The organism is Vibrio sp. J2-4 (assembly GCF_021728155.1).
In the GTDB taxonomy this organism is placed as follows: domain Bacteria; phylum Pseudomonadota; class Gammaproteobacteria; order Enterobacterales; family Vibrionaceae; genus Vibrio; species Vibrio diabolicus.
In genome coordinates, this window is sequence record NZ_JAKKCN010000004.1 from 1 (window position 1) to 57,671 (window position 57,671).

Annotated in this window: 50 protein-coding genes, 1 rRNA gene and 1 other annotated feature; of the genes, 19 read left to right on the top strand and 32 right to left on the bottom strand. The window is 44.8% G+C overall.

Translation table 11 applies throughout. The features are described from left to right. From L3V32_RS14585 to rluD, 4 genes are all read right to left on the bottom strand, one after another. Positions 1-117, bottom strand: a 16S ribosomal RNA gene (locus L3V32_RS14585); the annotation flags it as partial. Positions 118-624: 507 nt separating this feature from the next. Continuing rightward, complete coding sequence (gene clpB / locus L3V32_RS14590) at positions 625-3,198, bottom strand: ATP-dependent chaperone ClpB (RefSeq protein ID WP_005397478.1); 2,574 nt, start codon at positions 3,196-3,198, stop codon at positions 625-627. A gap of 144 nt (positions 3,199-3,342) precedes the next feature. After that, positions 3,343-4,071, bottom strand: coding sequence for a peptidoglycan editing factor PgeF (gene pgeF, locus L3V32_RS14595; RefSeq protein WP_237284609.1), 729 nt, complete (start codon positions 4,069-4,071; stop codon positions 3,343-3,345). Between the two features lies 1 nt (position 4,072). After that, a complete protein-coding gene (gene rluD, locus L3V32_RS14600; protein ID WP_005385913.1) occupies positions 4,073-5,050 on the bottom strand; it encodes a 23S rRNA pseudouridine(1911/1915/1917) synthase RluD in 978 nt (325 codons plus the stop codon). A gap of 136 nt (positions 5,051-5,186) precedes the next feature. Between rluD and L3V32_RS14605 the strand changes: the two genes are divergently transcribed. The 5 genes from L3V32_RS14605 to yjjX all read left to right on the top strand — a co-directional run bounded on the left by L3V32_RS14605 (position 5,187) and on the right by yjjX (position 10,172). Continuing rightward, complete coding sequence (locus tag L3V32_RS14605; RefSeq protein WP_005385927.1) at positions 5,187-5,915, top strand: outer membrane protein assembly factor BamD; 729 nt, start codon at positions 5,187-5,189, stop codon at positions 5,913-5,915. A gap of 171 nt (positions 5,916-6,086) precedes the next feature. Then, positions 6,087-7,541, top strand: coding sequence for a lytic transglycosylase F (locus L3V32_RS14610; RefSeq protein WP_176319053.1), 1,455 nt, complete (start codon positions 6,087-6,089; stop codon positions 7,539-7,541). Positions 7,542-7,866: 325 nt separating this feature from the next. Then, entirely contained in the window at positions 7,867-8,193 is a 327-nt protein-coding gene (gene hpf / locus L3V32_RS14615; RefSeq protein ID WP_005397484.1) for a ribosome hibernation-promoting factor, HPF/YfiA family, read from the top strand. A 108-nt stretch (positions 8,194-8,301) separates the two neighbouring features. Beyond that, positions 8,302-8,423 (top strand) — a sequence feature (Phe leader region). 12 nt (positions 8,424-8,435) lie between these two features. After that, a complete protein-coding gene (pheA, locus tag L3V32_RS14620; RefSeq protein WP_005397485.1) occupies positions 8,436-9,614 on the top strand; it encodes a prephenate dehydratase in 1,179 nt (392 codons plus the stop codon). A 24-nt stretch (positions 9,615-9,638) separates the two neighbouring features. Further along, positions 9,639-10,172: an inosine/xanthosine triphosphatase gene (gene yjjX / locus L3V32_RS14625; RefSeq protein WP_171058483.1), complete on the top strand. Its 534-nt coding sequence runs from the start codon at positions 9,639-9,641 to the stop codon at positions 10,170-10,172. A gap of 110 nt (positions 10,173-10,282) precedes the next feature. Here yjjX and trpR read toward each other — a convergent pair whose 3' ends face one another. Further along, positions 10,283-10,591, bottom strand: a complete 309-nt coding sequence (trpR, locus tag L3V32_RS14630; RefSeq protein ID WP_012842123.1) for a trp operon repressor — start codon at positions 10,589-10,591, stop codon at positions 10,283-10,285. Between the two features lie 13 nt (positions 10,592-10,604). Continuing rightward, positions 10,605-12,542, bottom strand: a complete 1,938-nt coding sequence (sltY, locus tag L3V32_RS14635; RefSeq protein ID WP_237284610.1) for a murein transglycosylase — start codon at positions 12,540-12,542, stop codon at positions 10,605-10,607. Between the two features lie 373 nt (positions 12,543-12,915). Between sltY and ettA the strand changes: the two genes are divergently transcribed. The 3 genes from ettA (at position 12,916) to L3V32_RS14650 (ending at position 16,213) form a co-directional block, all read left to right on the top strand. Further along, positions 12,916-14,583 carry an energy-dependent translational throttle protein EttA gene (gene ettA, locus L3V32_RS14640; protein WP_005381894.1) on the top strand — a complete coding sequence of 556 codons (1,668 nt, stop codon included), beginning with the start codon at positions 12,916-12,918 and terminating at the stop codon, positions 14,581-14,583. Positions 14,584-14,814: 231 nt separating this feature from the next. Continuing rightward, on the top strand, positions 14,815-15,183 hold the full coding sequence (locus tag L3V32_RS14645; protein WP_046874174.1) for a PilZ domain-containing protein: 369 nt from the start codon (positions 14,815-14,817) through the stop codon (positions 15,181-15,183). A gap of 28 nt (positions 15,184-15,211) precedes the next feature. Continuing rightward, positions 15,212-16,213, top strand: a complete 1,002-nt coding sequence (locus tag L3V32_RS14650; RefSeq protein WP_237284611.1) for a M23 family metallopeptidase — start codon at positions 15,212-15,214, stop codon at positions 16,211-16,213. A 77-nt stretch (positions 16,214-16,290) separates the two neighbouring features. Here L3V32_RS14650 and tyrA read toward each other — a convergent pair whose 3' ends face one another. From tyrA to nagZ, 3 genes are all read right to left on the bottom strand, one after another. Continuing rightward, the gene (gene tyrA, locus L3V32_RS14655) at positions 16,291-17,418 is read right to left on the bottom strand and encodes a bifunctional chorismate mutase/prephenate dehydrogenase (protein ID WP_065645177.1); all 1,128 of its coding nucleotides are present in this window, start codon (positions 17,416-17,418) and stop codon (positions 16,291-16,293) included. Between the two features lie 21 nt (positions 17,419-17,439). Beyond that, entirely contained in the window at positions 17,440-18,516 is a 1,077-nt protein-coding gene (locus L3V32_RS14660; protein ID WP_005397501.1) for a 3-deoxy-7-phosphoheptulonate synthase, read from the bottom strand. 207 nt (positions 18,517-18,723) lie between these two features. Beyond that, positions 18,724-19,707 (bottom strand): beta-N-acetylhexosaminidase, encoded by a 984-nt coding sequence (nagZ, locus tag L3V32_RS14665; RefSeq protein WP_237284612.1) that lies wholly within the window; start codon positions 19,705-19,707, stop codon positions 18,724-18,726. 99 nt (positions 19,708-19,806) lie between these two features. Between nagZ and L3V32_RS14670 the strand changes: the two genes are divergently transcribed. Further along, complete coding sequence (locus L3V32_RS14670; RefSeq protein ID WP_237284613.1) at positions 19,807-20,919, top strand: anhydro-N-acetylmuramic acid kinase; 1,113 nt, start codon at positions 19,807-19,809, stop codon at positions 20,917-20,919. Positions 20,920-20,939: 20 nt separating this feature from the next. Further along, positions 20,940-21,869, top strand: coding sequence for an N-acetylmuramic acid 6-phosphate etherase (gene murQ, locus L3V32_RS14675; protein WP_237284614.1), 930 nt, complete (start codon positions 20,940-20,942; stop codon positions 21,867-21,869). Positions 21,870-21,920: 51 nt separating this feature from the next. Here the strand turns inward: murQ and L3V32_RS14680 are convergent, their stop codons facing one another. After that, positions 21,921-22,193, bottom strand: coding sequence for a hypothetical protein (locus tag L3V32_RS14680; RefSeq protein WP_012842127.1), 273 nt, complete (start codon positions 22,191-22,193; stop codon positions 21,921-21,923). Positions 22,194-22,306: 113 nt separating this feature from the next. Further along, positions 22,307-22,648: a DUF2799 domain-containing protein gene (locus L3V32_RS14685; protein WP_012842128.1), complete on the bottom strand. Its 342-nt coding sequence runs from the start codon at positions 22,646-22,648 to the stop codon at positions 22,307-22,309. Between the two features lie 280 nt (positions 22,649-22,928). On the opposite strand from L3V32_RS14685, the gene L3V32_RS14690 reads away from it, so the two are divergent. From L3V32_RS14690 to L3V32_RS14705, 4 genes are all read left to right on the top strand, one after another. Continuing rightward, positions 22,929-24,413 carry a carbon starvation protein A gene (locus L3V32_RS14690; protein WP_005381914.1) on the top strand — a complete coding sequence of 495 codons (1,485 nt, stop codon included), beginning with the start codon at positions 22,929-22,931 and terminating at the stop codon, positions 24,411-24,413. Between the two features lie 193 nt (positions 24,414-24,606). Then, positions 24,607-26,277 (top strand): sensor histidine kinase, encoded by a 1,671-nt coding sequence (locus L3V32_RS14695; protein WP_005397519.1) that lies wholly within the window; start codon positions 24,607-24,609, stop codon positions 26,275-26,277. Positions 26,278-26,308: 31 nt separating this feature from the next. Beyond that, entirely contained in the window at positions 26,309-27,037 is a 729-nt protein-coding gene (gene btsR, locus L3V32_RS14700) for a two-component system response regulator BtsR (RefSeq protein ID WP_006743107.1), read from the top strand. 71 nt (positions 27,038-27,108) lie between these two features. Then, a complete protein-coding gene (locus L3V32_RS14705) occupies positions 27,109-27,582 on the top strand; it encodes a low molecular weight phosphatase family protein (protein ID WP_193447659.1) in 474 nt (157 codons plus the stop codon). A 46-nt stretch (positions 27,583-27,628) separates the two neighbouring features. On the opposite strand, the gene ispH is transcribed toward L3V32_RS14705, so the two are convergent. From ispH to murJ, 6 genes are all read right to left on the bottom strand, one after another. Continuing rightward, positions 27,629-28,594, bottom strand: a complete 966-nt coding sequence (gene ispH, locus L3V32_RS14710; protein ID WP_047009110.1) for a 4-hydroxy-3-methylbut-2-enyl diphosphate reductase — start codon at positions 28,592-28,594, stop codon at positions 27,629-27,631. Between the two features lie 23 nt (positions 28,595-28,617). Beyond that, a complete protein-coding gene (gene fkpB / locus L3V32_RS14715) occupies positions 28,618-29,049 on the bottom strand; it encodes an FKBP-type peptidyl-prolyl cis-trans isomerase (RefSeq protein WP_012842130.1) in 432 nt (143 codons plus the stop codon). Between the two features lie 156 nt (positions 29,050-29,205). Further along, positions 29,206-29,715, bottom strand: a complete 510-nt coding sequence (gene lspA, locus L3V32_RS14720) for a signal peptidase II (RefSeq protein WP_005397302.1) — start codon at positions 29,713-29,715, stop codon at positions 29,206-29,208. 73 nt (positions 29,716-29,788) lie between these two features. After that, positions 29,789-32,617, bottom strand: coding sequence for an isoleucine--tRNA ligase (gene ileS / locus L3V32_RS14725; RefSeq protein WP_237284615.1), 2,829 nt, complete (start codon positions 32,615-32,617; stop codon positions 29,789-29,791). A 64-nt stretch (positions 32,618-32,681) separates the two neighbouring features. Next, a complete protein-coding gene (gene ribF / locus L3V32_RS14730; RefSeq protein ID WP_005381933.1) occupies positions 32,682-33,617 on the bottom strand; it encodes a bifunctional riboflavin kinase/FAD synthetase in 936 nt (311 codons plus the stop codon). 69 nt (positions 33,618-33,686) lie between these two features. After that, on the bottom strand, positions 33,687-35,249 hold the full coding sequence (murJ, locus tag L3V32_RS14735; protein WP_237284616.1) for a murein biosynthesis integral membrane protein MurJ: 1,563 nt from the start codon (positions 35,247-35,249) through the stop codon (positions 33,687-33,689). 304 nt (positions 35,250-35,553) lie between these two features. On the opposite strand from murJ, the gene rpsT reads away from it, so the two are divergent. Next, positions 35,554-35,814 carry a 30S ribosomal protein S20 gene (gene rpsT, locus L3V32_RS14740; protein WP_005381938.1) on the top strand — a complete coding sequence of 87 codons (261 nt, stop codon included), beginning with the start codon at positions 35,554-35,556 and terminating at the stop codon, positions 35,812-35,814. A gap of 306 nt (positions 35,815-36,120) precedes the next feature. Here rpsT and L3V32_RS14745 read toward each other — a convergent pair whose 3' ends face one another. Both L3V32_RS14745 and nhaR read right to left on the bottom strand, forming a co-directional pair. Next, the gene (locus tag L3V32_RS14745; protein WP_005397309.1) at positions 36,121-36,423 is read right to left on the bottom strand and encodes a metalloregulator ArsR/SmtB family transcription factor; all 303 of its coding nucleotides are present in this window, start codon (positions 36,421-36,423) and stop codon (positions 36,121-36,123) included. 289 nt (positions 36,424-36,712) lie between these two features. Next, complete coding sequence (gene nhaR / locus L3V32_RS14750) at positions 36,713-37,603, bottom strand: transcriptional activator NhaR (RefSeq protein ID WP_005381942.1); 891 nt, start codon at positions 37,601-37,603, stop codon at positions 36,713-36,715. Between the two features lie 386 nt (positions 37,604-37,989). Between nhaR and L3V32_RS14755 the strand changes: the two genes are divergently transcribed. Further along, positions 37,990-39,135, top strand: a complete 1,146-nt coding sequence (locus tag L3V32_RS14755; RefSeq protein WP_031780616.1) for a Na/Pi symporter — start codon at positions 37,990-37,992, stop codon at positions 39,133-39,135. Positions 39,136-39,283: 148 nt separating this feature from the next. Beyond that, a complete protein-coding gene (locus L3V32_RS14760) occupies positions 39,284-40,426 on the top strand; it encodes a flavohemoglobin expression-modulating QEGLA motif protein (protein WP_237284617.1) in 1,143 nt (380 codons plus the stop codon). A gap of 71 nt (positions 40,427-40,497) precedes the next feature. Here L3V32_RS14760 and L3V32_RS14765 read toward each other — a convergent pair whose 3' ends face one another. The 5 genes from L3V32_RS14765 to rppH form a co-directional block, all read right to left on the bottom strand. Then, entirely contained in the window at positions 40,498-41,349 is an 852-nt protein-coding gene (locus L3V32_RS14765; RefSeq protein WP_005381947.1) for a thymidylate synthase, read from the bottom strand. A gap of 9 nt (positions 41,350-41,358) precedes the next feature. After that, positions 41,359-42,180 carry a prolipoprotein diacylglyceryl transferase gene (lgt, locus tag L3V32_RS14770; protein WP_005381948.1) on the bottom strand — a complete coding sequence of 274 codons (822 nt, stop codon included), beginning with the start codon at positions 42,178-42,180 and terminating at the stop codon, positions 41,359-41,361. A gap of 87 nt (positions 42,181-42,267) precedes the next feature. Continuing rightward, on the bottom strand, positions 42,268-43,059 hold the full coding sequence (locus tag L3V32_RS14775; RefSeq protein WP_237284618.1) for a sulfite exporter TauE/SafE family protein: 792 nt from the start codon (positions 43,057-43,059) through the stop codon (positions 42,268-42,270). Positions 43,060-43,065: 6 nt separating this feature from the next. Further along, positions 43,066-45,312 (bottom strand): phosphoenolpyruvate--protein phosphotransferase, encoded by a 2,247-nt coding sequence (ptsP, locus tag L3V32_RS14780; protein ID WP_047009107.1) that lies wholly within the window; start codon positions 45,310-45,312, stop codon positions 43,066-43,068. Between the two features lie 2 nt (positions 45,313-45,314). Beyond that, positions 45,315-45,836, bottom strand: coding sequence for an RNA pyrophosphohydrolase (gene rppH / locus L3V32_RS14785; protein ID WP_005381953.1), 522 nt, complete (start codon positions 45,834-45,836; stop codon positions 45,315-45,317). A gap of 619 nt (positions 45,837-46,455) precedes the next feature. Between rppH and mutH the strand changes: the two genes are divergently transcribed. Beyond that, positions 46,456-47,136, top strand: a complete 681-nt coding sequence (mutH, locus tag L3V32_RS14790; protein WP_047009106.1) for a DNA mismatch repair endonuclease MutH — start codon at positions 46,456-46,458, stop codon at positions 47,134-47,136. A gap of 15 nt (positions 47,137-47,151) precedes the next feature. Here mutH and L3V32_RS14795 read toward each other — a convergent pair whose 3' ends face one another. Continuing rightward, positions 47,152-47,463, bottom strand: coding sequence for a DUF6482 family protein (locus L3V32_RS14795; protein WP_005397320.1), 312 nt, complete (start codon positions 47,461-47,463; stop codon positions 47,152-47,154). A 154-nt stretch (positions 47,464-47,617) separates the two neighbouring features. On the opposite strand from L3V32_RS14795, the gene L3V32_RS14800 reads away from it, so the two are divergent. Further along, entirely contained in the window at positions 47,618-48,652 is a 1,035-nt protein-coding gene (locus tag L3V32_RS14800) for an NADP(H)-dependent aldo-keto reductase (RefSeq protein ID WP_053808599.1), read from the top strand. 134 nt (positions 48,653-48,786) lie between these two features. On the opposite strand, the gene L3V32_RS14805 is transcribed toward L3V32_RS14800, so the two are convergent. From L3V32_RS14805 to xerD, 7 genes are all read right to left on the bottom strand, one after another. Then, entirely contained in the window at positions 48,787-49,038 is a 252-nt protein-coding gene (locus tag L3V32_RS14805; protein ID WP_005397324.1) for a hypothetical protein, read from the bottom strand. A gap of 524 nt (positions 49,039-49,562) precedes the next feature. Beyond that, positions 49,563-50,897, bottom strand: coding sequence for a cyclic-di-GMP-binding transcriptional regulator VpsR (gene vpsR, locus L3V32_RS14810; RefSeq protein ID WP_046873964.1), 1,335 nt, complete (start codon positions 50,895-50,897; stop codon positions 49,563-49,565). 244 nt (positions 50,898-51,141) lie between these two features. Continuing rightward, positions 51,142-52,659, bottom strand: coding sequence for a lysine--tRNA ligase (gene lysS, locus L3V32_RS14815; protein ID WP_005397328.1), 1,518 nt, complete (start codon positions 52,657-52,659; stop codon positions 51,142-51,144). A gap of 34 nt (positions 52,660-52,693) precedes the next feature. After that, positions 52,694-53,792 (bottom strand): peptide chain release factor 2 gene (gene prfB / locus L3V32_RS14820; RefSeq protein WP_100068604.1). Its coding sequence is split into 2 segments (ribosomal slippage): positions 52,694-53,716 and positions 53,718-53,792, totalling 1,098 coding nucleotides; the frame shifts between segments, so codons are not numbered across the junction. Positions 53,793-53,965: 173 nt separating this feature from the next. After that, positions 53,966-55,705: a single-stranded-DNA-specific exonuclease RecJ gene (gene recJ / locus L3V32_RS14825; RefSeq protein WP_203343007.1), complete on the bottom strand. Its 1,740-nt coding sequence runs from the start codon at positions 55,703-55,705 to the stop codon at positions 53,966-53,968. 44 nt (positions 55,706-55,749) lie between these two features. After that, positions 55,750-56,538 (bottom strand): bifunctional protein-disulfide isomerase/oxidoreductase DsbC, encoded by a 789-nt coding sequence (dsbC, locus tag L3V32_RS14830; protein ID WP_012842135.1) that lies wholly within the window; start codon positions 56,536-56,538, stop codon positions 55,750-55,752. Positions 56,539-56,597: 59 nt separating this feature from the next. Next, entirely contained in the window at positions 56,598-57,515 is a 918-nt protein-coding gene (gene xerD / locus L3V32_RS14835; protein ID WP_005397336.1) for a site-specific tyrosine recombinase XerD, read from the bottom strand. Between the last annotated feature and the right edge of the window lie 156 nt (positions 57,516-57,671).

Here is a 57,671-nt window from a genome sequence, read left to right on the forward strand (position 1 = left end):
CGCCGCTCGACGCCGTTATCGTTCCCCGAAGGTTCAGATAACTCGTTTCCGCTCGACTTGCATGTGTTAGGCCTGCCGCCAGCGTTCAATCTGAGCCATGATCAAACTCTTCAATTTAAGATTTTGTTCGGCTCAATGAATACTGAACATTACATAAAGTAATGTTTGAATTGACTGTGCTGAATCCGAAGATTCAATGGTCACTTCGTTTCATTGAAACCTAATTTGAAGCCGAAGCTTCTAATTGGATTATCATCAACGAGTGCCCACACAGATTGATAGGTCTATATTTTTAAAGAGCACACTTTGAACTTCTCTTCAAAGTGGACGGCCATTTTAGCTAGATAACTTATCGTGTCAAACACTTTTTTAAGTTATTTATCTGCGAGTTAATTCTTAACTCACTGGCCTTGTTGTCTAGACGTCGCTTAACTTGCTTTCCCTTGACAACGGAGGCGTATTATAGGGCGTTCATTAAGGAACACAAGTGCATTTTTAAAAAAAACTCACCTTTTTAGTTCATTCGTACAGAAAACAGGCAAGAGGCTCTAAAACATTATAGAAAAGGGGCCAAATGGCCCCTTGAATGTGATTTTTATCTCATTTTTTATTGTATCCGTGCAATTACTGATGGGCACGAATTTGGTCATTAGTAACGATTAGCTGCACTTTCTTGTCTGGAACAATTTCACCAGAAAGAATCGATTTGGCTAATGGGTTCTCGACATTCTGTTGAATTGCGCGTTTTAAAGGACGCGCACCATATACAGGGTCGAAACCAACTTGAGCGATCAAATCGAGTGCTTTGTCAGAAACCTCTAGTTGATATCCTTTTTCTTCTAGTCGTTTCGCCAAACGTTCTAATTGAATAGAAGCGATGGACTTGATGTGCTCTTGACCAAGTGGATGGAACACCACGATTTCGTCAACACGGTTCAAGAACTCAGGACGGAAGTGTTTGCTAACCACATCCATTACTTCACTCTTGATACCTTGATAGTCTAATGTTGCGAAATTCTCTTGGATACGAGATGAACCCAAGTTCGATGTCATGATCACAACCGTATTACGGAAGTCAACAGTACGACCTTGACCATCCGTTAAACGCCCATCATCGAGAACTTGCAGCAGAATGTTAAATACATCCGGATGCGCTTTCTCTACTTCATCTAACAAAATTACCGAATACGGCTTGCGACGAACCGCTTCCGTTAAGTAACCACCCTCTTCATATCCGACATAGCCTGGAGGCGCACCCACCAATCTTGCCACTGAGTGTTTCTCCATGAACTCAGACATGTCGATACGGACCATCGCATCTTCGCTGTCGAACATAAAGCTCGCAAGTGTCTTACAAAGCTCTGTTTTACCTACACCAGTTGGACCTAAGAATAAGAAGGAGCCAATTGGTCGGTTTGGATCAGAAAGCCCAGCTCGACTACGACGAATGGCATTCGATACAACAGAGACCGCTTCGCTTTGCCCTACCACACGATTATGCAGTACGTCTTCCATACGAAGTAGTTTCTCTTTTTCCGCTTCTAGCATCTTGGATACTGGGATGCCAGTTTGCTTAGAAAGTACTTCTGCAATCTCGTTGTCGGTTACTTTATTACGCAATAATGTCATTTCCTGCATTTCCGCTTGGGTTGCAAGATCTAACTGCTTCTCAAGTTCAGGAATACGACCATATTGCAGTTCCGACATGCGGTTTAGATCACCAGCTCGGCGAGCAAACTCCATGTCCATACGAGCTTGTTCAAGCTCAGACTTAATATGTTGAGTGCCAGAAAGTGCGGCTTTTTCTGTATTCCAAACCTCTTCTAGTTCAGCGTACTCACGTTCTTTTTCATTGAGTTCTTCATTAAGTGCTTTCAAACGCTTTTCACTCGCTTCATCGTGCTCGTTACTTAGTGCTTGCTGCTCAATTTTGAGTTGGATGATTTTACGCTCAAGCTTATCTAATGACTCTGGCTTAGAGTCAATTTGTAAACGAATGCTTGAAGCCGCTTCATCAATTAAGTCGATCGCTTTATCCGGCAGCTGACGGTCAGAAACATAACGATGTGACAAACTCGCCGCTGCAACAATCGCAGGGTCGGTAATTTCAACGTGATGATGAAGCTCATAACGCTCCTTCAAGCCACGTAAAATCGCCACGGTATCCTCAACGGTCGGCTCATCCACCAGCACTTTTTGGAAACGACGTTCTAACGCCGCATCTTTTTCGATGTACTGACGATATTCATCCAGTGTTGTTGCGCCAACACAGTGCAGTTCACCACGGGCTAATGCAGGTTTGAGCATGTTCCCCGCATCCATGGAGCCTTCACCTTTACCCGCACCAACCATAGTATGGAGCTCGTCGATAAACAGAATGACATTGCCTTCTTCTTTAGCGAGTTCATTCAATACCGACTTCAAGCGCTCTTCAAATTCACCACGGTACTTAGCACCAGCAACCAGTGCGCCCATATCTAATGACAGCACGCGGCGACCACGCAAACCTTCTGGCACTTCATTGTTGACAATGCGCTGAGCTAAGCCTTCAACAATTGCGGTCTTACCTACGCCAGGTTCACCGATGATCACAGGATTGTTTTTAGTACGGCGCTGCAATACTTGGATGGTACGGCGAATTTCATCATCACGGCCGATAACCGGATCCAGTTTGCCCTGTTCGGCTCGCTCGGTAAGGTCAATGGTGAACTTTTCCAATGCTTGGCGAAGTTCTTCTGCATTCGGGTCATTAACCTTTTGACCACCTCTGATCTTTTCGATTGCTTGGCTAACTTTTTGCTCTGTTAAACCGATCTCTTTGAGTAATTGCCCCAATGGTCCGCGATCTTCTAAAGCAGCAAGCAGGAAGATTTCAGACGAGATATAGGAGTCTTGACGCTTTTGCGCCACTTTGTCACACAGGTTAAACAACGTGCCCATCGAACTAGAGAGCTGTACATCTCCACCGATGCCACTGACTTTTGGTAATCTATCTAGCATTTCACTCAATTTAGAGCGTAAATGCGTTACGTCCACATCCAGCATAGTAAGCAATGGACGAATTGGACTGCCATTTTGGTCAAGCAAAGCCACCATTAGGTGAACTGGCTCGATATATTGATGATCGCGCCCTAACGCTAGTGATTGAGCATCAGAGATAGCGATTTGAAACTTACTTGTGAATCGATCAAGACGCATATCTACCTTCCTAACCTCAACTAAAGGAAATTCTTTTGACAGTTAGAAAGATGGATACTCAGAGGAGGAATTTCAAGGGAGTGAATGAATAAAGATAGCTTTGCAAAAATAGCACTATGTATCTTGGCACTTTAGTGCTTATAACTAATCTTCAATCCAAATAAAGGTGGCTTGCCGACCAGTTTTACCATCACGGCGATACGAATAAAAAGAGGCTTTATCTTGGTAAGTACAAAGTCCAGAGTCAAACACTTGTGTCACACCAGCTCGATTTAGACGTTGCGTTGCCAGCACCGACATGCCAGCAAACCATTTGCCATCGATATCGCGTGGGATGAATGCTTGATGCGCCTGTGAGTCAAAATCAACAAAAGCTTGCAGAACATCTTCACCCACTTCGAAGGCTTGAGGGCCAATGGCAGGGCCAAGCCACGCTATCACTTCACCTGAAAATAACGCTAATGCATTTTCGACAATGCCATTTGCTAAGCCGCGCCAACCCGCATGAACAGCGGCTACTTGCGTACCTTGTGTATTAGTCAATAATACGGGTAAACAGTCGGCGATCATCGCTGAACAAACAACATGGCTTGAAGAAGTAAATACACCATCCGCATCAAGCACCTGTGTTGTTGGTTCATTTGCTTGAGCCACAACGGTTGAATGCGTTTGGTTTAACCAGATCGGCGCATTGGGCATGTTCGCCTGCTGCGCCAACCAAGCTCGGTTCTTCTCTACTAAAGACAAATCATCCCCAACGTGAGTACCTAAATTTAGCCCTTGATAAGGGCCTGTCGAAAAACCGCCTATACGTGTTGAGGCAAAAGCTTTGACATTTTTAGGCGCACGCCAATTCGGAATGATTGTCTTCATCTTAGAACTCTTCCGGTAAACCGTGCTCTTCCGTATCTTGACGAAGCGCTTCAGTCATCGCCACCATATCATCAGGCACAGGGGCATGGAACTCAAGTACTTCTCCCGTAATTGGATGTTCAAAGCGTAGCATTACGGCGTGCAATGCTTGGCGATCGAAGCCACGGATCATTGCCGTTAGCTCTTCAGAAGCACCTGTCGGGATGCGAGCACGTCCACCATATGCAATATCACCGAGCAGCGGATGCTGAAGGTAAGACATGTGCACACGGATCTGGTGCGTACGACCCGTTTCAAGACGCAGACGGATACGTGTGTGTTCGCGGAAACGTTCAGCGACACGGTAGTGCGTTACCGCTGGTTTACCCATTGGTGCTACCGCCATAAGCGTGCGCTTGGTAGAATGACGACCAATAGGTTGGTCCACTTTACCGCCCGCTGTCATACGACCAATAGCGATCGCTTCGTACTCTCGAGTAATATTACGTTTTTGCAGTGCGCGAACCAGACGAGTTTGTGCAGGAACGGTTTTCGCCACCACCATCAGACCCGTTGTGTCTTTATCCAGACGGTGCACAATGCCAGCTCGAGGCACTTCTGCGATATCAGGGTAATGATGCAACAACGCATTAAGCACCGTACCATCTGGCGTACCGGCACCTGGGTGAACCACAAAGTCACGAGGCTTATTGATAACGATAATATCGTCATCTTCAAAAACGATATCTAGCGGGATATCTTGCGCTTCCCAGCGTTCTTCATCTTCTAACTCGGCTTGCAATGTAATTTCCTCGCCACCCATTACTTTGGTGCGAGGTTTGGTGACAACTTCACCATTAACTTGAACTTTCCCATCAAGCAGCCACTCTTTCAGGCGCGAGCGAGAGAAGTCCGCGAATAATTCGGCGATAGCTTGGTCTAAACGTTGACCTAACTGGCTATCTTTTACGGTATTTGTTAATACAATCTGCTGAGCCATATCGAACTTTTTTAAAAACTGTGAGACTAATGCTCACGACTGTGAAAAAATAGACTATTACGTCATTGTATCTGTTACTGGAAAGAAAGTAACGGCAGCTTAAGAAATATTTAGATTCAAGGAACAGACTCCTGATATGAAACGTCAGACTTTAACAGGCCTTTTAGCGGTATCCCTTCTGTTTGGATGTGCAAGCAAAGAAGAAATCGTTCCTGATGTGCCGCCTTCGGAACTGTATGCAGACGCGCAGATTTCTCTTCAAAGTGGTAATTGGCTTTCTGCAATTGAGAAACTGGAAGCATTAGACTCACGTTACCCATTCGGTGCCTACTCAGAACAGGTGCAGCTTGACCTAATCTATGCGTACTACAAAAACGACGACCTTGCTTTGGGCTTGGCAACCATTTCTCGCTTTATGCGTTTAAACCCAACCCATGAAAAAATGGACTGGGTACTGTACATGCGCGGCCTAAGCCATATGGCGCAAGATCGTAACTTTATGCATGATTTGTTCAGCGTAGATCGAAGCGATCGCGATCCTGAGCCAGTAAAAAAAGCGTTTGATGACTTCAAAAAACTGCTTCAACGCTACCCGAACAGCCCATACGCACAAGATTCACAAAAACGCATGGTTGCGCTGAAAAACCGCCTAGCGAACTATGACTTAGCGACGGCTGACTTCTACCTCCGCCGTGAAGCCTGGGTAGCTGCAATTAATCGCAGTCAAGAGCTACAAAAAGCATTCCCAGACACCGAAGCGGCACGTAAGTCACTGACTATCCAGCTAGAGGCCTACAAGCAACTCGGTTTGGAAGACGCCGTAGCAAGAACTGAAAAGCTTATCGAGCTCAACCCTGTGAAGTAACTGAGCCGCTTCAAACTAAACCGCCACCGTTTTTACCGTGGCGGTTTTTTATTACCCGCAATAGCGTGTTCTGCCCTTGCTTGATGATCTACGGGGCTCTACATATGCTTAAAGTTCCCCTCCCCTTTATAAAAGGATGTGAACGTGACGATACCTAAGCTATGCGCAGTTATGCTGCTCTTATTGTCTGCTTCCGTTTGCGCACTGCAAATATCACCACTCAAGCAACCTCCTTACACTGGGGATCTCGATGTTATTAAAGAGAAGAATGTTTTACGTGTCCTCGTTTCTGCTGATCTAGGCTTCTATTACATTGAGGGCGGTACACCAAAAGGAATAGGTGCAGAACTCCTGGCGCATTTCGAAAAAGACCTTCGTAAGCTCAAACCGAAACTTAACGTACAAATTATTCCTCTAGCCCGTGACCAACTTCTGCCAGCCTTAGAAAATGGCTCCGGTGATCTAGTCGTCGCCAATCTGACCATTACCAACACACGTAAACAGAAAGTCGATTTTAGTTCACCCATTCTTACTGGTATTGACGAGTGGATAGTCACGAACAAAAGCACACCAGCCATGACTAACATTGAGCAACTGAGCGGCAAAGAGGTTTGGGTACGTGCCAGTTCTAGCTACTTTGAGAGTATTCAAGCACTAAATAAGAAGCTAAATAAAAAAGGCTTGCCACCCGTTGTCGTACATTTTATTGAAGAAACACTGCAAGACTACGAACTGGTTGGGATGCTCAATAACGGCTACGTCAAAGCCATTGTTCTCGATAGTCATAAAGCCAAACTTTGGCTGAAAGTGATGGATGATATTCGAGCTCACCCAGAAATCCCTATTCGTGAAAATGGTAAAATCGCTTGGGCAATGCGGGAAAACAGCCCAAGTTTGAAAGCCGTCGTGAACAAGTTTATTCAGAAATCTCGTTCTGGGACACTGCTCGGTAACGTCATTTACGGAAAATACATCGATAACACAGGTTGGCTAAACAAAGCCCTTAACCCCAACAAAATTGCTCAACTAGAAAAGCTTGCTACGTTGTTTTCACGCTATGGTGAGAAGTACGATATCGACTATCTACTGATCGCAGCCGTCGCTTATAAAGAGTCCGGCTTTAATAACGACCTCGTTGGAAGTCGAGGTGCAGTCGGCATAATGCAAGTTCTACCCAGCACGGCTCGAGACCCTAATATCAATATCAAAAACGTTCGGCAGCTAGAAAACAATATTCATGCTGGCGTGAAGTATTTAGCATTTTTGCGTAAACAGTACTTCAGTGATCCTGCTATTACGGCGGAAAATAAACTCTACTTTACCTTAGCGGCTTACAATGCTGGCCCCGGGAATGTAGAACGAATTCGTAAACGTGCAGCCCAGCAAGGCTACGATCCTAATATTTGGTTCAATAACGTGGAAGTCGTTATGCGGAAAAGTTTAAGCTCAACGGTTGGGTACGTCACAAGCATTAATCGCTATTACGTTATATACAAACAGCTAGAAAGTTTGGACCAAGTCAAAAGTCTAGAGCGGGTATCACTGGCTCCAAAGGATCCCTTCTTCATGATACCGCTACGAAAAGTCAGTCAAACGCCAGACACAAAAAAGCCGCTTGTACAATAAGCGGCTTTGTAAATAAATTCGTCTGAGAGACTCAGTGACTGTCATCACACTTTACGTATAGTTAAATTTTAACCACCTCTAATATTAGGCCGTAAAACTTCCCTAAAAACGAAGACGTTTTCAGCTGAGTACTCTATCCAATCTACGGATTTACTAACCAATAACAAGCAATTTCACGATAAATCTCAGCAGATCTTGAGTGAGATCACATTCATTTTTCATCATAAAAAACCCGAACAAAATAATGATCTGAGTCACATTTTTTTATACTTAAAGCGGTAATCTGAACTCAACCCATGAGGGATGCAACAGAGGAAAAACACTTATGACAATGAATATCACTGGCAAAAACATCGAAATCACCTCTGCAATCCGAGCTCATATTGAGAGCAAGTTTAAAAAACTGGAGAAATGGCAAGTAGACCTAATTGGTTGCCAAGCAACTTTCAGTGAGGAACCAAACAAACAGAAGAAATTCGAAGCGGTTATTAAAGTTCCTAAAGGCCAGCTCATTGCCTCAGCAACTCACGAAGATCTTTACGCAGCTATCAACGAAGTGGAGCAAAAACTAGAACGACAATTGAACAAGCTGACCCACAAACCTGAAGCTCGACGTGCAAATAAGCCTGAGCTAGTGGAAGAAGAAGAGTAAACTGACCAGATTGAGGAAATAGCGCCGAAAGGCGCTATTTTTTTGCTTGACGCTCTCCCCGGCCTTGCTTATTGTGTTTAAACACTCATAAATTAAGCACTATTTATGCATTTAACCTCACTGTTTATTTTTGACTTCTTTTTCCTCCCATAGTCGGAGGGGCGAACTCGTTTGTGAAAGAAAAGTCAAAAACAAACAGAAAGCCTCCCAAATCGGGAGGCTTTTTTATAAGGAAAGAATTGATGACTGACCAACCTATTTCCCTCGAAGAAATTCGTTTGCGCTTGAATGAGCTGGATGACCAACTTCTCAGCTTATTGTCTGAGCGCCGTAAACTCAGCATTGAAGTAGCCAAAAGCAAAGTACAAACCTCAAAACCCGTTCGTGATGCCGTTCGAGAACAACAACTATTAGTTAAGCTGATTTCTAATGGCCGAGATAAATACGAACTCGACGCGCAGTACATCACTAAACTATTCCATACCATCATTGAAGACTCAGTGCTTCTTCAGCAAAGTTACCTGCAAAACCTCGTTAACCCGCAACAAAGTCGTAAGCCACTTGCTCGCGTCGCTTTCTTAGGAGCCAAAGGCTCTTACTCGCACTTGGCAAGCCGCGAATACTTCAGCCGTAAAAATACAGAACTTATCGAGCTCAACTGCGAACACTTCAAAGAAGTGACTCAAACAGTAGAATCGGGCCATGCTGATTATGGTGTTCTGCCTATCGAAAACACCAGTTCAGGCTCTATTAATGAAGTGTACGACCTACTACAACACACGACGCTGTACATCGTTGGAGAGCTAACTCAACCAATCGAGCACTGCTTGGTTGCGAAAAAAGACATTCGTCTGGAAAACATTAAAACGCTGTATTCACATCCTCAGCCACACCAACAGTGCAGTGAGTTTTTAAGCCGTATGAAAGGTGTAAAACTGGAGTCTTGCGCCAGCACGGCAGATGCAATGCAGAAAGTTCAAGAGATGGATCGTGATGATGTTGCTGCAATTGGTAATGCATCAAGCGGTAAGCTATACGGCTTGCAAGCAATTCAAGGCAACATCGCAAACCAAACTGAGAACCATACTCGTTTTATCGTGGTTGCTCGCAAACCAGTTGAGGTTTCAACTCAGATTCCAGCAAAAACCACCTTGATCATGTCGACCTCCCAAGAGGCTGGCTCATTGGTTGAAACACTATTAGTGCTGCAACGTTACGGCATCAATATGACCAAGCTAGAATCACGTCCAATTATGGGGAACCCATGGGAAGAAATGTTCTACGTAGACTTGGAATCTCATCTTGCTTCGACAGAAATGCAACAGGCACTAGAAGAGCTAACAAAAATAACTAAACACTTGAAAGTATTAGGCTGTTACCCTAGTGAGAACGTAAAGCCTACCCAAGTAAAATTGAGTTAATAGACACCAGTGAGTAAAAAGATCATGGCAACCCAAAAAGTCGTAATCGCATCGCTAAACCCAGCTAAAATTAATGCCGTTCAAAGTGCATTTAACAGTGCATTTCCGCACAAAGAGTTCAACTTCATCGGCGTCAGTGTACCTAGTGAAGTCGCAGATCAACCTATGACTGATGAAGAGACTCATCGCGGTGCACTAAACCGCGTTAAAAACGCAAAAGTAGAGATGCCAAACGCGGATTACTATGTCGGACTTGAAGCGGGAATTGAAACAAACGTGACGTTTGCGTGGATGGTGATTGAGTCGAATACTCACCGTGGTGAATCTCGCTCTGCGAGCTTAATGCTGCCGCCTAAAGTATTGGACAAACTCAAGCATGCGAATGAGCTGGGAGATGTCATGGATGAGGTGTTTGGTACCGAGAACATCAAACAGAAAGGTGGTGCCATCAGCCTGCTCACCCAAAACCAGCTGACTCGAAGTTCGGTTTACCATCAAGCCTTGATTCTGGCTCTAATTCCATTCACAAACCCTGAGCACTTCCCTTCAAATTTATAACGCTCACCCCATTCGCTAGGTACGAAAAAGGGCGGATATTTCCGCCCTTTTTAACACGTTATCTTAACCACTTGTGATACCAATACCTAAAGGCGAATTGGAATCACTGGCTACTTAGATACCGCAACTTGCTCTAACAAAACCTTGAGTTTGTCTTTCTCTTCATCAGATTTAGACTTTAACTCGTTAGAGCCACGAGTAATAGTGGCAATACCCACGCCAAGCATCTGGCTGATCTGACGTTGAGATAATTCTCCTTTAAGAAGCTCGTTAATAATATTAACGCGTGATATTAATGATTCTCTCTCATCACGTGACATCAGCATGGTTAACAGCATGTCATCTTGCTCACTGTCCATGCTAGTTCGAATTAGCTCAATAATCTGTTGCCAGTCTTTGTACTCGGGTTCGTGCGACATCAAGTTACCTCACTCAATACTTGGTATTGATCTCATGTTGATTCAAGAACGCGCCGTCGATACCCAAAAGATCACGGTAATATGTTTCAAACATCAGGATGTTTTGTACATAGCCACGTGTCTCTCTAAATGGAATTGCCTCAATAAAGGCATAAGCATCCACTTTTCCTTGGGTACGCTCTCGCCACGTTTTTACTCTGTTAGGACCTGCATTATAAGCAGCAAGAGCAAAAATACGATTATTATCGTAATCCTCTAATAAGCCTTGCAAATAATGGCTACCAATTTCGATATTTTTGCCCACATTGTAGAGATCCTGCGTACCTTGATAACTCAACTTATATTTACGTGCTGTGTACTTTGCTGTAGCGGGCATGATCTGCATAAGACCACGAGCACCAACTGGAGAACGGGCTTCGACATCCAACGCACTTTCCTGTCGAGCTAGGGACATCATCGTTACGGGATCTATGTTGTGTTTTTTTGCATAAAAGTTAAACCACCAGCGATGCGCAATCGGGAACCTCAGTTCGATATTATCCCACATCTGCGCTTGAATACTCGCGGTCACCGTTAGGTTATGCCAACGCTTAGAAGACGCATAAGCCGCCAGCATCGCCTTTTCATCTTTCCCTACGCGGCGCAATAAATGTGCCCATTCACTTTTCGCTGCTGCAATTTTATCCGTCGCGATCAACTCTTCAATACGAACTAACGAGTCTTGATAGGGTTGAACCACTCGCTTATCAAACTTAACCGTATGCGTAGGGTATTTGATTGATTGTCCAATCGCATTGGCGGCTGCCACACTATAGAAGTTTCGCTGCCCGACCAAAGTCGCTAAACGCTGTTTCCCTGCGATGTCATCACCTAACGCAATTTCACTTCGTCCAAGCCAGTATTGCCAGCGAAGCGACGCTTGCTCTTCTTTATTGAGAACGGCAATCCACTCTTGTACGCCCTTCCAATCCGCGTTCTGAATCGCTAAGCGAATGCGAGTTTCAATGAGCGGTAAGTACTGGCTGGTTTTCGTTTTATCATCGCGCCACTTAGCTAGTGACTCAGACTCAGTACGGGTCAATCGAAATGCGATATAGTCAGCCAGGGCTTGCGCCTTTTCTGAAGAAAACTTCTGCCCTTTAATGACGGCATCATACGCACTCTGCGCTTGACTGGTATTCATACGAGCTAGCTTTTCCAGCGCATATTCGCTTTGCGCTCGATTAAAATCATTAGCCGGTTTTTTCTTCGCGAACTCCGCAACGCTTGAAGGGTTATCAAACAACGCCTTCATTTCTTTCGCTTGTTTCCTTGCCTGCGAGGATTTAGGCAATTTAAGTAAGTAACTCATCAAACTGCCATTACGTGCATCAAACGCCAGTAGCATACGCTGGAGAATCAATTCATCAGTACGTTCACCTGCCTTGTCCCATGCTGCGAATAATGGATCGCACTCATCGGCAATACTTCTGCCACGCAACCACATATGCTCAGCCCCTTTAAACGCGGCGACTTTCTTACCTTGCTCTAACTGAGCCACGTAGAAAATACATTGGTAACGCTCGCCACTTGGAATGACTTTTTGAAACTCAGTAATGGTTTTCCAATCTTTTTGCTTATAAAGATGGTTGAGGTATGGAGCGCGAACACGACGAGAAAAAGGAAACGACTCGTACTCCGAAATAAATTCGTTCACCTGCTGTGGCGATTTTTCCGGTAACTGTCTAATAAATGTTCGGTAATCCACATAAGGCGTCAGTGGATAGTCAGAAATTTTAGGACGGATCGAAAGGTATCCGTCGATGTCATTTTTATCTAATAAATCTTGAGCTTGCTCATAAACTTCACGCTGCTTTTCCAAGCTCAGCGCGGCATTAGCACTCAAACTCATCGCACACAGCGCGGCTGCGCAGCATACGTTTTTAGCCAATTCAGATACGTTGAATCTCATTTGTGTCATTTTCCCCAGACATATACTGCCCCAAAGCCTCGTTTTGTTAGCGTTCATGTGATGTTAAGGCAATTTTCACACATGCATCTATTTACACAGAATGCAGATGTCCATGTAAAGCAACTTAGTGTATTAAAAATTGTACTCGTGAAACTTTTAAGACGATGGAAACAAGGAGTTCCTAACTTGTGCAGAAAGCACTTCGTCATTTATAACGAATAACAAAAGTGTATACCCTAACCGTGTAAGTTTCCGGTCAGCTCAAAATAAGAAATCCATTCGAAAGGGAAATTCTTGCAATGCGGTAACAAAAACAAAGCACTTGGTATAAAATGATGGGTTTGAATGACAGTTAATTTAGGAACGATCGGCAATGGCTGAATACGTATATACCATGTCGCGGGTGAGCAAGATTGTGCCACCTAAGCGTCAAATTCTTAAAGACATCTCTCTGAGCTTCTTCCCTGGTGCGAAAATCGGTGTTTTAGGTCTGAACGGTGCAGGTAAATCCACACTGCTACGTATCATGGCAGGTATCGACACGGATATCGACGGTGAAGCGCGTCCACAACCTGGTCTAAACGTAGGCTACCTACCCCAGGAGCCAGTATTAGACGAATCAAAAACCGTTCGTGAAGTTGTTGAAGAAGCGGTTGCTGACGTTGCTGACGCACTGAAACGTTTGGATGCGGTCTATGCGGCTTACGCAGAGCCAGATGCAGACTTCGACGCACTTGCAAAAGAGCAAGGCGAACTTGAAGCTCTGATCCAAGCGAAAGATGGTCACAACCTAGAAAACGCACTTGAGCGAGCTGCAAACGCACTTCGTTTACCTGAATGGGACCAAAAAATTGCGCACCTATCAGGTGGTGAACGCCGCCGTGTCGCTATTTGTCGCCTGCTACTTTCTAAGCCAGACATGCTGCTGCTTGATGAGCCTACCAACCACCTAGATGCAGAATCTGTCGCTTGGCTAGAGCGCTTCTTAGTGGATTACACAGGTACTGTAGTCGCTATCACCCACGACCGTTACTTCCTAGATAACGCCGCGGGTTGGATCTTAGAGCTTGACCGTGGTGAAGGTATCCCATGGGAAGGTAACTACACCTCATGGTTGGAGCAAAAAGACGCTCGTCTACAACAAGAAGCATCTCAAGAAAGTGCTCGTCAAAAAACCATCGAGAAAGAACTTGAGTGGGTACGTAAAAACCCTAAAGGTCGTCAAGCGAAATCAAAAGCACGTATGGCACGCTTTGAAGAACTGCAAAGCTCTGATCACCAAAAACGTAACGAAACCAATGAACTGTTTATCCCGCCAGGTGAGCGCCTAGGTGATAAAGTTATTGAAGTGAAGAACCTAACGAAGTCATTTGACGGCCGTGTTCTAATTGATGACCTATCATTCAGCATCCCTAAAGGTGCGATTGTTGGTATCATCGGTGCGAACGGCGCAGGTAAATCGACCCTATTCAAGATGTTAAGTGGTACTGAACAACCAGATTCAGGCACAATTGAAATGGGCGATACTGTGAAACTTGCATCGGTCGATCAGTTCCGTGACAGCATGGACGATTCTAAAACCGTATTCCAAGAGATTTCTGAAGGCGCTGATATTATTAAGATCAACAACTTCGAAATCCCTGCTCGCGCGTACTGTTCACGCTTTAACTTTAAAGGCAGCGACCAACAAAAAATCATTGGTGAGCTATCAGGTGGTGAGCGTAACCGTGTCCACCTTGCGAAACTGCTTAAAGCGGGCGGTAACGTGTTACTACTCGACGAACCGACCAACGACCTTGACGTGGAAACACTGCGTGCTCTAGAAGAAGCACTACTAGAGTTCCCTGGTTGTGCAATGGTTATCTCGCACGACCGTTGGTTCCTTGACCGTATCGCGACCCACATCATTGACTACCGTGACGAAGGCCAAGTTAACTTCTACGAAGGTAACTACACCGAGTACATGGACTGGTTGAAGAAAACGTTGGGCCCTGAAGCCGCAGAACCACACCGCATCAAATACAAGCGTATTGCGAAGTAATAGCAACCCGCAAAGTTTGATTGTAATTTGTACAAAGGCCGCTATCATAGCGGCCTTTGTTTTCTTTGTTAGAAAAAAGAGCTCATTAGCCCGTCTCGTTCGTTAAGAACATGACATTGCACTTACGTCACTCTGTAGCGACCTCGACACTTTTCAAACAGCAATCGAACATTTTTTGTTCGCATTGATATACTATTCAATTCTGTTTGAAGACATGACGAGAAAATGCACATGGCAGAGAGACGACGCTTTTCACGCATTCTCCATCAAGCGCCAGCGAAGGTAGAACAACGTGACTTGGCAATTGAAGCTAGGATTCAAGATCTTTCCTTACATGGTTTACTCATGAAAGTGGAAGAGACTGAGGCTTTGGATCCAGCCCTTCCAGTCCATGTGACTTTTTCATTTGATCAATCCGAACAAGTGATTACGTTAAAAGCGCAAATTGTGGATGTTTCTAAGTGTGAGATTAGGTTAAAGATCATCAAGATAGACATCGAGAGCATTAGCCAACTAAAACGATTTATAGAATTGAATGTAGGCAATAACGACCTTCTGAACCGAGAGTTAGAACATCTCTCTGATTTAGGAGAAAAATAAATGAACGCCTACTTAAGTAACAATAACTATGTCTAAAAAAATCATCATGCAGATCCCGACGAAAGACGGCGATCAGCAGTTCTATTTGGGCCGCAGTTCGGTCCTAACAGTATTTGCTTCGGTATTGGCATTACCCGCCGTCGTTGGTGGCGCGTGGTATCTCAATCAACAGCAGATACACAATAAAGACGAACTAACACAAACCATCGCCAAACTAGAAAGTGAAAAGGCCGAAATCACCGCGCTTTATGAAGAGCAGCTTGATACCAACCACTCGCTTTCTCAGTCATTGACCGATAAAAACAATCAAATTCAGCTATTAGGAAAACGGGTATTCGACGTCGAATCGGTTCTAGGTCTCGCTGACGAAGAGCTGATGATCGATGAAAACAACATGGCGTTAGAAGAGCGAATTGATGCAGCAGCTATCGATTCCGCGGTTCGAGCAACCATGTTTCGTTTGATTCCAAATGATAGCCCAGTGACATACCAACGTATTTCTTCTTCCTATGGCAGTCGCATTAATCCTATTTCAGGTAAACGACACGTTCATACTGGTATCGATCTTACCTGTAAACGAGGAGAAGAAATCCTCGCACCTGCAGACGGAGTGGTGGAAACCGTTCGCCCGAGTAATCGTGGCTATGGCAACTATGTCACTATTCGTCATTCATTTGGCTTTATGAGCTCCTTTGCTCACTTACAACGCTTTAAAGTGAAAAGCGGCCAATTTGTCAGTAAAGGCGATGTGATTGCTCAATGTGGTAGTTCAGGTAATTCCACTGGCCCGCACCTGCATTACGAGGTGCGCTTTCTCGGGCGAGCACTCAACCCTCAATACTTGATGGAGTGGACACCTGAAAACTTCAATTATGTATTTGAAAAAGAGAAAAAAGTGAAATGGGGCCCTTTAGTTCAATTGATTGATAATGTCGTGCGTCTGCAAGTCAATTTAACCAACTCCCCCTATCGCGACACCAGTATCAATACAGTATCAAGTGAAGATACCAGCAATACCGCGACTAACTGATTTATCTCTCGACACAAAAAAGAGCAGCGTAAGCTGCTCTTTTCGTTTCGGGCTCCACACGGATAGATAACCCGCGATTAACCGCGATGAATATTATCATTCGCCTGTTTGAGTAAGTTTTGGCTCTCATTCATAAATTGTTGTGAATAATCACCAAACCACTCACTCACCTGCTCAAAGCTTTCGACAAATTTGGCTTTATCTTTGCTATCCAAAATCGCAAGTGCTTCGCCGAAGCGTTGGTGGAATCGCTTAATCATGTCGATGTTTTCTTGCGATGAGAGAATAATGTCACCGTAGAGGTTTGGATCCTGACCAAACAGACGCCCTACCATCGCCAACTCCAGGCGGTAGATTGGTGAGCTCAACTTTAACAGTTGCTCAATGTTCGGGTTCTCTTTGCTTAGATGCATGCCGTAAGCAAATGAGGTGAAGTGACGCAGCGCTTGGATTAACGTCATGCCATGATCGTGCTCTTGCGCATCAATCTGACACAAGCTCGCGCCCCAAATACCAAACTGTTGCAGCAACCATTGGTATTGATCATTTCCACGCCCATCACAGTACACAATCACCTGCTTGGCAAGGCTCGGCACATCTGGACCAAACATTGGGTGTAAACCAACCACCGGTCCTTGGTGCACATTCAACATTGCTTGCAGTGGCTTAGATTTTATAGAAGTCAGGTCACACAGAATACAGTCTTGTGGCAGATTACCTAGCTTTTCAATCACACCTTCTGTTAGGTGAATTGGCACAGTAACCACCACCAGGCCCGCGTCTTTTAGGATGTCATCCGCACGCTCCCAGTCTTTGCTACCAAGCACTTTGACTTGATAACCAGATAGCTTGAACATACGTCCAAACAGGCCGCCTAACTGGCCATTACCACCAATAATGACCACTGAGCGTAATTCAGGGTTCAAACACTTAAAACCGGAGTCTTTTTCACTGGCATAAGACTCACGCATGGTACGACGCAGAATGTCTTCAATAAGCTGTGGAGGAATTCCCATTTTCTCAGCTTCTGCTCGGCGAGAAGCCAGCATCGCCGCTTCACGATCAGGGGCATAAATAGGCAAACCATGTTCGCTTTTTACTTCCCCAACTTTCTCTACCAGCGCTAAACGCTGAGCCAATAGCTCCAACATTTGCTTGTCGACTGCATCAATCTGATCGCGTAATGCGTTAAGTTCAACTGCCATTGATGTTCCTTAAATCCTGTATTAATTAGCCTTTAGACGATTTTCTAAGAAAGGCACTAGCTCTTCATGTGCATGACGTAATAGTGCCTCAGTTGAATCCCAATTGATACATGCGTCAGTGATAGATACACCGTATTTCATTTCTTCGAGAGCTAAGTCAGAAGATTGATTTCCTTCATTGATATGGCTTTCAATCATAAGGCCGATAATGGACTTATTACCTTCACGGATTTGGTGGATCACATCCTCCGCGACTAATGGCTGGCGACGGTAATCTTTACGTGAGTTGGCGTGACTACAGTCCACCATTAATGACGCATCAAGGCCAGACTTCGCCATTTCTTGCTCACACTCAGTAACTGACACTGAGTCGTAGTTAGTTTGCTTGCCACCACGTAAGATCACGTGTCCATTAGCATTACCCTGAGTGGTCAATAGCGCTACTTGTCCCTCACGGTTGATCCCCATAAAACGGTGGCTAGAAGACGCAGCTTGCATCGCATTGATTGCGGTTGCCAAACTGCCATCCGTGCCATTTTTAAAACCGATTGGCATAGACAGGCCACTTGCCATTTCACGGTGAGTTTGTGACTCCGTAGTACGTGCGCCGATCGCAGCCCAACTAAAAGTGTCCGCCAAGTATTGTGGGCTAATTGGGTCCAGAGCTTCAGTCGCGAGCGGGATTTCCATCTCTGCCAATTCCACTAGCAGTTCGCGTCCAACATGCAGACCATGTTCAATATCGAAGCTGCCATCGAGGTGCGGATCGTTAATCAGCCCTTTCCAGCCGACCGTGGTGCGTGGTTTTTCAAAGTAAACACGCATAACAATATACAGTTGGTCACTTAGTTGTTCAGAGAGCGCTTTAAGACGTTTTGCGTAATCCTTCGCCGCTTCCACGTCGTGGATAGAACATGGACCACATACAACTAGCAGGCGATGATCCTTTTTATGAATAATATTAGCGATAGTTTGGCGAGACTCTTGAATAAAGCGGCGCGCTTTTTCACTCAAAGGAAGCTTGGTTTTTAGCTCCTCTGGGGTAATAAGAACCTGCTCTTCGCTAATATTAATATTGCTCAACTCACTTTTCTGCATAACTCTAACCTGTATATTTATTTTTACACCCAACCAAATCCTTGGTGAGACAACTAAGCTTTAACGACAAGATAACAGGCTAAAAAAGAAAAACAAGCGTACACAATAAAAAACATTTGGTGTAAATTAATATTTACAGGCAAATAAAAAGCCAAAGTATAATTAACTTTGGCCTCTAATCGGTGTTTTGAATCGTTTACAAGAGGTTTAGCTGGTCAAGCGTTTCATCGCTTCACTCGCCGCTTTCCACTCTTGAGATAACTTGAGATCGCTTAGAGAAAACGACTGTTTTTTCAGTAACGCATCCGCCAGTGGCACTGTTGATACTGGCAAGTTATCCAACACCTCAATGTGTGCTTCACGCTTATTACACATCAATAGCATATCGCAACCGGCTTTCAAGGCTTGAGCCCCACGCTCGGCAGGGCTACCCATGATTGCAGCGCCTTCCATCGTCAGATCATCGGAGAAAACCAAGCCTTTAAAACCGAGTTGCTGTCGCAAAACTTGTTTCAACCAGTATTCTGAACCACTCGCAGGCTGAGAGTCGTAGTTCGGAAAAATCACGTGAGCAGGCATCATGGCATCTAAAATACCGGCATCAATTTGCGCTTTAAAGATAGCCATGTCTTGTTCAAAAATGTCGCTGCGCTCGTCGTATGGCGTTTCTAAGTGTGAATCAGCAATCACACCACCGTGACCCGGGAAGTGTTTGCCTGTTGTTGCCATTCCAACGCTCTTCATACCCTGCATGTAAGCGGTGCTAAATCGAAGAATGGTATCGGCATCTTCGCCAAATGCTCGGTTACCGATCGCTTTACATTGATGACCTTTATCGAGCACGGGTGCAAAGCTTAAATCAATGTCGTGTGCTATCAACTCCGCTGCCATTAGCCAACCGCCCATACGTGCTAGCTCTTCGCCATTTTGATGTTTGGCGTATTCTTCGGCTGCAGGGATCAACGAGAAACCTTCACGGAAGCGTTGTACTCGCCCCCCTTCTTGATCAACACCGATCAAAATCGGGCGCTTGGCAGCCTTGCGGATTGATTGAGTAAGTGCTTGAAGCTGTTCACTATCATGATAGTTGCGAGCAAATAGAATTAAGCCACCAACCGTAGGATGTTCCAGAATTTCTTTGTCTTCAACGGTCAGTTCATAACCCGCGACGTCAACCCATAACGGTCCCATGTTTTCTCCTCAAAATCGGCTGAATATCTCGTATTCGATGAGGTTATTCGCTTCAGATTTGCTTTACAATAAGTGAATGAAGAATTGACGAGATCGGCTATGAAATTTAACGAACTGTACATTGGTGTGATGTCTGGAACGAGTATGGACGGCGTTGATACCGCTCTGGTTGAAATAAGTGATGAGCACGTTCGTCTGGTTGCGCACGACGATTACCCAATGCCCACAGCACTGAAAGAAATGCTGTTATCTGTTTGTACCGGTCAAGCCACAAATTTAAAAGCCATAGGTGAATTGGATCACCAACTTGGCCACCTCTTCGCTGACGCCGTTTTACAACTGCTCAATAAGTCTGGCTGCGTCGCGGAACAAATTCGTGCGATTGGTAATCACGGTCAAACGGTATTCCACCAACCTACTGGAGAGTTACCCTTTACCACTCAGTTGGGTGATGCCAACATCATCGCAGTGAAAACAGGGATTGATACGGTTGCAGATTTTCGACGTAAAGATATGGCGCTAGGTGGTCAAGGTGCACCGCTGGTTCCCGCTTTTCATAAAAGTATCTTTGCCATGCAAGATTCCACTAACGTGGTGCTGAACATCGGTGGCATAGCCAACATCTCTGTACTGCATCCCGAGCAACCAGTCATTGGCTATGACACTGGTCCGGGCAACATGTTGATGGACGCTTGGTGTGCGCTGCACACTGGGCAAAGCTTCGACAAAGATGCACAATTTGCACTGAAAGGAACGGTAAACGCGACTTTGTTGACTCAATTACTTAAAGAAGCTTACCTCGCCATGCCAGCACCTAAAAGTACCGGGCGAGAACTGTTCAATATTGACTGGCTGCATCAGCAACTGGCTCATTACAATTTACCAACCGAAGACGTACAGCGTACACTCTGCGAATACTCTGCGATTACCATTGCCAACGAAGTCGACAAGTTTTCTCATGGCAGCACGCCTCAACTATTGGTCTGTGGCGGTGGAGCAAGAAACCCACTTTTAATGCAGCGATTGACTAAGTTATTGCCACAATGGCACGTTGCGACAACGGCAGAAAAAGGCGTTGATGGTGACTACATGGAAGCCATGGCATTTGCTTGGCTTGCGCAGCGCTATATTCATAGCCTCCCTAGCAATTTACCGGAAGTCACAGGGGCAAGTCGTCTCGCTTCACTTGGCGTACTCTACTCAAAAAATTAATCACGAAGGCTTAAATTACTATGACAAATGACGCGCTTATTGCGGCTCTTTCTCACCTTGTCTCTGAAGGTCGAAATCCTGAAACAATGGATATCGATCTTCTTCCTTCATTCGATATTGTGCAGCGTTTAAACCAACAAGATAAACTCGTCCCAATTGCGGTCGAGAAAGTGCTACCAGAGATCGCTCAAGCCGTTGATAAGATCACGGAAGCATTTAAGATCGGAGGTCGGTTGTTTTACATCGGTGCGGGCACCAGTGGTCGGCTCGGCGTCTTGGACGCTTCAGAATGCCCACCAACTTTTGGCACGGATCCAGAGATGGTCGTTGGTATTATTGCGGGTGGAAAAGAGGCAATGTTCCGCGCGAAAGAAGGGGCAGAGGACGATCCTGCACTAGGCGAGCAAGATCTTAAAGAGAATGCGCTAACACAACGCGATGTCGTCGTTGGTATTGCGGCAAGTGGACGAACACCATATGTGATTGGTGGCTTAGAGTATGCGAACGAACTTGGTGCCACCACTGTAGCACTATCTTGTAACCCTGACTCTCCGATTGCAGATATTGCCGATATTGCGATCAGCCCCGTTGTTGGACCAGAAGCATTAACGGGCTCCACTCGCTTAAAATCAGGGACGGCACAAAAGCTCGTCCTGAACATGCTCACTACCGCAAGTATGATTCGCCTAGGCAAAAGTTATCAGAACTTAATGGTAGATGTGAAAGCGACGAATGCAAAGCTAGTTGCAAGAGCGGCTCGTATTGTTATGCAAGCAACAGATTGTACTAACCAAGAGGCTAAAACTGCGCTCAAAGAAACGGACTACGACGCCAAGTTAGCGATTTTGATGATTTTAACCGGGCTGGATAAAGAAAGCGCGACTGAGCAACTGAAAGCCAAACAAGGATATTTAAGAAAAGTCGTGATCGATCAAGCGAATCAACCTTAATCAATAAAGCGCCTCACTTATTTAAAAGTCAGGCGCCTTTTATGGCTTAATTTAGTAGTTCAATCGTTCAATGTGAGTAATACCGACTTTACCTTCAAGGTCGCTGAACATATGAACCATTGCTGGGTATGGTTGTGCTCCAGGGTAGACAACTTCTGCATTACAGAAAAACGCATAGTTTTGTCCGGCTACGACTTGAGTAGCCACAACCAAAGGGGAGTATTTGACGCCGACAAACCCCTCGATACCTTTAGCAAATACTTCTTTATCCTCTGCTTTGAGTTCATTAAATGGACTCCAGCCACCAGCCATTTGCGTTGACATAATGTGATTCCTTTTTTCTGTGCTCACTATCAAGCAATATGAACATAGTTTAATAATGATAATTTTGCCACAATTATGTTTTGCGGACGGTATCACAACGGCTTTATTGACTATTAATTTGAGTACTCATTCCAGCCACGCTGCCATTCCATACGGAATTTTTGTGCTTGCTCAGTACCTTCACAAACTCCTTCATAATACTGACCAGATAGCCCCATTTGATACGCAAAAGCAGGGTTACAGTATTCACGTAGCCCCTCTAAATAACCTTGGTCGTAATCACTTTGCTTAACGCTACCCAACTCACGCAGCTCGCTCATCGTGCGTGATGTATGTCCGGCTACACCATCTTGATATCCGATCTGATGCCAATCTCCTGACTTGGCAAGATCTTCCGTCGTTGCAGCGCATCCTGCAAGTAAAGCCAGCGCCAAACCTAACGTTGCCTTTTTCATGGTTCTTCCTTAAGTAATTGTTTTCAAAAATAAGCTTACCACTAATTATTGGCGTTTGCCGCTTAGCTTACAGATTAAACCACTGACGCCTCGAATCAACCGCTCACTGCTGCAATCAACCGTTCGCCATTTTTAAAAACCGCTCAAGCAGTATATCGACCACTCAGTGCTCTATTCGACCACTCATCTACTAACCGAATGCATTTAACACAAGTGACGCATAACATGCATCCTGAGATTAAAAAATTACCCTACCCAACTAAGACCAAGGACAATTGCTATGATGTGGTTTCTAACCTGTGTCGCAGCCCTAATCGGCGGATACTTCATCTACGGCGCTTTCGTCGAGAAGATTTTCGGCATCAATGAAAAACGCCAAACGCCTGCTCACACCAAATCGGACGGTGTTGACTTCGTTCCAATGTCAACAAAGAAAGTTTATCTAGTTCAGCTACTTAACATCGCTGGTGTTGGTCCAATTTTCGGCCCAATCATGGGTGCGCTATACGGTCCAGCGGCAATGCTTTGGATTGTTGTCGGTTGTATTTTTGCTGGCGCAGTACACGATTACTTCTCTGGCATGCTTTCAGTGCGTAACGGCGGCGCATCTGTACCTACTATCACAGGTCGCTACCTAGGTAATGGCGCAAAACACTTTATGAATATTTTTGCCATTGTCCTACTGCTTCTTGTTGGCGTAGTGTTCGTTTCTGCTCCTGCAGGCATGATTACTAACCTCATCAATGATCAAACAAGCTTGAGCGTAAGCATGACTACAATGGTTATCGCTATCTTCGCTTACTACATCATTGCGACGATTGTTCCTGTCGATAAAATCATTGGCCGCTTCTACCCACTGTTTGGCGCTCTACTTATCTTTATGTCTGTTGGTCTAATGACAGCCGTTGCGTTTTCTAGCGAACACACAGTAATGGGTGACTTCCAAGTTTCAGACATGTTCTCGAACCTTAACCCAAATGATATGCCACTATGGCCAGCACTGTTCATCACTATCGCATGTGGCGCGATCTCTGGCTTCCACGCGACTCAGTCTCCACTGATGGCGCGTTGTATGGAAAACGAGAAAAACGGTCGTTTCGTTTTCTACGGAGCAATGATTGGTGAAGGTGTTATCGCGCTAATCTGGTGTGCTATCGCTCTGTCTTTCTTCGGCTCTCTAGACGCACTATCAGAAGCTGTGAAAAACGGTGGTCCTGGTAACGTGGTATACAGCGCATCATTTGGTCTGCTTGGTGTGTTCGGTGGTATCCTTGCGTTCCTAGGTGTGGTTATCCTACCAATTACGTCTGGCGATACAGCATTCCGTTCAAGCCGTCTGATCCTTGCTGAATACTTCAACATGGAACAAAAGACGCTACGTAACCGCCTACTGATGGCACTTCCACTGTTCGTTATCGGCGGTATCTTAACTCAAGTAGACTTCGGCATTATCTGGCGCTACTTCGGTTTTGCTAACCAAACAACAGCAGTAATGATGCTTTGGACTGCGTCCGCTTACCTACTACGTCACAACAAGCTGCACTGGATTACCACTATCCCTGCTATCTTCATGACCACGGTATGTGTCACGTTCATCTTAAACAACAGCTCACTAGGTTTTGGCCTGCCAATGCAACTATCAACTATCGTCGGTATTGTGTTTGCCCTAGCTGTGACTGGTTACGTTATCAAAACCTCTAAGGGTAAAGGTGAAACTGAACTGGCTGACGAAGAGAAACCACAAGCCGTGTCAGAAACAGCGTAATACTCGTCACATCCGAGTGACTAAGATAGGAGCCTGCCAATTGCAGGCTCTTTTTGTTTTATACCCAAGTCACTTTAAGATTCAGAACTCGGAGCGCAGCGCCATGTATTTAGGTGTCTTTATTTATCTGAGCCAAGTATCTTGAGGTGACTTAGGTATACAATAACAACATTGATTCTAGGTTAGGTTCACTATGGAACTGGTCGTTTCCCTTTTACAACAGATGTGTGTGTACTTAGTTTTGGCTTACATGCTAAGTAAAACGCCAATCATCTTACCTTTGCTGAGTATTTCTTCGCGCTTAAGCCACCGCCTAATTTGTTACGTACTCTTCTCTGGCTTTTGTATTCTCGGCACCTATTTCGGTCTGCACATCAACGATGCTATTGCTAATACTCGCGCGATCGGCGCGGTCATGGGCGGGCTGTTTGGTGGACCTGTTGTAGGTTTCGCCGTCGGATTTACTGGTGGCATCCATCGATACTCTCTTGGTGGCTTTACTGACCTAGCCTGCGCAATTTCAACCACCGCCGAGGGCGTAATTGGTGGCTTGCTCCACGTTTACCTTATCAAGCGAAACAAAGGCGCATTGCTGTTTAATCCAAGCGTTGTATTCAGCGTCACGTTTGTTGCAGAAGTGGTGCAAATGATTTTGCTGCTCGCCGTCGCGAAACCTTTTGATCAAGCCTATGAACTGGTGTCTGCCATTGCAGCACCGATGATCATCGCGAACTCATTTGGTGCGGCATTGTTCATGAGTATCCTGCAAGACAGAAAAGCGATCTTTGAAAAGTTTTCTGCGACGTTTTCGCGTCGAGCACTCACCATTGCTGATCGCTCAGTGGGAATTCTAAGCAACGGCTTCAACACCGAAAACGCAGAGAAAATCGCACGTATTATTTACGAAGAAACCAAAGTGGGCGCTGTCGCGATTACCGACCAAGAAAAAATCTTAGCGTTTGTGGGCATTGGCGATGATCACCATAAACCGAACACGCCGATTTCATCGCAAAGCACATTGGATTCCATGGAGAAAAACGACATCATTTATCTTGATGGCGCAGAGCGTCCATACCAATGTTCCATCGCAAAAGACTGCAAACTTGGCTCCGCGCTGATCATCCCACTACGTGCGGGAAAAGAGGTCATTGGTACCATTAAGCTGTATGAACCGAAGCGTAAATTGTTCTCCACGGCCAACATGTCAATGGCGGAAGGGATAGCTCAGCTTCTCTCTAGCCAAATCTTGTATGGCGACTACCAACAACAACAAGCCTTACTCGCTCAAGCAGAAATCAAACTGCTTCACGCTCAGGTGAATCCACACTTTTTGTTTAATGCACTCAATACCATTAGTGCGATTACTCGTCGTGATCCTGATAAAGCACGTGAGTTGATCCAAAATTTATCGCACTTTTTCCGTAGCAATTTAAAGCAAAACATTAATACCGTGACGCTAAAAGAAGAGCTAGCACATGTGAACTCTTACTTGAGCATCGAGAAAGCCCGCTTTACGGACCGCTTAGAGGTTGAAATCGATATTCAGCCTGAATTGCTGGACATCAAATTGCCAAGCTTTACACTCCAGCCTTTGGTTGAGAATGCCATTAAGCACGGCATTTCAAACATGCTTGAAGGTGGTAAAGTTCATATATACAGCGAAGCACACCCACAAGGTCATTTGATTACCGTCGAAGACAATGCAGGCAGTTTTGAACCGCCAAAAGAAAACCACTCCGGGCTAGGTTTAGAAATTGTCGACAAACGTCTCACTAATCAATTTGGGCGTGATGCATCGCTAAAAATTACGTGCGAGCCACATCAATTTACTAAAATGAGCTTTATCATTCCCCCAAAATCATAAAAGCACTCTGAAGCAATAAAGGTAATGTTGGATGTTAACCGCACTCGTCATTGATGATGAACAGTTTGCTCGTGAAGAGCTGACAGAGTTATTGGATGAAACAGGCCAAGTTGAAGTGGTGGGCAATGCCTCAAACGCGATCCTTGGTCTAAAAAAAATCAATGAGCTCAAACCTGATGTGGTGTTTCTCGATATCCAAATGCCTCAAGTTACTGGGATTGAACTACTTGGAATGCTTGATCCAGAAACCATGCCTTATGTGGTTTTTGTCACGGCTTACGACCAGTATGCAATTCAAGCATTTGAAGACAATGCCTTTGATTACTTGCTCAAACCTGTCGACCCATGCCGTTTAACCAAAACGGTCAAACGGCTAAATAAAGTCATTAGTCAATCCGCCCTAACTCAACAGCTGTCTGCTATTACGCCCGATACTTTAGATCAGATTCCGTGCATCGGGCACAACCGTATCGTTATCATGGCCACCGACACGGTAGAATGTGCATACAGTGACATCAGCGGCGTGCATGTACGCTCCACCAGCCAAGCCGCGAGCACTCAACTGACATTAAAAACGCTAGAAGAGAAAACCCCACTGGTACGCTGTCATCGCCAATACTTAGTCAGCATTAAGGCCATCAGCGAAATCAAATTACTCGAAAACGGATTAGCAGAAATCATCACCAAAACTGGCTTTGAGATACCAGTAAGCCGCCGCTACCTTAAAGTGCTCAAAGAGATGCTGGGCATTAGCCACTAACACAAAAAGTTCACACATCACCGCTGAGTTTCCGCTAGCGTATAAATAAGACGCTCCGAAAAGACGAGGCGATGATGTATAAAGTTTTGTTCATATGTAAGCACAATGCTGGACGAAGTGTGCTCGCTGAGTCGATCGCAACCCATATCCTGCCAGCAGATTTTAGTGTCGCCAGCGGTGGCTCTCATCCCACAGGCACAGTTCACCCGGTGGTGCAAAAATATTTAGATGACCACCAACTTCCCATTCCACATATCCACACCCACTCATGGGAAGAGCGAACTCAGTTTCTTCCTGACATCGTGATTATTCTCTGTGACTCTTTACATCAAGAGGCAGCTCCTCAGTGGCTTGCGGGTGGCGTTCGAGTAAACTGGCAAGTCGATGCCTTTCCAACTGAAGGTTCTGATGAAGAGGTGTACGCACATTGCGAAAGGGTTGCTCAGTCGCTTGAGCGAAGAATCACGAAGATGTCCGATATGATTATCGATGGCTTAGGGAAAGACCAAATTCGTGATTACCTAAATGAACTGAGAGAGATGTAAAAAAGGCGACCCACTGGTCGCCTTTTGAATATTCGATAAAAGGAGATTAATCCACTTGCTTGATTTGCAGTTCTTTGGGTACTTCAAAGAACATATTCTCTTCACGACCAAGTACTTCATCGACCGCTTCGGCACCGACGAGTTCTTTGATTCGCTCTAGAATCTGATTAACGAGCTCTTCCGGAGCAGATGCCCCCGCAGTCACGCCGACCTTTGTTTTGCCTTCGAACCATTCAGGTTTGATATCTTCAGGACAGTCGGTTAAGTAGCCAGGTGTCCCTAGCTTTTCAGCTAGCTCTTTAAGACGTGTAGAGTTTGATGAGTTTTTAGATCCCACAACAACCATCACATCTACGTCACCCGCTAATTCACGTACAGCATCTTGGCGATTTTGTGTCGCGTAACAGATATCGTCTTTACGTGGTCCTTGGATATCTGGGAAGACGCGGCGTAGCTCTTCGATAACATCGGCAGTTTCATCTACAGAAAGAGTCGTTTGGCTTACGTAATGAAGATCAGATGGATCTTTCACAATCGACTTCAGTTTCTCAACATCGGCCGGGGTTTCAACCAAGTACATACCACCGGTTTCACTCGCGTACTGCCCCATTGTGCCTTCGACTTCAGGGTGACCTGCGTGACCAATCAGAACCACTTCCATATTGCGGCGGCTTGCTCGCGCTACTTCCATATGCACTTTGGTTACCAACGGGCACGTCGCGTCAAATACCGTCAAATCTCGCTGCTTGGCTTCCTGACGAACCGCCTGCGATACACCATGAGCAGAAAAAATCACAATGTTGTTGTCTGGCACTTCATGCAGCTCTTCAACGAAGACAGCGCCACGTTGTTTTAGCCCTTCAACCACAAAACGGTTATGCACCACCTCATGACGAACATAAATCGGTGGCTGATACATCTCTAGCGCACGCTCTACGATGCTAATCGCACGGTCTACACCAGCACAAAAGCCGCGTGGGTTAGCTAATAGGATTTTCATTTCATTGCTCATGGAAATTATCTTTATTGGGTTCGCTATTCTACTGACAAAATTTCAACTTCGAAAGTCACGTCTTGTCCCGCTAGAGGATGGTTGAAGTCCACAGTGACTGAATCGCCAGCAATCTCTGTAATAATGCCCGGGATTTCCATGCCATCAGGACCACTGAACGCCATGATTGTACCCACTTCTACTTCTGCATCACCTACAAACTTAGTGCGATCCATATGGTGTACATGGTCTGGGTTTGGCATGCCAAACGCGTCTTCTGCTTTTAACTCAATCGCTTTTTGTGCGCCTGTTTCGAGGCCTATCAAGCACTGCTCAAAGTTTTCACTCAAGCTGCCATCACCCATAACAAATTTCGCTGGTTTACCCATGTTATGAGTACTATCTGCAACCGATCCATCTTTCATTTTAATCGTAAAGTGAAGGGTTACTACAGATTCATTGGTTATTGTTGTCACGTTACTGCTTCCTTGTTCTTGGGTTATTACGCTGTCAGCTTGGTCTTTTTATACATTGATATGCTGATTGGCGCTCCAACATAATAAAAAGCGTCGCTCGAATCAACGGGCGACGCTTAGGGTTATTCAACTTTTCACAATATACACTGCCACTACTTAGGCTTTCGCCTCGTCTTTCTTTCGAAAGCCGTCAAGAATAATCATCGCGGCACCAATACAGATCGCCATGTCTGCAAGGTTGAACGCTGGCCAGTGATAATTACCCCAGAAAAAGTCCAAATAATCCACGACAAACCCATGTATTACTCGGTCGAATACGTTACCTACTGCGCCACCAATAATCATGGCATAAGCAATATTATTCCATTTCTCTTTCGCTGGTAGTTTACTCATCCAGTAAGTCAAAAGACCTGTAACGATAAAAGCAATACCTGTAAATAACCAACGTTGCCAGCCCGCTTGATCACTCAAAAAGCTAAAAGCAGCACCATAGTTATGCACGTACAAAAGATTAAAGAATGGCAAAATTTCTATGCGGTTTGCCCAGCCATATCCCATGTTGTTCATTACAACATACTTAATGCCAATATCAGCTAAAAAGATAACCACCGCTAACCATAACCAGCGAATACCAGATTGCTTTAAAGACAGTGCTTTTTCACTCATTACTTTACCTACAAACAGCCCCAGTAAATACTGGGGCTGTTAATTTTAAAAAAAGTTCAGTCGTTCTAGGCAATTACGCGAATTTACGTACTTCACCTTCGCCTTCTACGTTAGACACACAACGACCACAGATTTTCTCGTGACCTTCAATTGTGCCTACGTCTGGCGTGTGGTGCCAACAACGATCACACTTCTCGCCTTCAGCTGCTGCTACTTCAACAAACAAGCCTTCGATATCCGTGGCTTGTGCTGCATCAGTCTTCTCACCTAGAGGCTTAACTGTCGCCGCAGAGGTTAGTAGAACAAAGCGCAGTTCATCTTCAAGTTTGTTGATCTTCGCCGCTAAAGCGTCATCAGCAAATAGAGTCACTTCAGCTTGTAGTGCACCACCGATGGTTTTCTCTTTACGCGCATCTTCTAGAAGTTTGTTTACTGCACCACGAACCGCTTGGATCTCAGCCCAGAATTCATTGTTCAGCTCTTCACCTTCAGCAAGGCCGAATAGACCGTCGAACCACTCACCAGTGAATACGAACTTGTCGCGCTCGCCTGGCATTTCGTTCCAAATTTCATCTGCAGTGAACGACATGATAGGCGCCATCCAACGAACAAGCGCTTCAACAATGTAGTAAAGCGCAGTCTGACAGCTACGTTGAGCGTTGCCGCCACGTTTTGCTGTGTACTGACGGTCTTTAATTACGTCTAGGTAGAAAGAGCCCATTTCGATCGAACAGAATTGCATTAGACGCTGAGTCACACCGTGTGTGTTGTACTCTTCGTATGCTTTAACAATCTCTTCTTGTGCTGCTAGCGCACGACCAACTGCCCAGCGATCTAGCGCAACCATCTCTTCAACAGGAACGATGTCTGTTTCAGGGTTGAAGCCGCTTAGGTTAGCAAGGAAGAAACGCGCTGTGTTACGGATACGACGGTAAGCATCTGCGCTACGTTTTAGGATTTCATCAGAAACCGCAACTTCACCAGTGTAGTCTGTTGAAGCAACCCATAGACGAAGAATGTCAGCACCTAGCTTGTTAGTTACGTCTTTTGGCGCAACCACGTTACCGATAGATTTAGACATCTTACGACCCTGACCATCAACCACGAAACCGTGTGTCAGTACTTGTTTGTAAGGCGCTTCGTCTTTCATCGCGATAGATGAAATTAGAGAAGACTGGAACCAACCACGGTGTTGGTCAGAACCTTCTAGGTATAGGTCTGCACTGTTGCCGTTGTACTCTTCACGAGCATCAACAACGGAGAAGTGAGTGACACCTGAATCGAACCATACGTCTAGCGTATCTAGTACTTTTTCGTATTGGTCAGCGTCAGCACCGAGTAGTTCAGCGGCATCTACATCCCACCATGCTTGGATGCCTTTCTCTTCAACCAGCTTAGCGACTTTCTCGATCAGCTCTAGCGTGTTTGGATGAAGTTCTGCTGTTTCTTTATGAACAAACAGAGCAATTGGCACACCCCAAGTACGTTGACGAGAGATACACCACTCAGGGCGACCTTCGATCATACCTTCGATGCGGCTTTGACCCCACTCAGGCATCCACTCTACGTTCTTGATTGACTCTAATGCTTTAGCACGTAGGCCAGCTTGGTCCATAGAAACGAACCATTGAGGTGTAGCACGGAAGATGATTGGAGTCTTATGACGCCAACAGTGTGGGTAGCTGTGCTCGTAAGCGTGGTGGTGTAGTAGTGCACCTTTTTCTTTCAGTACTTCTACTACTGCATCGTTCGCTTTAAATACGTGCTGACCAGCAAATAGCTCTGTATCTGGTAGGTAAACACCGTTTGAGCCAACTGGGTTTGCTACTTCTAGGTTGTACTTGTTACCAACCGCGAAGTCTTCTTGACCGTGACCCGGTGCAGTGTGAACAACACCAGTACCTGAATCAGTCGTAACGTGATCACCCAGGATCGCCGGTACAGTGAAATCGTAGAATGGGTGTTGGAATTGAGAAAGCTCTAGATCCGCACCTTTAGCAAAGCCAAGATTGTGGAAGTGCTCGATACCAGCACGGTCCATTACGTCTTTCGCCAGCTCAGCAGCAACGATGATACGCTCAGCGTTGTCGCCTTCTGTTTGGATAAGCACGTACTCTAGATCATCACGTAGACATACTGCGCGGTTTGCAGGCAGTGTCCAAGGTGTTGTTGTCCAGATAACGATAGATACGTCACCGTGACCTTCATGACCTTCTGTCAGTTCAAATTTAGATAGCAGTGCTGTTTCGTCAGCCGCTTTAAAACGAACGTCGATAGATGGTGATACTTTATCTTTGTATTCTACTTCCGCTTCAGCAAGAGCAGAACCACAGTCTGTACACCAGTGAACAGGTTTGAAACCTTTTAGCAGGTGACCATTGCTTGCGATCTTACCAAGAGCACGAATAATGTTCGCTTCAGTTGCGAAATCCATAGTGCGGTATGGCTTGTCCCACTCACCCATGATACCAAGGCGTTTGAAGCTCTCTTTCTGACCTTCAACCTGACCTGCTGCGTATTCACGACATTTCTCGCGGAATTCCGCTGCTGTCACTTTTTGGCCTGGCTTACCTACTTTCTTCTCTACCATTAATTCGATTGGTAGACCGTGGCAGTCCCAGCCTGGGATGTAAGGTGCGTCAAAACCTGAAAGTGTTTTGGATTTAATAATAATGTCTTTAAGAATCTTGTTTAGTGCGTGACCAATATGAATGTCACCATTTGCGTAAGGAGGGCCATCGTGCAATACGAATGACTTTTTGCCTTTCTTAGCTTTACGGATTTCACCGTAAAGATCTTCTTTGTACCAACGCTTAAGCATTTCTGGCTCACGATTGGCCAGGTTGCCGCGCATTGGAAACCCTGTTTCAGGTAAGTTCAGGGTATCTTTATACTCACTCATCGATTCTTAATTCCGTTATATTGGGCGAAAATTAGACATTATGTTGAACGGTGGAATAAACCGCTCAACGCTTAAGCTGACGCAGCCACACCCTTGCTGCTTCAGCATCCAATTCGATTTGTTGTTTAAGTGCTTCAAACGACTCAAACTTTTGCTCATCTCGAAGTTTATGCAAAAGTTCCACTTCTAGTTGCTTGCCATATAAATTGGCATGAAAGTCGAATAAGTGCACTTCTAACTGTTGGCGAACACCATTGACGGTTGGTCTTTGACCAATATTAGCAACACCACCAACTGGCTTATTTCCTAAGCCAAGCGCTTGAACAACATAGACTCCGGAAACCGGAGAAACACAGCGTTTCAAAGGAATATTTGCAGTAGGGAACCCAATGGTTCGACCTAGCTTTCTTCCGTGAGAAACACGACCGCTGATGCTGTAGTTTCTTCCCAGCATCTGTTGCGCGGAATGCAAATCGTCACGCGCCAGCGCTTGACGGATAGCCGTACTGCTGACACGTAATTGTTGTAAACAAAAGCTCTGGGTACTTACGACATCAAAGCCGTATTTTTCCCCTGCTTCCTGCAGCATTGCAAAGTTACCTGTACGGCCTTTGCCAAAGCAGAAATCATCACCAACGACAAGAAACTTAACACCCAAACGCTCGACCAACAAGTCACGGATAAACTCTTCCGCGGTTAAACTTGCAAAATGGCGATTGAAATTGACACACAGTAAGCGGTCAATATCGAGCTTACTCAATTGCACGAACTTATCGCGTAATCGCGTCAACCTTGCAGGTGCCTTGTCTTTGGCAAACAGCTCCATCGGCTGAGGTTCAAAGGTCATCACAACAGAAGGCAAGGATAGCCTGTCCGCTTGCTCAGACACTTGCTGCAATACTTGTTGATGGCCTTTATGGACACCATCGAAATTGCCAATAGTCAGCACACAACCATGATGTCGCGGGTTGATATTGTGAATGCCTCTAATCAGTTCCATTGGATACTGCTTTCTGCCTCTGTTTTACTTTACACTGTGTGAAACTGACGGATTATATACTAATCACCCTCAGTCTGTCCCAGCTTTTAGGTCTTTTAAACGCGCACCAGTTAAAAATAGAACCACTAGGTAAACCACTGCTCCTAAACCGATCAACATCCCTAGCACCGCGCTTCGGTGAGCAAAGCTCCAGCCCAGCCATACTGACATATCTTCCAGTTGCCATAAGATTGCCGCAACCATCGCCGCGCCAGCAATAGCTAAACGTATAATAAAGAAGACGGTTCGCTTAGTGATTTGGTATACCTCTGCGATGTGCAGGCCACGATACAGCAGTGCCATATTCACAAATGCCGATAGTGCTGTCGCGATAGCCAAGCCAACGTAGCCATAGAAGTACGCAAAAATTGCATTAAATACCATGTTGGTCACCATCGCAATGATGCCGTATTTCACTGGCGTTTTGGTGTCTTGACGCGAGTAATAACCCGGAGCAAGCACTTTAATCAGCATAAAGTTCAACAAGCCTGAAGCGTAAGCAAAGAGTGACAATGATGCTTGATGTACGTCTTGTGGCGAAAACTCACCTCGCATGAATAACACCATCAACATAGGTTTTGCCAGTACCATCAAACCAAGCATTGCAGGAAGGCCAAGTAAGATCACCATGCGCACCCCCCAGTCCATGGTTTGTGCGAATCCTTCATTTTGTGCGTCAACATGTTTGCGTGATAATGCTGGTAAAATCACCGTTGCAATAGCAATACCAAACAGACCTAACGGGAATTCCAACAAGCGATCTGAATAGTACAACCAACTGATCGAACCGGTTTGCAGAAAGCTGGCAATAAAAGTATCAAACAACAAGTTGATTTGGCTTACCGACACACCGAACAAAGCAGGAATCATTAAGGTTCGGATCTTCACCACGCCCGGATCGCGCCAGCCCCATTTTGGCTTAACCATAACCCCCGCTTTAATAAGGAAAGGGATTTGAAATAAGAACTGAACCAAACCACCAAGGAAAACACCGATGGCAAGACCAATCTCTGGCTGTGACATCTGCGGCGAGATAAACCATGCTGCCAAAATGATCATTACGTTGAGGAAGACGGGAGTAAACGAAGAAACCGCAAACTTACCTAGTGTATTAAGAATGGCTCCCGATAGGGCAACAAAAGTGATGAACCATAAATAGGGAAAGGTGATTTTGAGCATCACGCTAGCAAGCTCAAACTTTGCTGCAGCCGGGCCACCATGCATCCAGTCAAGGAACCAACCAAAACCAAACACTGCAGTGACCACGCCGGAACCTAGGACACCTAAAATGGTAACAATAGAGACTATCACCCCTAACGTACCCGCCGCTCTAGCAATCAGTTCCCGAGTTTTATCCATGTCGCCTTGAGCATGGCTTTCCGTTAAAACAGGTACAAACGCTTGAGAAAAAGCCCCTTCAGCAAACAAACGTCGTAAAAAATTAGGAATTTTATTGGCGAAGAAAAAGACGTCTGCGCTTGCTCCTGCCCCCATTAAATTTGCCACTACAACATCACGGACTAGGCCAAGAACGCGGGAAATAAATGTCATAGCACTGACGATCATGCCAGACTTGAGTAGTCGTTTACTCACTGTAACCTCGGAATATCACCATAAGACAGCTAACCCTATACTGTTTCTCTGACAGGTGCTGTAAATAGACGTCAAAAATCTATCCGCGGTTGTAAGGAATAAGTGTGCCTTTCGCGGATAATTATTAGCATTGGTATAAAAATGCTGTTAGAATCCCCGCCATCTTAACCGCGATAACCTCTCTTACCAAAATTTGTTTTGGCTTAGATCGGTTTTTGCACAAATCATTTGACATTTAAGCGCAAATGAGGGATATTCCTCGCCCTTAAATTGTCACAGAACTAAGTTTTTGGGAGTTAGACCCTTGGCAAATAGTAAATCTGCTAAGAAGCGCGCTATCCAAGCTGAGAAACGTCGTCAGCACAATGCTAGCCGTCGCTCAATGATGCGTACTTACATGAAGAAAACTGTTGCTGCTATCGAAGCAGGCGACAAAGAAGCTGCAACTGCTGCATTCGCTGTAGTTACACCTATCCTAGACCGCATGGCAACTAAAGGCCTTATTCACAAGAATAAAGCAGCTCGCCATAAGTCTCGTTTCGCTGCACAAATCAAAGCTCTTTAATAGAGTCCTGATTTTACAGTGAAGAAAAAACCGACCTTGTGTCGGTTTTTTTATATCTACAAAATTTTCTTAATAAAAAAGCTGGCAATGCCAGCTTTTCTTTTTTCTGCACGCCTATTCAAAGGCATCAGCTTATTTACCTTATAAAGCTCAAACTGGAAAGCACCAATAAAACACTTGAGAACAAAGCAAATTGGTCGATGCGCAGCAACTCTACCATCAAAAGTTTAACGCCACTCTCAAATATTCCAACGAGTTAGATTCACAGCCTAAAATGAACGATATATTAGGTATATGTAATTAACGCTAAGCGCTTTCAGCACAATAAAGACTATGCAGTGTTTTTATTAACGCTTTCACTTCATCACTCTTTAATGTGTAGTACACGGTTTGTGCTTCTTTCCTTGTCGTGACTAGCTCATCACGGCGAAGCCAAGCAAGATGCTGAGATAATGCCGACTGGCTTAGCTCTAACTTTGCACACAGCTCTCCCACGGACAGCTCTTGGTTATGCAGCATACAAAGGATTTGTAGGCGTCTCTCGTTTGCCATCGCTTTGAGCAACACGACGGCTTTTGCGGAGTTCTGCTCCATTTCTTGTAGATTCATGTGTTGGACCTCTAGCTACAACTTACTTATTCCAACCCTGGCCAGCTTGTTGTGTTGCACTGATTTATATATCTAAGAAAATCAAGATACACTTCCAGAGTCTTCATTATTAGAACCTCTAATTTAGTTGTTAGTGATACACCAATATTATCCACCAAAGTGAAGAATTGATGCGCCATCAATAATTAATAGTTTTGCTCACTAAAACAAGTATCTTGAGTTACTTAGGTATTATTTAGAATTATATTTTTATTGATAGTAATCTATTTATTTGCGCAACGATACGGGTTTACTCAAACATTTGACTGAAATCAGCATCACAAACATTTTTTACCGCTGGGTGTTGGATCATTCGTTCCGCAAAAATCACGTAGTACTCTTCTTTTAACCCATCGACATGACCAATTAGCTGTAGATTTCGGTCGTCCTCAATCTCCGACATGTATACGGTCGGCGCTAAGAAAATCACATCATCGTGATACCGTGCGAAAGCCTTCATCAACGCGACATCATCAAACTCTCCCAACACATTAGGCTGAAGACCTTGACGATCAAACCACTGAATAACCTTACGCCCCATTGCTGTTCGGCTTGCAGGAATCAAAAGCTTTTTCTGTTCCAGAATCTCAGGGAAACGCACATTTTCAATTTCAGAAGAGGCGAAAAAGCTCATGCTGCTCTCACCTAGCTTTTTGCTATAAAGGCCAGGGCTTTGAGTTGAGTCAACGGGACAATCCGAGAGGATCATATCCAGCTTGTGCTGAGACAGTCGTTCAAGTAACAATTCGTGGGTTGACTCATAACAGCGTAAATGAATACTGTTATCTTCCGGGACAGTCGTCATTAGTACTTTACTGACCAAGCGCTTAGATAACGCATCGGCTACGCCAACTTCAAACAGAATGTTCGAGTGCTGACTGTAATTGACGATATCTAACATCTCATAACTCAAACCAAACATTCGGTCGGCGTACTTAAAAACAAGTTGCCCTAACTCAGTTGGCTCAACTGTACGACCATTTCGTTTGGTTAACTTTCCTTTCATGCGTTCTTCAAGCGCTTTAATCTGCCCTGTCACGGTTTGCGGTGTTAGGAAAAGCGCATCGGCCGCTTTAGTTACAGAGCCCTGTTTGCACACCATCCAGAAATAATATAGATGGTTGTAGTTTAGATGTGACATGATCAAGTCCCGAAAAGAAAGTGATGCTTTTTATACCAAATGTGACAGAGACAAACAATAAACTCGACAAAACCATACAATACATTACAAAAACATAAGTTTTACCGAATATATAAAATTAATACTGTCATAAAAGTTGAACTGAGGCGCATTTTCTTTCTAAAGAAAACGCAATAACCACACAAAACGAAAGCCAAATTTATTCATTAAATTCAAACAGTTAAAAACCTTCATTTTTCCCTACTCACACCACTATCAAAAAGAACAATAAAAATTACTCACAGCAAGAAATCTGTAATATTACTGAAATATTTGTTCTCTAACATCGCCCGCAGTTTCAACTACAGACCGAAAAATGAACTGAAAGGTCAACGGAGAAAATTATGATGAACCAAGCTACTTCAACAGTGGCGCCAATTTCGAGCACTGCTCGTTGGTTACGCTGGGCTAACTTGGCATTCATGTTGTATCTGCTTCTTCTAGCAGTATCTATGGTTGGTAGTGGCTTCAAATGGGCAACTGGCGATCAAGCTAAGGTGCTATTTGAGTTTGCCGCTCACCCTGTTGCAGGTCTAATGATCGGCTTGGTGGCAACAGCCTTAATTCAGTCCTCAAGTACTGTAACGTCTATTATTGTAGGTTTGGTTGCAGGTGGCTTACCAGTAGAAACCGCGATTCCAATGGTGATGGGTGCCAATATTGGTACCACAGTGACCAATACGCTTGTTTCTCTTGGTCACGTACGTTGTAAAGAAGAGTTCAAACGTGCATTTGCAAGCGCAACTATTCACGACTTCTTCAACTTACTTGCTGTTGCTATTTTCCTTCCGTTGGAAATGATGTTCGGCATTTTAGAGAAAGTTTCTCATTGGCTTGTTTCTCCACTACTTGCTACTGGCGATATGAGCATTAAAGGCTTCAACTTCATTAAGCCAATAACAAAACCAGTTGTGGGTGCAATCAAAGAGCCACTTTCAACATTCGGTGATACTGTTGGTGGCATCATGCTTATCGTTTTGGGTATTGCGACAATCTTCGTTGCAATTACGGTAATGGGTAAGCTAATGAAGAGCCTAATGGTTGGCCGCGCACGTGAAATTTTGAAAAACGCGATTGGTCGTGGCCCTATTCACGGTATTGTATCGGGTTCAATCGTGACTGTGTTGGTACAATCTTCATCAACAACAACTAGCTTGATGGTTCCACTTGTGGGTACAGGCGTTCTTAAAGTTCGTGATATTTACCCATTCACGCTAGGTGCAAACATTGGTACTTGTATTACGGCGCTACTAGCAGCAACAGCCGTATCGGGTGAGTTTGCGGTATTCGCGCTTCAAATCGCTCTGGTACACCTAGTATTTAATATCATGGCAACGCTGTTTATCTTTGGTATTCCGTTCCTACGTGAAATTCCAGTGAAAGGCGCTGAGATGATTTCTGAAATGGCTATCAAGAACAAAGCTGTTGTCGGTGGCTACCTAATGTCTGTATTCGTTATTTTACCAGGCGCGATCTTAGCCCTAACGACATAACAATAACTTACATACCATCGCTTATTGTTTAGGCTCCACATTGTGGGGCCTTTTTTGCGTTAATGACGCTGTTCAAATTCGTTGTCTGGTGATAATTTGAGCCATACCAGCATACTTATGCTGGGCTACCTCATTTGGAGTCGACAACATGACGCAGCTTAATGGCACTATTTCTGATCAGCTACTCGCAATAGACGAAAACCTAACTCAACTGGTTGCTGATATTGATATCCTCAGTAGCGTGAATCCTCTCAATTATGCTCAGGAAAGAGAGCGCTTTATTAAGAACAAATACTCTCAAGAGCCTAACTTCCAATACTCAACCACCAATCTAGATACTCACAGCGCAAAACGACGTCTGTATGAACTGCCTTTAGAAAATATTCAAGACACCCAATTACAAAAGCTGTACGCGGATGTGATTCAGTCTTACGCAGATAAATTGGATCAAGTGAATACTATCGGTACACAAGAGTTTCTTTATAACTCCTTGCGCTATTACGGAGAGCCGAGCGCCAAAGATATTGCCAACGCCCATTTCATTTTACACCTTCCCACGGAAGAAGAGAGCAAACCGCAGCATGATAGCCGCGCGATAGCACACTTCATGCAAAACTTTGCTCAACGTAATGGATATGAGTGTGAAATACAGGTGTTGGATGGGATGTTAGCAAACGCACTCGTTTCGGGGTCTCGAGTCAAAATTAACCACGCAGCATACATCACGACCGATGAGTTAGAGGCTCTCGCACATCATGAAATGGGTGTACACCTTCTTACTACGCTTAACGGTCGTCAACAACCGCTAAAGGTCCTGAGCTTAGGGTGCCCAGCTAATACAAACCCCCAAGAAGGGCTGGCTATATTGTGTGAATATCTGTCAGGACATTTCAGTATCAAACGCCTAAGAACCTTAGCCTTACGAGTCCTGGCGGTAGAGTCGATGATCAAGGATCGCGATTTCCGCCATACGTTCATGCTATTAAAAGAACAGTATAAAACGTCTGACCTTCAAGCATTTACAACGACTGCTCGTGTGTATCGAGGAGGCGGTTTGACGAAGGATTACTTGTACCTCAGAGGGTTCCGAGAGGTGCTCAATGCCTACGATAAACTGGGCAATGACTTTTCATTGTTGCTATGTGGGAAAACAGAACTGAAGTATTTTGAGCTTATCCGCTCATTAGTGAGCAAACAAATATTCACCCAACCCAAGTTTATTAGCCCGGCACTGTCTGCACCGATGCAGACCAACCCTATTCACCGCTATATTGTCAGTGCACTCAAGTAATATCTTCAAAGTACGAAAAAGCAAAAAAGCTCCATTCGGAGCTTTTTTCATATCTTGAAGAACAATACTGGTTACACTGAGAATGGGTAACGAATAGGGTCGTGATGCTCGTATCCTTCAACCCAAAAATCATCCAGTGTGACCCATGTTTCCAGATCTTCTAGAGACTTAATCTCTGGATTGATGTGGAACGTCGGCGCTTTTAATGGTTCACGTTTCAACTGAACATCACGCATCAGTTCAAGCTGATCTTCATAAATGTGCGCATTCACAATCTTATGAAATGCCTGACCAGGTTTCTTGCCCGTGATTTGCGCCATGATCGCCAAGAACACGTAAACTTGAACCATATTGAAGTTTAAGCCAAGCGGTACATCACACGAACGCTGAGTACTGTTCAGGTAAAGCGTATCATCCAGCAATGAAAAATGGTGGCTATACATGCAAGGACGCAAGCACCCCATGTGGAATTCACCCGGGTTGTAGAAGTTCAAGATTTCACCGCGATCATCAACACCACGCGTTAAGTCATCCACTATCTTGCGTAATTGATCAACATGCCCGCCATCAGGCTTCGCCCATGCGCGCCCTTGGACACCGTAGACACGGCCCATGTCGTCTTCGCCCTTACGATATGGATTATTTAACCAAGCATCATTTAGGTTGGCATTGGCATCCCAGGTTTTCGTGCCCAGCTTACGAAAATCTTCCGCATTATCGTAACCACGAATATACCCTAGTAGCTCTGCAACGGCCGCTTTCCAAAAACTTTTACGTGTGGTTACCAACGGAAATTGATTGTTCGCAACATCGTAGGTTAAATCCGCGTTGATTACGGTCAGGCAACGCTTGCCTGTACGCTCATTTTCAACCCAAACACCTTGGTCAACGATGCGTTGACACAAATCTAAATACTGTTTCACACCAATACCTTACTTCGTCTTTTGTGGTAACTCGTCTTTGTAATGACCACGTTTGTATGCCCAAACCATCATTAGGACACCGATAACCACCATTGGCAGGGATAAAATCTGTCCCATGGAAATAAAGCCACCGAATAAACCCAAATGAGCGTCTGGTTCGCGCACGTACTCAACTAGGAAGCGGAATGTACCATATCCAGCTAAAAATAGCCCTGAAACAGAACCTAGAGGACGAGGTTTCTTGATGAACCAATTCAAGATGAAGAAAAGTACGATACCTTCAAGCGCCATTTCATAAAGCTGCGATGGATGACGTGGCAGTGGACCACCATTTGGGAAAACGATCGCCCAAGGCACATCCGTTACTCGGCCCCACAATTCGCTGTTCATGAAGTTACCTAAACGCCCCATACCCAAACCAAATGGCACAAGCGGCGCGATAAAGTCGGCAACACCGAAGAAAGTTCGCCCGTTTTTGTGTGCATACCAGAACATCGCGGTAATCACACCCAGTAAGCCCCCGTGGAAAGACATACCACCGGTCCACACTTTAAACAGATACAAAGGATCAGCCAGGAAGAGCTCAAAATTGTAGAAAAGCACGTAGCCAACACGGCCACCAATCACCACGCCAAGGAAGCCTGCGAACAACAAATCAGAAACCTGTTCTCGTGTCCAACCACTTCCCGGCTTATCCGCACGTCGGTTCGCCAACCATAGGGCGAACATAAAGCCCACAAGGTACATCAAACCGTACCAACGAACCGAAACAGGACCAATAGAGATTAAAACCGGATCAATATTGGGAAATTCAATATATCCCTGAGACATAAATCATTCTCTTCTTATCACAACAAAATAAATATACCCAAGTAACCTCTAGATGCTTGGTTCAGCGAGAATGACTTGGGTACAAACTTAGAGCAGCATGGTCGCTGCTACAAACATTAAGAACACCGCGAATATCTTTTTTAATACCGCAGTTGGAAGGTTAGTTGCCAGCTTTGCGCCCACTTTTGTTGTGAGCATCGAGGCCATGGCAATCGCTAATAAAGCGGGAAGATAAACATAGCCAATACTGTATGAAGGTAAGCCTTCCACTTTATAGCCATGTAAGATGAAACCGATCATACCAGAAATAGCAATCACGCAACCACAAACGGAAGATGAACCTACCGCTTTACGCATTTCTATCCCGTGTTTATTTAAAAATGGGACCGACAGTGAACCACCACCAATACCAGCAAGGCTTGATACGACGCCAATCCCCGTGCCATACGCAACGGTCACCGGGCTGCTCGGCATAGGTTTACTGCTCGTAACTTTAATGGAACGGAACATTTGTACTGACAGGCAAAGAACAATGATACCAAATACTTTCGGCAAGTAGTGCGTAGGGATCCACTCAGCAATATTGGCACCGACAAAACCACCTATAACCACACCTGGCATCAACCATTTTACGACGAACATATCGACATTGCCGAGCTTAAGGTGATTCATCGCCGATGAGCCTGACGTGACAATAATACTCGCTAACGAAGTGGCTAGGGCCATGTGCATACTCATTTCTGGAGAGATTCCAGCAAGAGGAAGCAAATACAACAAGGCAGGAACAACAATCAAACCACCACCGATACCGAGTAACCCCGCCATCACACCCACAAAAGCGCCTAGCGCCAACAATAACAAAAATAAAGAGACGGTCACGATTTCCTACTTTTTACCTGCACGGATAAAGCCCGCAAAGCCCTGTTGAATGAAGAAGTCATGCATCATTTGATGAATGTCCTCCCCGTAGGACTTTGTCATTGCTTGCTCCGCTAATTTTTCTAATTCTTCTTGTTGGCTATGACGAATCAAATATTTCACCTTAGCCACGTTGGAGGTGTTCATACTCAAACTGGTATACCCTAACCCAAGTAAGAGAAGAGCGCCAAATGGGTCACCAGCTAACTCACCACAAATACACACTGGCACCTGATACTTATCGCACACGTCATGGATTTGCTTAAGCGCTAACAGTACCGCAGGATGCATAGATTCATAGACATCCGCGACGCGCGAATTGTTCCTATCAACTGCTAATAAATACTGGGTTAAATCGTTTGTCCCGACAGAAACAAAATCAACACGGTGAGCAATCGTTGGCAATAAATACACCATTGATGGCACTTCGATCATGACCCCAACTTGTGGGAACTGAATTCTATCATCAAGCAACACGGCTTCGCTGTGGGCTTGATTAATCAAGCTAATGGCATCGTCTAGCTCTTTTACGCCAGACACCATTGGCAACAAAATACTTAAGTTACCGCTTTCTGCACTCGCCCTTAACATTGCACGCAGCTGGATCAAGAAAATATCTGGGTGATCTAATGTAAAACGAATGCCACGCCAGCCTAGAAACGGATTATCTTCTTCGATCGGCAAATATGGCAAAGGTTTGTCACCACCAATATCCAAAGTGCGCATCACCACTCGTTGATTCGGATAACTGTTGAGTATCGCTTGGTATTGATGATACTGCTCATCTTCTGACGGAAAGTGATGCTGAAGTAAAAATGCAATCTCAGTTCGGTACAACCCAACTCCATCAACACCTGTATTGATGGCAATATTACTGTCTGCACTGAGCCCCGCATTGAGCATAATTTCGATGTGGTGATTGTCTTGCGTAACCGCTGGGAGTGCTAGGTCCTTGTTTACCATTGCAAACAATTCTGACTCTTCACTCACTAAGCTGCGATACTCTCGCAATAATTGACGGTTTGGCTCTAAGAAGATCTCACCCGTATAACCATCCACTATCCCGAGTTTGCCATTGACCACATCCGGGTTAATGTTGGCGCCCATGACAGCGGGAACTCCAAGTGCGCGAGACAAAATAGCCGCATGAGAGTTCGCGCCACCTTCTAGTGACACGACGGCTAACAAAAATTCTTTAGGTACAGACGCGAGCAAGGTGGCTGTGAGTTCATTCGCCACCAAAATAATGGGACGATCAATTGCAGAATTTTCTTGCTCACTGTTGTGCAGAAAATAGAGCAGCCTTTGCCCTAACTCTCGGATATCTTGCGCTCTTTCACGCATGTATACATCCGACATTCTGGCAAATCGATTCGAGTATGATTCTACAACTTGGCGTAACGCCCAGTCTGCCCTATCTCCTTTTTCAATCTGCTTCTTCAAATCACCGCGAAGCATCGGATCATTCAGTAAGTGAGTAAACAGATCGAAGATCGCCAGCGCATCTTTGTTGATTTCACTGTCCAGTTTTTTCCGCATACGGCGAAAGTCATTTAACGCTCGCTCTATCGCCACCAGCAATGTCTCGTGCTCACGTTCTTTATCTAACGTGGACGAAGGGAAAACATCCGATAAACTCGGCTGGGTATTGTCGAACCAAAACTCTCCAATCGCGACACCAGTAGATGCAGGCAAACCTTTTAATACCGTGGGTTTAGATGCCAACTGCCAATGCCCAAGATTCTGCGCATGCGCAATAAGCACTGCTAGCTGAGCGGACAACGTGACAAGAAAAGACTCTTCCATTTCACTGAACAAGCGAGGTGTTTTTTGCTGGATCACCAACACACCTAAAACTTGTTTGCGATGAATGATTGGAGTGGCTAAAAAGGAGTGGTAAATCTGTTCACCGAGTTGAGGGAAGAATTTAAACTCGGGATGTTTTGAGGCTTCGGCAAGGTTGAGTGGCTCTGCGCTTCGTTTAACCAACCCAACCAAGCCTTCATTGAAGTTGATATGAATACTATCACCTTCAAAAATAAGGCCTTGAGTTGCCATTAACTCAAGGCGCTGCATTTCTTCATTAGCAAGATAGATAGTACAGCACTCAGTGCGAAGGGCAGCACAAGTCTCTTTCACCAATATATCGAGTGCCAGATGCACATCATCGACCCTGGAGACTTTCTCAACTATTTCCCTTAGCTGACTGAGCATGATTATCCTCTACGTTGCTTTTTTCTTTTCCCTTTCGCTTTTCTCTCTCGAAAAGGCATGGCTAAGGATGCAAACTCTTTCATCGCTCGTCGATAAACATCTCGCTTGAAAGAAACAACTTGCCTAACTGGATACCAGTAACTCACCCAGCGCCAACCATCAAATTCAGGGGATTTTCCGCGTTGCATATTAATACGAGATTCATCGCATTCTAATCTCAGCAGAAACCATTTCTGTTTTTGGCCGATACAAACAGGCTTGGAGTCCCAACGCACCAATCGCTTTGGTAGCTTATATCTTAACCAATGACGACTTGTTGCAATGATCTTAACGTCTTTTTTCGTTAAACCGACTTCTTCGTATAACTCCCTGAACATGGCTTGTTCAGGGGTTTCACCTTCGTCAATCCCACCTTGTGGAAATTGCCATGAGTGTTGCCCGTATCGTTTAGCCCAGAAGACCTGACCATGGTTATTACATATCACAATACCAACATTAAGTCGGTAACCATCGCCATCTATCACTGGCTAACCTCTATGAATAAATTTTTTATTACCGTGATTTTTCCACATATCCCCATTACTAGCAAACTTACTGATGTGATATGAGCAAGATTTATTACCTTTTCACCATGTTTGGATATCTTTTAATCAAATCATACCTTATCAACACAAGAGTGAGACATTGCCCACATTTATTCACCTTTTCTGTGAATAACTTTGTGAAGAATTCAATTCAAATGAGTAATTCAGTTCAATCCCATCAAAAGCAAAACAAATAAAGAAACAAGAAAATAAACATAAAACATTGACATAAAAGTATTTATTTTTAAAAATAACGATAAATCGATCTTCAGTTTCTTGATGATCTTTTCACCAAACCCAGATCGGTCAAAGATCCACCAATAGGCTATTTATCCACACTCACCTGCTATTCGTTTAGATGATTACAACAAAATCAACCCCAAAAATGCATTTTAACCCCTGTTTATTCATACAGACCCCGTCAGGATCTTACCAATACCTCCTCCATCTGTGGATAAGTTATGAATTGATCGTTCTTACACCGCCTCGGTGAAATCTTAAACAGTAGATTTGGCCGGAGTTTGATAAACTATATTTTTTGTAATACCACCTTGTGACTATGAAACCAGAACCACAAACAGAAGCAGAGCTATTGGAACGCGCTCATGATATGGCAGGACTTAGCTTTGCAGAGCTGGCCGCCGAGGCGAATATGATTGTTCCTGAAAACTTAAAACGTGATAAAGGTTGGGTGGGTCAATTACTCGAATGGCATTTGGGCGCTCCGGCTGGCAGTAAACCTCAACAAGATTTCGCAAAACTAGGGATCGAGTTGAAAAGTATTCCGATCAGTTACTCTGGCAAACCTTTAGAAACAACCTTTGTTTCTGTGGCTCCCCTCACTGGTGTTCATGGTCTTACATGGGAAACAAGTCATGTTCGAAACAAGCTATCTCGTGTGCTTTGGGTACCAGTGGAAGGGGAACGAGAAATTCCACTTGCAGAAAGACGTGTTGGTAGCCCACTGATTTGGTCACCAGACGACGAAGAAGAGCGTATTTTACGAAACGACTGGGAAGAGCTAATGGAGATGATCGTCTTGGGGAAATTTGATCAAATTTCCGCCAGACACGGAGAAGCGCTACATCTTCGCCCTAAAGCTGCGAATGCAAAAGCCCTCACCGAAGCATATAGCTCAAATGGCAAGCCGATAAAAACTCTGCCCCGAGGTTTTTACCTCAGAACACAGTTTACTGAGCAGATCTTACTCAAGCACTACATCAGCACGCCATCTGAGTAATGTTGTTTCCACCATTTAGTGCGTCACGAGCGATAACTCGATATCACAGTACGAGGCTGCCTCTTCAGTGCCACATTCGTCATACGCATTGTGCAGCCTTAAGTACGCTTTATCTACCCCTAACCTCAGCAGCTCTTCTTTCACCAAATCTAGCGAACCGAAATGTATCGGATCTTCACCGTCTTTAATCGGCTCAAGTTGATGCTTGTACTCCACTGCTAGCAAATAGTCAGAGACATCAGAACACCCAATCACAAATACTTTGGGAGTTTTATAAGTATCTTTATGGGGACCGTGTAACCACATGTCCAATTGATGCTTCTGCATAACGTACCTCCTTCACACGATCATTTAAGTGTAGTTAGGCTATGTATAGCTTTCGAGTTTGGTCTTCCTTTATACGTAAATCATTTGCGATAGCGGTTAAAAATCCCCTATATTGGAATCACTTATTTAGTCGGTAACTCTTCAAGGACGTGATATGCAATACACAAAACTACCGCACTCATCACTTGAGATCAGTAAAATCTGCCTCGGAACCATGACGTTTGGCGAGCAAAATACAGAAAAGGACGCCTTTGAACAGCTCGACTTTGCCCTTGATCATGGGGTGAATTTCATTGATACCGCAGAGATGTACCCTGTACCTCCCAAAGCGGAAACCCAAGGACTCACCGAGCAATACATCGGGAATTGGTTAGCAAAGAGCGGCAAACGTGAAAAAGTTGTGCTGGCAACAAAAGTGGCTGGCCCTCGCGGTGTCCCTCACATCCGAGACAACATGAGCCTTAATCGTCGCCACATCCATACAGCAATTGATGACAGCCTTAACCGCCTGCAAACGGATTATGTCGATTTATACCAATTACATTGGCCTCAACGCCAAACTAACTGCTTTGGTCAACTCAACTACCCTTACCCAGACAAACAAGAAGAAGTCACATTAATTGAAACCTTGGAAGCGCTGACTGAGCTAGTGAATGCAGGCAAAGTACGCTACATCGGTGTATCAAACGAAACGCCATGGGGTGTGATGTCATTACTGCGTTTAGCCGAAAAGCATGATTTGCCACGCATTGTCTCGATTCAAAACCCATATAACTTATTGAACCGCAGCTTCGAAGTGGGCTTGTCTGAAATCAGCCACTATGAAGGTGTCCAGCTACTGGCCTACTCTCCTTTGGCATTTGGCTGCCTGAGTGGTAAATACCTAAACGGGGCAAAACCTGAAGGCGCTCGATGCACGAAGTGGGAGCGTTTTGCGCGCTACTTCACTCCACAAGGTGTTAAAGCGACCGAAGCTTACGTCAATTTAGCTCAAGAGCATGGTTTGGATCCTGCACAAATGGCACTCGCATTTGTCAATCAGCGCCCATTTGTAGCATCTAATATTATCGGCGCGACCAACCTCAACCAATTAAAAGCCAACATCGACAGTATCGATCTAAAACTAAGCGATGAGCTCCTTACTGAGATTCAAGCAATTGGTACAACCTACTCGAATCCTTGCCCTTAAAAGTAAAGCTCCCCTCAAACGAAAACAGCTGACCTTCAAGGTCAGCTGTTTAACAAATGAAGTATGACTTCATATCGCACGTTAAGCGTGTTGAATGACTCGATAGCAACTCAGTCAGTCCAACACGCTAACGATTACGTCATTATTCGCGACGTTAAAACTCGACGAAGGTGACGAACTCGACGTTCAACTTTTACTGCATCCGGAACATTGGCGCGTGTGGAACGACCATCGCTATCTAAACCAATATCTCTCAATAAATGAACATTCGTCCATGGAACATCATGAGCAGTGCGACGTATGGTTCGCTGCCATTGCTTTTCTTCGCGTTTAAGGTCTGCTTTCAATAGCAAAGTTGCCAGTTGTAGGTAAATAGAGTGACGCATAATATTTTCTCCGATTATCGATGTATTCGACTGGGAAAAATAGTGCGTAAAATGAACAGAGGTGTTCTGTTGATACTAAGCCGCTACTTTTCCGCAGCCTAGTAATAAAATAGGTTACGGATTAATTTTTATCTTGTGAGCCAGTGGTATTGGTATCATCCGACTTAAGAGTCATCGGAGCGATAGGCATACGATCAGCGCAAGCAGTGGTGTTAACAACGTAATGTTTCATCTTGCGCCTCCTAGCTAAAAATTAATCCGTTTATGAAAGGTATAACTCATTGAGTTACGGTTAAATTGTAAGCTTTGATGAATATATATCAAACATTTTTTGTCTTTTTGATTAAAAACAAATCAATACACCACAATTCAGTTTCATATACTTTTCTATATAACATATTCACCTAGGGAATATATGAAATTACAGATTTTATAAATCAAACTGAATACAAAACAAAAGGAGCGGCTTTGTAGCCGCTCCTTCACTGATATTCATTCACCAATTTAACTTCAGAAAGAACAAATTACATGGCTTGATCGGAAATCAAATTATGTTTGTTCAGTAGTCGATACATGGTCGCGCGTGAAACACCAAGCTCCTTCGCCGCATTCGAAACTTGACCAGAATGAGATTCCAAAACAACCAGTAACGCGTCACGCTCACTCTTCTCACGAATCGATTTCAAACTACGCTTTGAGTCATTACGCTGAGGCAAATCTAGGTGATGCTCTTCAATCATTACACTGTCAGACATCAGAACCGCTCGTTTCACTTGGTTCATCAATTCACGTACGTTACCTGGCCAGAAATAACGTGTCAGTGCCTTGAGTGCATCCTCAGAAAAGCTTTTTGCTTGCGAGTTATACTCTTTAGAAAACTCTTGTAAGTAGTAGCGCGCTAACAAAGAAATATCGCTCGCTCGCTCTTTTAAGCTCGGGACATTAATGCGTAATACGTTAATGTAGTGATAAAGCTCTTCATTAAAATCTCCGTCAATCAAGGCTTTTTCTACATCTGACGAGTTAGCCGCAAGGATGCGCACATTGACCGCTTTTACACCATCTTTGGTATCAATGGTGCCTTCTTGCAAGAATCTCAGCAGATTCATTTGCTGTTCTTTTGAGATAGTAAGAATGTCATTAAACAGCACCGTACCGCCATCCGCTTGTTCGAGCATACATGCTTCCATATCTTCATCGGCGTTAATGCCAAACACTTCCGCTTGGAAACGTTGCTCATTGAGTGCGCGACAGTTAATTGCCATAAACGGTTTATGAGAGCGTGAAGAGACTTTGTGGATAGCGCGAGCAACCGCTTCTTTACCTGTACCACTTTCCCCAGAAATCAGAATACTGACGTCCGTCGGACCGATTCGCTTTACTTGATCACGTAAACGCTTCATCGGGATAGATTCACCGATCAGCCCCATGTCTAAGCTGCTACCAAAACTAGGCCAAACTTTTTTCTCCAACTTGAGCATACCAAGCTGGTGACCAATCGTGCTTAAAAGTTGGGCATCCGGGATTGGCGCAGTGAAAAAGTCGATACAAAAGTTAACAATGAACTGGCATATGGTGTCGGTGCCAAGCTGAGATTCACGAATAAACGCTAACCAACGCACGTGTTTGTGAGAACTGACTAAGTTCGCCAAACCGTTCAAGCTGAATTCGTCATGGCTGAGATCGACAATACCGATACATGGACCAATATCCTCTAACAACGTATTAGCTTTGCGTAAGTCACCCACTTGGTGACACTTCCAGCCCACTTGCTCAAGTACTGATAACCAAGGCTCATAAGTACCGCCAACTACCACAAGCGATCCCGGGATGGAATCCATCTTAAACTGCCCAGCCATTCTCTAACCCTTTTTCATTGTTAATAGAAATTTTGCGCCACAAACCTATCTTTGCGAGCGGGTAACATTATCGAGACTCCGCGCCCCCACGTCTGTCTCAGTATTAAGACTATGCAATAGATTGAGATTTGGCGAATGTTTATTTGCATATCCTATTAAAAAGCAAATGCAACAACTTGAACTTATTTAACTAAAAGGCATAAAAAAACCACCCGAAGGTGGTTTTTTTGATCATCCTGCCAAATTACGCTTGTGGGCGCATTGCTGGGAATAGGATCACGTCACGGATAGTGTGCGTGTTAGTCAGTAGCATAACCAGACGGTCGATACCGATACCTTGGCCTGCCGTTGGCGGTAGGCCGTGCTCTAGTGCAGTGATGTAATCTGCATCGTAGAACATGGCTTCGTCATCACCAGACTCTTTAGCTTCAACCTGTGCTTTAAAGCGCGCGTCTTGATCTTCTGCATCGTTAAGCTCTGAGAAGCCATTCGCTACTTCACGACCGCCGATGAAAAATTCAAAGCGGTCTGTAAAGAACGGGTTGTCATCGCTACGGCGAGCCAGTGGAGAGATGTCCGCTGGGTAGCCAGTGATGAACGTTGGCTGCATTAGCTTAGGTTCTGCTGTTTCACCGAAGATTTCTTCTAGAAGCTGACCACACGTCCAGAAGTCTTCTACTTCAACATGTACTGATTTCGCGATAGAAACCATCAGTTCACGGTTTTGTAGATCTTCTTCGGTTAGCGCTTGGATTTGCGCGTGATCTGGGTTGTACTGCTTGATTGCTTCAAACATGCTCATACGAGTGTAAGTGCCACCAAATTCAACCGTTTCATCACCGTAAGGCATTGATGTTGAACCTAGAACTTCTTGCGCTACCGAGCTTAGTAGTTCTTCAGTAAAGTCCATCAGATCTTTGTAATCCGCGTACGCCATGTAGAATTCCATCATAGTGAATTCTGGGTTATGACGTGGAGAAAGACCTTCGTTACGGAAGTTACGGTTAATTTCGAATACGCGATCGAAGCCACCAACCACTAGACGCTTCAGGTATAGCTCAGGTGCAATACGTAGGTACATTGGCATGTCTAGCGCGTTGTGATGCGTAATGAATGGGCGTGCACTTGCACCACCAGGGATCACGTGCATCATCGGCGTTTCTACTTCCATGAACTGTTTTGAGATCATGAAGTTACGAATTGCAGACATCACTTTAGAACGTACAATAAATGCTTTACGTGAATCTTCGTTCACAATCAGATCAACGTAACGCTGACGGTAACGCATTTCTTGGTCAGTAAGACCGTGGAACTTCTCAGGAAGTGGACGAAGTGCTTTAGTTAGCAACTCGTATTCTTCCATGTTCACGTATAGGTCACCCTTACCAGATTTGTGCAGCGCACCTTTAACACCGATGATGTCACCGATATCAAGACCTTGGTATTTCTCTTTTAGCTCTTTTTGTACGTCTTTAGCAGCGTAAGCTTGGATACGGCCAGATGTTTCTTGAATTACTAGGAATGGACCACGCTTAGCCATAATACGGCCAGCAATTGCAACCACGTGGTTAAGCTCTTCTAGCTCTTCCTTCGTCTTTTCACCGAACTCTTTTTGAAGGTCGCCCGCTAGTGCGTCACGACGGAAGTCGTTTGGGTGGCCGTTTGCTTTGCAGCTCTTTCGGATTTCATCCAGTTTAGCGCGGCGTTCAGCAATCAGCTTATTTTCTTCTAGTACAGTTTCGTTTTGAACAGCATCAGTCATTTTCGATGTATCCTGTTTTTGTCGGTGAAAAGCTTTATAGGCCTGATTTCAGGCTAGCTTCAATAAATTTGTCCAGATCGCCATCAAGAACCGCTTGAGTATTACGGTTTTCAATGCCCGTACGGAGGTCCTTAATACGTGAGTCATCCAATACGTAAGAACGGATCTGGCTACCCCAGCCAATGTCAGACTTAGCGTCTTCATTAGCTTGTTTTTCCGCGTTTTGCTTTTGCAATTCAAGCTCAAATAGCTTCGCTCGAAGCTGTTTCATTGCCTGATCTTTGTTCTTATGTTGAGAACGGTCATTCTGACACTGAACCACAGTGTTCGTTGGTACGTGCGTAATACGTACCGCAGATTCTGTGGTGTTGACGTGCTGACCACCTGCGCCTGACGCACGGTAAACGTCGATGCGTAGGTCAGAAGGATTAATGTCGATGTCGATGTTTTCATCAATCTCTGGATAGATGAACGCAGACGCAAATGACGTATGGCGACGGCCGCCTGAATCGAACGGAGATTTACGAACAAGACGATGAACGCCCGTTTCAGTGCGCAACCAACCGTACGCATACTCACCAGAGATGCGAACTGTTGCCGACTTAAGACCCGCGACTTCACCTTCAGAGACTTCAATCACTTCAGCTTTGAAGCCCTTCGCCTCTGCCCAGCGTAGGTACATACGCAGCAGCATGTTGGTCCAGTCTTGTGCTTCCGTACCACCAGAGCCAGCTTGCAAATCGATGTAGCAATCTGAACTATCATGGTCACCCGAGAACATACGACGGAATTCAAGCTTTTCTAGCTTCTCTTCCAACTCAGCAAGTTCTGGTTCAATTTCGTCAAATGTTTCTTGATCTTCTTCTTCTACAGCCAGCTCAAGAAGACCTTCTACGTCCTCTACACCTTGCTCTAGTTGATCAATAGTTTCAACAACCGCTTCTAGCGATGCACGTTCTTTACCCAGTGCTTGTGCACGTTCAGGCTCGTTCCATACATCAGGTTGTTCAAGCTCTGCGTTGACTTCTTCTAGACGCTCTTTCTTCGCGTCATAGTCAAAGATACCCCCTCAGGACATTTGTGCGCTGAGACACGTCCTGCAGACGGTTTTTAATTGGATTGATTTCAAACATGTTTACTCAACATTTTAGAATAGAATTTAACCGAGAAATTCTACTGAAAAATGTGACCGAGATACAGGAAAATTTCGGATGAGAAATCAGATTGCGGTTAGAGAGAGCACGGTCATAAAATTTTACACCCTCTTAGGGGCAACCGTACTCTATAAGAAAGGTTAATCTAGATATTACTTAGCTTCGATATGATCGATCATCAATTGCAGTGATTGATTACCACGAAATTCATTCACATCCAATTTGTAAGCTAAACGTACCGTTTTAACTGATGCATCCGGCCAGCGACGCAAATCGACATTAAATGCAATGCCGTCGATCATCACATTGGTAGGGTGACCTTTGTAAAGCGGCTCTAACATCAATTTAAGATGCTTCTCACCCACCAGCTTTTGATGTAACACTTTAAACTCACCATCAAAGATTGGTTCAGGGAAGGCTTGTCCAAAAGGGCCACCAGATCGTAGCTGTTCAGCTACATGCATAGAGAATTCTTCAGGCTTAAGTTCACCATCTGACATGATCACGCCTTTTAGCGCCGCTTCATCGAGTTCCTTTTTTACCACTTCATCAAATAAACGGCCGAAACGTTCGAAATCCTGCTCTTTAATTGTTAAGCCTGCCGCCATCGCGTGACCACCAAATTTGATGATCAAACCTGGGTTTTGCGTGTCGATGAAATCCAACGCATCACGCATGTGTAACCCCGGAATAGAACGACACGAGCCCTTAATTGTCCCTTCTCCGCCATCAGCAAATGCGATGACTGGACGGTGAAACTTCTCTTTGATGCGCGAGGCCAAAATACCAATCACACCTTGGTGCCAATCACGTTGGAACAAGGCTAAGCCATAAGGAAGCTCACTGCCTTCACCAAACTGAAGACGCTCGCAGAAAGCCATCGCTTCTTGCTTCATGCCTTCTTCAATCTCTTTACGAGTTTGGTTCAAACCATCCAGTTCACTTGCCATACGACGAGCGGCGTGAATGTTGTTACACATCAACAGTTCAACACCAAATGACATGTCATCAAGGCGACCTGCAGCATTGATACGAGGGCCTAAAGCAAAACCAAAATCGGACGCCACCAAACGACGCGCATCACGCTTCGCGACCTCAATCAATGCTTGAATGCCAGGGCGCGCTTTGCCCGCACGAATACGCTGCAGGCCTTGGTGCACAAGAATGCGGTTGTTTTCATCCAGTGGGACAACGTCAGCTACAGTGCCGAGTGCAACAAGGTCAATCAGTTCCATCAACTTAGGCTCTTGCATGCCCTGCTCAGCAAACCAATTGTGTTTTCGCATATGAACGCATAGTGCCATCATGAGATAAAACGCGACCCCGACACCAGCGAGTGCTTTAGACGGAAAATGACAGCTCTCAAGGTTTGGGTTCACCATTGCATCCACATCAGGCAACACTTGTCCCGGTAAGTGGTGGTCGGTAACGAGCACGGTAATGCCGTTTTCTTTTGCGTAACGCACGCCTTCGATTGATGACACACCGTTATCCACCGTCATGATCATCTCAGCACCAAGCTCTAATGCCTGGTCAACAACTTCAGGGCTTAACCCATAACCGTCTTCAAAACGATTCGGTACTAGGTAGTCCACATTGTGACTACCAAGCATACGCAGCGCGAGCACCGACAATGCAGAGCTCGTCGCGCCATCAGCGTCAAAATCACCGACAACGATGATGCGTTTTTGTTCTTTTATTGCCTGAAATAAAAGCTCGACAGCTTGCTCAATCCCCCCGAGTTTTTGGTAAGAATGCAAACCACGAGCTGACGTTTCTAGTTGCGCAGGATCCGTAATCCCACGGTTGATGTAGATACGTTTGAGAATCGGAGGAATGGAATCAGGAAGAAGGGAAAGATCAGGTTCAGGACGTCGTTGAATTTCTATCATGCTTGAAAAGAGCCGGCGACTTTGCCGGCTCTGCTCCTAAAGGATTATTGTTGCTTTAAACGTTTCAATAGCTCTGCAGGTGGTAGGTAACCGCCAACCATTTCGCCATTCGGTAAGAAGATCGCTGGCGTACCAGAAATTCCCAATTGGCGACCTAGATTGTAATGTGATTGGATGGTTTCTTTACACTGTTTTAAGTCTTTCGCAGGGTTATCAAACGTACGATTCACTTTCGCGTTGTGCATTGCCGACTTTGGATCTTCAGCACACCAAATCGTTGCCATTTGCTCTGCTACTGGGCCAGTAGCACCTTGGCGAGGGTAAGCCATGTAACGCACTGTAATGCCTAGATCGTTATAGCCTTGCATTTGGCTGTGCAGACGCACACAGTAACCACAAGTGATATCAGTAAATACCGTCACAGCATATTTTTCATCGTCGGCTTTGTATTCAATCATGCTATCGGAGAACTGCGCGATTTTCTCCGCATTAAGCGGCGCTTGGCGCTCTGCAATGACATCTTTGTAACTACCATCGTCATTGATGGCATAAAGCGTACCGGCGATAAAATGGCTACCATCATTTGAAGCAAACAAGATCCCACCATTAGTTTGGATTTCCAATAAACCAGCAACTTCTGATGGCTGAATATCAACGATAGATAAACCAAGCTTTGAGAACTTAGTTTTTAATGCTGCTTCATCAAAACTGCTTTGCGCAGCTGGTGCCACTTGCTGTGCAGGAGTGTCCGTTTTAGCCTGACTTTCTTCTGCACCACACGCGGTAACAAAAAATGGTAAAGTCAGCAGAGTTAGTCGGCGTAATACGCTCATGAAATTCACCTTAATATAAAATCGTTTTTCCAAGAAGACATGGATGAATCTAACCATTGTTATGCTCTTGGGTGGTGTTGACTGTGGATCTGCTTCAATCGTTCAGTCGCCACGTGAGTATAAATTTGCGTGGTCGATAAGTCACTATGTCCTAATAGCATCTGTACGACCCTGAGATCTGCGCCATAGTTCAATAAATGCGTGGCAAAGGCATGACGCAGTACGTGCGGCGACAGCTGTTCAGTGTCAATCCCTGCTATCAAAGCATAGTACTTAATACGATGCCAAAACGTCTGACGAGTCATTTGCCTTGCGCGTTTGCTAGGAAAAACAATATCAGATGATGTATCACCAAGTAACGCAGGACGCCCTTGTTGAATAAACGTCTCGATCCAATCTACCGCGTTCTCCCCCATTGGCACTAAGCGCTCTTTACCGCCTTTACCTGTGACACGTACAACTCCTTGACGCAAACTAATGTTTTCCATAGTTAAACTGACCAATTCCGTCACACGCAAACCAGTCGCATACAATAGTTCCAGCATCGCTTTATCCCGCAATTCCACAGGATCATTCGGGTCTGGCGCTTCGAGCAAGGCGTCCACTTGCTCTTCACTAATATCTTTGGGCAAGCGTTGTGGCAGTTTAGGACTGACCAAGAGCGCACTCGGATCATCAGCACGTACTTTCTCACGATGCAGATATTGGAATAAACGGCGAATTGCCGACAACATACGCGCACGGGACGTCTGCTTGTAATCCAAGTCTACAAGGTAGCTTTGGTATTCTTGCAAGCCAGACAAACTAATGAAATCAAGACGGTAGCGATGTTTCTCCATCCACGTGAGCAGCTTCATCAAATCATTTCTATAGGAAGCCAGCGTGTTCTCTGATAGCCCACGCTCCATCCACATCGCATCTAAGAATTGCTCAACAAGCGAAAAATCTTGTTGATTGACAGGCTGTTGTGCCGTCATGAACGCTTCCTTATCTGTTTATATTTACAGTATTTAGATTAAGGCACCTGCCGATCCAATACCATAAAAAAATCATCCCGCTTAGGATATTCGCTGCAATCTTCCTCAATTTATGGTTAGAATCTTCCACAACAGCAACACAAATAACGATGAATA

Bases quoted from the DNA above. Each gene is read 5' to 3' on its own strand.
- L3V32_RS14800 (WP_053808599.1), top strand. From the start codon at position 47,618: ATGCAATACACAAAACTACCGCACTCATCACTTGAGATCAGTAAAATC.
- L3V32_RS14690 (WP_005381914.1), top strand. From the start codon at position 22,929: ATGATGTGGTTTCTAACCTGTGTCGCAGCCCTAATCGGCGGATACTTC.
- L3V32_RS14670 (WP_237284613.1), top strand. From the start codon at position 19,807: ATGAAATTTAACGAACTGTACATTGGTGTGATGTCTGGAACGAGTATG.
- rluD (WP_005385913.1), bottom strand. From the start codon at position 5,050: ATGGCTCAGCAGATTGTATTAACAAATACCGTAAAAGATAGCCAGTTA.
- lgt (WP_005381948.1), bottom strand. From the start codon at position 42,180: ATGTCTCAGGGATATATTGAATTTCCCAATATTGATCCGGTTTTAATC.
- ptsP (WP_047009107.1), bottom strand. From the start codon at position 45,312: ATGCTCAGTCAGCTAAGGGAAATAGTTGAGAAAGTCTCCAGGGTCGAT.
- L3V32_RS14760 (WP_237284617.1), top strand. From the start codon at position 39,284: ATGACGCAGCTTAATGGCACTATTTCTGATCAGCTACTCGCAATAGAC.
- btsR (WP_006743107.1), top strand. From the start codon at position 26,309: ATGTTAACCGCACTCGTCATTGATGATGAACAGTTTGCTCGTGAAGAG.
- L3V32_RS14685 (WP_012842128.1), bottom strand. From the start codon at position 22,648: ATGAAAAAGGCAACGTTAGGTTTGGCGCTGGCTTTACTTGCAGGATGC.
- lysS (WP_005397328.1), bottom strand. From the start codon at position 52,659: ATGACTGATGCTGTTCAAAACGAAACTGTACTAGAAGAAAATAAGCTG.
- L3V32_RS14650 (WP_237284611.1), top strand. From the start codon at position 15,212: ATGTCTAAAAAAATCATCATGCAGATCCCGACGAAAGACGGCGATCAG.
- tyrA (WP_065645177.1), bottom strand. From the start codon at position 17,418: ATGGCAGTTGAACTTAACGCATTACGCGATCAGATTGATGCAGTCGAC.
- L3V32_RS14745 (WP_005397309.1), bottom strand. From the start codon at position 36,423: ATGAATCTACAAGAAATGGAGCAGAACTCCGCAAAAGCCGTCGTGTTG.
- L3V32_RS14795 (WP_005397320.1), bottom strand. From the start codon at position 47,463: ATGCAGAAGCATCAATTGGACATGTGGTTACACGGTCCCCATAAAGAT.
- recJ (WP_203343007.1), bottom strand. From the start codon at position 55,705: ATGATAGAAATTCAACGACGTCCTGAACCTGATCTTTCCCTTCTTCCT.
- L3V32_RS14805 (WP_005397324.1), bottom strand. From the start codon at position 49,038: ATGCGTCACTCTATTTACCTACAACTGGCAACTTTGCTATTGAAAGCA.
- ispH (WP_047009110.1), bottom strand. From the start codon at position 28,594: ATGAGCAATGAAATGAAAATCCTATTAGCTAACCCACGCGGCTTTTGT.
- sltY (WP_237284610.1), bottom strand. From the start codon at position 12,542: ATGAGATTCAACGTATCTGAATTGGCTAAAAACGTATGCTGCGCAGCC.
- L3V32_RS14645 (WP_046874174.1), top strand. From the start codon at position 14,815: ATGGCAGAGAGACGACGCTTTTCACGCATTCTCCATCAAGCGCCAGCG.
- L3V32_RS14610 (WP_176319053.1), top strand. From the start codon at position 6,087: ATGCTGCTCTTATTGTCTGCTTCCGTTTGCGCACTGCAAATATCACCA.
- L3V32_RS14695 (WP_005397519.1), top strand. From the start codon at position 24,607: ATGGAACTGGTCGTTTCCCTTTTACAACAGATGTGTGTGTACTTAGTT.
- ribF (WP_005381933.1), bottom strand. From the start codon at position 33,617: ATGGAACTGATTAGAGGCATTCACAATATCAACCCGCGACATCATGGT.
- mutH (WP_047009106.1), top strand. From the start codon at position 46,456: ATGAAACCAGAACCACAAACAGAAGCAGAGCTATTGGAACGCGCTCAT.
- hpf (WP_005397484.1), top strand. From the start codon at position 7,867: ATGACAATGAATATCACTGGCAAAAACATCGAAATCACCTCTGCAATC.
- clpB (WP_005397478.1), bottom strand. From the start codon at position 3,198: ATGCGTCTTGATCGATTCACAAGTAAGTTTCAAATCGCTATCTCTGAT.
- yjjX (WP_171058483.1), top strand. From the start codon at position 9,639: ATGGCAACCCAAAAAGTCGTAATCGCATCGCTAAACCCAGCTAAAATT.
- L3V32_RS14680 (WP_012842127.1), bottom strand. From the start codon at position 22,193: ATGTCAACGCAAATGGCTGGTGGCTGGAGTCCATTTAATGAACTCAAA.
- xerD (WP_005397336.1), bottom strand. From the start codon at position 57,515: ATGACGGCACAACAGCCTGTCAATCAACAAGATTTTTCGCTTGTTGAG.
- lspA (WP_005397302.1), bottom strand. From the start codon at position 29,715: ATGAGTGAAAAAGCACTGTCTTTAAAGCAATCTGGTATTCGCTGGTTA.
- L3V32_RS14755 (WP_031780616.1), top strand. From the start codon at position 37,990: ATGAACCAAGCTACTTCAACAGTGGCGCCAATTTCGAGCACTGCTCGT.
- L3V32_RS14660 (WP_005397501.1), bottom strand. From the start codon at position 18,516: ATGCAGAAAAGTGAGTTGAGCAATATTAATATTAGCGAAGAGCAGGTT.
- L3V32_RS14705 (WP_193447659.1), top strand. From the start codon at position 27,109: ATGATGTATAAAGTTTTGTTCATATGTAAGCACAATGCTGGACGAAGT.
- pheA (WP_005397485.1), top strand. From the start codon at position 8,436: ATGACTGACCAACCTATTTCCCTCGAAGAAATTCGTTTGCGCTTGAAT.
- nhaR (WP_005381942.1), bottom strand. From the start codon at position 37,603: ATGTCACATCTAAACTACAACCATCTATATTATTTCTGGATGGTGTGC.
- ileS (WP_237284615.1), bottom strand. From the start codon at position 32,617: ATGAGTGAGTATAAAGATACCCTGAACTTACCTGAAACAGGGTTTCCA.
- L3V32_RS14605 (WP_005385927.1), top strand. From the start codon at position 5,187: ATGAAACGTCAGACTTTAACAGGCCTTTTAGCGGTATCCCTTCTGTTT.
- trpR (WP_012842123.1), bottom strand. From the start codon at position 10,591: ATGTCGCACGAACCCGAGTACAAAGACTGGCAACAGATTATTGAGCTA.
- murQ (WP_237284614.1), top strand. From the start codon at position 20,940: ATGACAAATGACGCGCTTATTGCGGCTCTTTCTCACCTTGTCTCTGAA.
- nagZ (WP_237284612.1), bottom strand. From the start codon at position 19,707: ATGGGACCGTTATGGGTTGACGTCGCGGGTTATGAACTGACCGTTGAA.
- pgeF (WP_237284609.1), bottom strand. From the start codon at position 4,071: ATGAAGACAATCATTCCGAATTGGCGTGCGCCTAAAAATGTCAAAGCT.
- vpsR (WP_046873964.1), bottom strand. From the start codon at position 50,897: ATGGCTGGGCAGTTTAAGATGGATTCCATCCCGGGATCGCTTGTGGTA.
- dsbC (WP_012842135.1), bottom strand. From the start codon at position 56,538: ATGAGCGTATTACGCCGACTAACTCTGCTGACTTTACCATTTTTTGTT.
- ettA (WP_005381894.1), top strand. From the start codon at position 12,916: ATGGCTGAATACGTATATACCATGTCGCGGGTGAGCAAGATTGTGCCA.